The following is a 57,671-nucleotide window of genomic DNA, read 5'->3' on the forward strand; positions in this document are numbered from 1 at the left end:
TTTATTAAAAATAAACTGAAACCAACATTTAGAGAGCTCTTATTTAACTTTATTGATAAAAAAAATGTCAGTGATCCATCAATCTATAAAAAGGCGGGCATTGATCGAAAACATTTTTCAAAAATCCGCTCCATTCCTAATTACCTTCCAAAGAAAAATACAATAATCGCTTTATCACTAGCACTTGAATTAGATAAAATTGAAGTTAGCGAACTCTTAAGTTCTGCAGGCTATACATTATCAGACAGCGATTTAAATGATTTAGTCATAAAATTTTTCTTAGAGAAGAACATTTATGATATCGATTTAGTCAGCGATGCATTGAACCATTTTAATTTAAATCCACTTATAAAATAAAGCAGCAAAAAAAACATCTTAAATCACCTTTTTCTGAAGTGATAAATAGATGTTTTTTCATTTAACCTTATTCTTTTTTTAGCAACTCACTTGATCTCTTCCATTATGCTTTGATTTGTATAATGCTTGATCAGCTTGCTTCACTAACTTTAAGTAATCTTGTTCAGTTTCAGCAATCAATGATGCGACACCAATACTTAATGTAACTAATTTTTTCTCTGATTGCTCATGTTCAATCTTTAACTTTTTTATATTTTCACATAAACGATTAGCTATTTTCATTGCATCATTCAAATCTGATTTCGGTAACAAGATTGAGAATTCCTCTCCACCATACCGTGCAACAATGCCCGATTCGCTTGTCATCTCTAATTGTAAACTAGTTGCAACTTTTCTTAAGCATTCATCACCTTTTGGGTGACCATATAAATCGTTATATTTTTTAAAATGATCCACGTCTATCATTAATAATGTCATTGGTAATGATGTGTCATAGGATTTAGAACATCCATTTAAAAGTTGTTTTTCAAAGTATCTACGATTATATAGTCCGGTTAGACTATCAACATTTGCGATGTTTTCCATCTTCTTTAATTTTATTTCTGTATTACGTGTTTGATAGGCTATAAAGTAACTTAATAATAATGCTGGAACATACATTAAAATCCAGAACCCCATCGTTTGAAGTAACCTTCCAACTACAATGTCACCAATCGGCCTTAGCATCCATTTATCGATTAAATAAAAACCAATACATTTAAATAAAATGATAATAGGGGTCAAAATAAGAATTCTTTTCTTTTCATCCCATTTTTGATAATTCATATAGAATCCAAAAAATAAAACAAACAATAGCAAAAGTGTATCAATTAAGTAAACATAGTTAAATCCATTAATAAAATAAAAAGCAATAATATCGAAAAAGAACATTGTTACTAAAGTAATATTCCCAAAAAAGATTGCTGCAATTTCCATTCCAAGTGCTTTAATTTGAATATTTGTTCCATGGTCTGTGAAAATTGGGAAATTTAATAATAAAATCGTTAATCCACTCAATAGAATCCCGATAAAAAATTCTTTTAATTTCGATCTTCCTGCAAACCTTTGTCTTGCTTCTCCCCATAAGATGAAAGAGGTTAAATAGAAAAAACTAATGATGATTGTAAGTGTTATTAAAATATTTTTAAAAAGCATAATCCCCTCCAGGAATTACCTTTACTTAAATACTCTTATTCTTACCCTTCTTGCAATATTATATTAACATACTTCCCAAGGAGTTTGTATACAATTTTAATACAATAAAACTTTACATTTTTGAAGAAAGAAGGTCATAAAAAAAGGCGTCATTAAGCCCATAATGACCTGACCTTAAGACGTCCTTTTTTAGTTCCATTCGCGTTTTAATAGTTCTATTTTGTTCATTCGAAAAATAATCCTATTCAACAATTCCCGTATGAAGTATATCTAAATCAACCTTTACTTTAATTTTTGCACTCGAATACTGTTTCCTCCATTTTTTCCCATCAAAGTCCCTTTGATGTGCTTCTAATTTTGATCCGAAACCAATCGGATCTACATTATTTTTTTGAAGGAGTGACATAAGCTCCTGTGCATTTTTTTCAACATCTCTTTCAATTGCCTTACTTATTTGTTTAATATGTTTAGGCAATACGATTGGTTTTTCACCGGTATATTCTTGGATTCTGGCTTTCATCTTCAAATGAACTGTAAACTCTGGTTTTCCTTTTTTGATTTTGATTTCATATTTACTTTTAGATTTTATATTATCAATTGCTACATATTCTCCATCAATTTTGAACTGATGTAATCCTTGTTTATAATTTTCTTTCATTCCTTTAAAAATGAAAGCATACTTCCATGGAATAATTGTTATGAGTTTATCTCTTTTGAAAGTTGCAATACCATTCAATTTAATTTTGTCATCTACTATTTTTAACACCGGTAAATACGGATCCTGCCCTACTTCAAAATATTGATAGACAAACGTTGAAAAATCGGTATAGGGAAAAGGTCCAGCCTCCGAATTGTGTACAAGGAGATCGTGAAGATATAAAGCTATGTTTTCATTTTTATACTGTTTTAATGAAAGTAAATCACTTGATTCACCATCAACGATCGCTAATTGTATGATATTCCCAACGGCCGGGTCCCGATTAAACGTATCAACAATTGGAAAAAAACCTTTTTTGGCTAAGTCCAGACCGAATGTAACAACTCGCATCTGACCTGACATTAACCGATACCTCATTTGGCTATCTAATCTTTCCCTTACTTTTTTTATTGTTTCTCCACTTGCAGAAGACACTTTAAATTCGATCTGTCCAGTTGGTCGAAACACAGGAAAAACAACAGTCCCTTTCAATTGTTTCGGTTTTTGAAGGTCAAACCCAGCTGCTTCAATAATATTTAGTTCATTTACATTCGCAGACGGTACAAGTGCACAGCCATTTAAAGATAATCCAATACAAACAATAGATAAAAGAAGATATTTTTTCATTTTGCTTTCCCAGACTTCATGATCATAAAAAGGATTGAAAAAAGTGGTATGTAAACATAAAAAATGTATAGAGAAATTTTACTTGTATAATCTGCAAATGCATTAATTTCATATCGAGTTTCAAGTAATTGACAAACAATGAAACTAATTACACTAATCAATATTAATGTATACTTTTGCTTCCATTTAAAAATTAATTTTAAACCTCTGCTTGAGCTCCATAATAATAGAGCTAAAATTGAAATAACCTTAATTAAAAAACTGGAAATTAGTATATATTCAAATCTTTCTAAAAATGGAAAATGAATTAATTTAGCTATATAGAGTCTCGCCCAGATTACATGTGCAATTTGTTTTTCACTTAAAAGTAAAAATGTTGTAAAAGCCGATAAAGTAAAGACTAAAGTTGAAAAAGCGATTCCCCATTGTGCAAATTTTTGAGAAGAATTTCCATTTCGAATAAATGGAAAAACCATTAGTAATACTTCAAACCCCGAAATCGTATAAATTGTATTTTTTGCAGACAATAGCAAATCTTTAAACGAATGATCAAGAATAGGTAAAACATTATCCATATGTATATATTTATGTGGCAAATGAAATAGCAAAGCGTAAAGCGCTGCTGTAAAGATTCCAGATAGAAATGCAATTCCGACTACTACACGAAACCCACCTGATACGATGTAATAGCATAATAATAAAATGATACTCGATAATAGCCACGTTGATATAGACGGAAACATCCAAACTTGAATGATTTCAATATATAATCTTAAAACAGAAATAGATAAAATTACATAATAGGTTAGAATGACTAGACTTAAGATTGGTCCGATAATATTACCAAAAAATTGCTTATGGGCATCAATAATATCCCCTTTTGCATTCACTAACAATTTATACATAAACCAAACAATTATATTAACAACAAACCCAGCAATTATGACACTAATCCACGCATCATAACCAGCATCTTTTGCGATGATTCGTTGAAACCCTAAAACACCAACACCTATTTGAGAGCTTGTAATAATAAAAAATAGGAGATACGGTGAAACTTGTTGTCTTCTATATGATGCCATTAATAAATCTCCCCTTTTTTATTCATCAAAATCACTCGGTGGACCAGGTCTTTTTATATCATTTGTTGATCGAAAAAGTGAAGCTGGTCTTAAATTCGCAGGTCTTTTTTTCTGTTTTGAAAATGGTAATCTAATCCACAAATCATTAAATGACGTTTTCCTAAATGGATACGTTCCAATATAGGGTCTTCCTAAAGAGGTTAATCGGAGCAAGTGCGTCATTAAATAGATAAAGCCCATAAAAATCCCTAAAAGCCCAATTAGCTGAGCCATTATGATGACTGGAAACTTTATAAATCGAATCGTATTGTTAAATTTATAGATTGCAGATGTGTAGGATGCAAGTGTACCAAGTCCTACTAAGATTAAGAGAATATTACTCGTAAGCTTAGCTTCTACAACAGCTTGCCCAATTACAATACCACCAACAATACCAAGGGTTTGTCCAATTTTTGATGGTAATCGAAGTCCAGCTTCCTTTACTAACTCGATCGTAATTTCTAAAAATAACACCTCAAAAATTGGAGGAAATGGTACAGATGCTCTAGATATGACTAATGATTCAAGTAAGCGAGGTGGAATTAGCTCATAATGATAGGTCAAAACTGCAACATAAAAAGCCGTTATGAAAATCGAAAGTGCAAAACCGAACATTCTTAGACCACGGAAAAATGTAGCGAGTACCCAATTGACATAGTAGTCTTCCATCGCAATAAAAGTCTCATCTATTAAAGCAGGTGTAAGAAGAACATTTGGAGAACCGTCAACAACAATGGCGATTTTCCCTTCAGTTAAACCTCCGACTGTCCGATCAAGTCTTTCTGTTGGAATCGATTGTGGAAAAATAGAATGCGTGTTATCACCAATCATAGACGAAATAAATGAACTATCCGGAATATGATCATATTGGATATCTTTTATCCTCTGTGTAACTGTATTAACATTTTCATCATCAGCAATTCCACTTATATAGATCACAGCAACACTCGTTTTTGATAGCTTCCCAACTACCAATTCCTCAATATAAAGATCAGATATTGGTAATTTATTTCGAATTAAATTGATGTTTACATCCATATCTTCTACAAATCCAACTTGTGGACCTAGAGTAGTAGCTTCCATTATAGGAGGACCAATTGTTCTGGATACATTATTCGAAATATTAACAAGTAAAGAATCAGTTAAATTATCACCATACTGAATTGCCGTATAGCCCTTTAGCAGTTTACTTTTAATTTTAGAACTATCTGAAGTAATGGTAAGTTGTTGAACTGGAAGTTGAGACATCAATTCTTCAAGCGTATAATTCTTTGTCAAATATGGAAGTATTTGTTCATGCATGATCTCAGACCTAATTAACGTTCGGTAAAAATACACACTATAATAACTGTCATTCTGTAGATCACTAGAAGTTTTAAATTTAATAAAATCCTTTGATTTCGATAATTCTTCAATCCAATTTTCATTTGAGGAATCTTTTTTCATACCATCTTTATAAGTTCTCATACCGTTCCCCTATTTTGATTTTATTTTATGATTTGATAAGGGAATGGAAATTATTCTAATAAATGGAAGAAAATACATCGTTTAATTCATTGAACATATAAAGTTGGTATTTTAAACCGATATATAGATTAAAAATTACCTTTGTTTCATTACAAAAAATTGAAATATTTTTTTATAAAGCTTATCAATTGGATTTTTAATGTATACTATTAAGGATTAAACTAAGAAGATCTTTTATTGAAATAGTTAATACATTTATAGTAGGAGAATAAAATGGCAAAAGAGAAAACCTTAGAACAAATTGCATATGAAAAATTAAAAAAATTGATCCTATCAGGTGAGTATCAAACTGGTATGCATTTGAAAGAAACTGCACTTGTTTCTGAATTACAAATGAGCAGAACACCGATTAGAAGAGCACTTGGAAGACTTGTATCCGAAGGGTTGTTATCACATAATAACTTTCATGGAACGACTGTTACATATACTCATTTCACTTTACAAGAAATAATAAATATGATTGAAATTCAATGGTGCTTTGCTGTATTTTGTGTAGAAAAATCCCAAAGGAAGCATACTCCATTTAATGTTAAACTACTTAGAGAAATTACTGCCTCTATGGAAAAAGCATATCATCAAGATGATGCCCACAAATATCACAGTGCGTTAACTGAGTTTTATAAAACATTTTTACTAAATTCTCAAAACAATTTAATCATCGAAATGCTTGATAATTTATGGAAAAGATTTACTGAAGAAGCAACGTCTTCTAATGTATTTAATGTAAGAAAAATTAGAATTCCAAACACAATTGATTTATATAACTCTCTTGTTGATCGTGTGGAAGTATCTGAATTTGATAAAGCAACTGAAATATTAACTCAACTGAAAGAAGAAGCATTTATGGATTTAATGTTCTAATGTGTAAAAACATCTAAAGCTTTTAAGGCTTTAGATGTTTTTTAATGATTATCGATAATGTATTTATAATGACTATAGTTGTATACAATCTTTATACAAAATTAATAATACCTCGAATTATTTACTTCAAAAATCCCTCTCATTTCATTAAACAAATTGATAAATCCTATTAAATAATCTCTTCTTTTACCATATTATTGAAATAAATATTTTTCTATACTATTTTGTCAATTTTATTGTATACTTTGTGTATAATATTCGTTCTATTTCAAACACTTTTTCTTTTCTTCAATCTAGAAAAAAGGTTTAGTGAAAGCTGCGGTACATTACATTAGAATTGTGAGTATAGTGGCTCGTTAACGAAACATGAGTGGTTTTAGATCAAATCGCACTCTTGTTTCGCTGTGCACAAAAATAACACCGAAAGTAGGATGGTGAGTTTATTGCCTAATATAACACTTGAACAAAAAGCTTATGAAGAAATAAAAAAGTCTATAATACAAGGTAAATATTCTCCTGGTACTTATATAACTGAAGCATCACTTGTAAATGATTTGAACATGAGTAGAACCCCTATCCGAAGGGCGCTTGTCAAATTGGAATCAACTGGTTTGGTTAAACATTTTAAAAACCAGGGCTCAATGGTGCAAAACATTCAAATTACCTTGATTGATATCGTTAATTTTTTAGAATGTCGTTTATTTTTAGGAATTGGAAGCATTGAAAAAGCTAAAAGGAAAATGCTTGATTTTCCAATTTATGAAATGAATGAATGCATTCAGTTATTGAAAAATGCGGTTGCTGATGAAGAGCATGATTTATACTACGAAGAAGCAAATCGCTATCATAATCTTATTTTACAAACAAGCCAAAATGATTTAATGATGGAAACAATCGGAGCTTTACAAAATAAATTTGAGATTATTGCAAGTAAATATTATTCCTATAGAAGAAGTTCAGTTGAAAATCATATTAAGAAGTACGAAGAATTAACTAAATTTTTTGAAGAAAAAGAGTATGACCAAGCATTGAACCTGTATAATGAAATGATGAAAGAAAAAATACAATCATTATTTTAGAAACATGAAAAAAAGCCTTATTCTTCACTTCGAATAAGGCTTTTTCAATGAAATTAGTACTTAAAAAAACACTAACAATTTAAGCTGTTACATCTCGTTTTGAAAATACAACCAATGATAATCCAAGGAAAATAACAAAATAGACTATTAATACAATTACTGAAAATGTCATTGTCATTCCTTCAATTGGTGGATTACCATTGACGTACTGCATTAAGTTTGTATTGGCAAATAAGATAAACTTTGTCCAATCAAAGAATCCAGCCAAAATAACTGTTACCGTATTTCCGACTGTTAATAGTAAAATTGAAATACCGATCGCAATTGTGTTGTTCCTAAATACTGTTGAAACCATAAACGCCATCGTAGCAAGCATAAATGTTTCGATGAAACTCATTACGTAAAGCTTTGCAGAATAGATCAGTCTACTTTGCTCTTCAACATGGCCATCGACATATGCTAAATATGAAGTATTCCCACTTCCTGTACCAAAAAGTGCTAAACCAAGTAGATTCGAAACTAAAAATAATATAAATAACATAGCAAAACCAAATAGAATACTAGTTAAATACTTTGACATAATTATTTTTTTTCTAGAAAACGGACGGATTAGTAATAGCTTAATCGTACCCCAGTTAAACTCACTCGCCACAATATTTGCAGAAACAATAATCGTAAATAGTCCTACTAAAATAATTAAACTTGATGAAACATCCATAAAAGTCCAAACATTTGTCTTTTCATTTGGTGAAATATTATGATCTATTCTGTACTCATTAATTGCAATTGATCGTTCTAAATACTTTCTTTCAGGGTCATTTTTATCATTTATACCTTTTAATTGTTTTTTATCTTCTGCAGTTTGTACTTGTAATGTTTGCTTCCAATTCGGGTCTGCATTTTGCTCTTTTTTATGTTCATTATATTTTACAAATGAACCCATAGCTCCTACTAGTAAAATAATGAGAGCAACCATCACGATTGTACCTGGTCTTTTAATAATCTTTATCCATTCATTTTGAATCAATTTTAACATATTCTAAGTCCCTTTCTTTTTGAAATTCTAAAGCATCAACAAATTAAAGAGTTGTTAAACATTCGTAATTTCTAAGAAACGATCTTCCAATGTTTTTGCATTTGCTTTAAATCCATATACGCGAATGCGATTTTCGACTAATAACTCAATTACATTCGGTACATCTTCTCTCGTTAATTCAATATGTATTTCTCCATCAACTAACTGAGCATTATGTTTAGATAATACTTTAAGTGCAGTTTCATTATTATTCACTTCAATTGAATACGTTTGGACATCTTCAGTTGTAAGCTCTGTTACAGTTTGTACATCTATAAGCTTACCTTGTTGAATAATGCCGATTCGATCACACATCATTTCCATTTCTGCTAATAAGTGACTCGATACAATAATGGCCATTCCTTTTTTCTTCGTAAGAAGCTGCAGGTGATCCCTCATTTCACGGATACCCGCTGGATCAAGTCCATTCGTAGGTTCATCAAGAATTAAAACCTTCGGGTCATGCAATAAACATTGAGCTAGACCAAGACGCTGTCTCATACCAAGAGAATATGTTTTAACTTTTTGACGAATAGCTCCAGTTAAACCTACTAGTTCTACAACTTCATCAATTTTCTCTTTTGATACATTCTTATCCATTCGAGCATATTGCAGTAAATTATCATAACCACTTAGAAATTTATACAATTCTGGATTCTCTACAATTGCCCCTACATTCTTAATTGCTTCTTCAAAGTTGGACTTAATACTATGACCATTAATGACAACGTCACCTTCAGAAATATTCATCAAACCAACCATCATCCTGATCGTCGTCGTCTTACCAGCTCCATTTGGACCTAAGAAGCCAAAAACTTCGCCTTCAAAAATATCAAAGCTTAAATCAGAAACAATCTTCTTCCCCTTTATTTCCTTTGATAAGTTCTTAATTTGTACAATTGCCTTTTTCATTACGTCCTCCTTATTTCCAATATTTTCTAAATCTAATTCTATTTTAACAATTTAAGATATTGAAAAAAACGGTCTAAAGACTGAATTTATTAAAAAACGTAATGTATTATTACTAAATTATGATAAATATTACAATTTTCGTGTTTTTTCACTGTTTTTTGAAATCTATTCTTTATATGGCATGCATATGTATTCATGCATGATATGAATGATCGATTGTAATACAAGTGGTAATTCCCGATTAGTTCCTTAGTTCCTCTTAAAACAAAAAAAAAGCAGTTTCTACCTGCTCTAAAACTAATCTACTATTCTCATTAATTAATCTTTTATTTATTGACATTAAGATTCACTTTCCTTTCATAATTTATTCTCCTTTCAAAAAAAATTTAAAGTATAATTTAGTAAATTAGTATCCGATTAAAAAATAATAAAAGGTGGTAAGTATTCTGAAGCAGCCAGTATTAATAGTTGTAGCACCAATTTTAATAGTTTTATTGTTTTTAATCATAAACATATTTGATGTACTCAATGATCCTTATCTTTTCAGACAAATTGGTTTTGTATTTTTACAACGCTATGGATATATGGTATATATCAAAATAGAAAGTCATTTTTAAAGATAGGTGCGATGATATTCTGTTACTTTTTATTAATGTTTTGGGGAATTATTCTCTGATCAATTAACACGATAGTATCAACAAATTCGTTCGGATTTCTGAGCGAAAAACAACCTATAAATATTCTAATATAGTTCAAATAGTATCTTTTACATAAATAGTGGTAATTCAGTGAAAAAAAAATGCTGTAGGTTTTCACCTTATCGCAACTTTTTTACATTAATTTTATAGTCACTGTTATTCTCAAAGTATGAAGCAAAATGTTAGGAAGAAATAGGCCTATAGAATCCAAAGAATGTTTAAAAAAAATAGCCTTATCCCTTTAATTTGGGCTAAGGCTATTTTCTAGGAAATTAAGTTTGTTTAACTTTTTGCAATAGAAGCTAAAATTTTATACTTTTTATGATTGATTACAGTGTGATCATGTTCATAATAATTTCGATGGTTACGATCATTTCTCATATCTACAATCACAGAGTTTGAAAGAACTTTTGTTACAACTCCTTTTACAAAATTCGGTCTGATTTCTCTTACTTTATCCTCTTTTGGCATAAATTCAATTTCGTCACCAGGTCTTACATAATATTTATTCATTGTTATGATTGTTTTATTATTTTTGCACATCTGTTTATCACCTTTTTATTTACTTTTATTTAATATTACTAAAATATCTGAATATTCAAAAGTGAACTGGATACTAGATTCAATCGTGACTGTGTACCCAAAAATCCGTGTATAAATAGTGCTAGATAACTAATGTTATATTCTTTTATTGGGAACATGATGGAGAAGTGTAAGGTCTAATTAAAAGCATTAAAGGACTATTATCTTTAATATAGAATTTATATTATTAGTTAATTTAGTTGTAAAATATTGGAATTAAAAAAAATGGTCAGAGGGGATAAAATGATAAAATTTTTAGTTATTAGCTTAATCTTTGTTCCTATTGTTATCATAGTTACAAATTCGGAATTGCAAAATATTAGTGTTTGGATACTTTTCTTGCTATTTGCACAAAGTGCTGTCTATTCCATTTGGGATTATGTTGTAAATAGAAAAAATAATAAGAAACTATTCAACTAATGCAATCCTTTAGTTGAATAACAAGAGCTGCTTGTATGTGGCTTTTTTTATTTTAAGTAAGTGGCAATTTAGTTGCATAAGAAACAATAAATAATAATGAGTTAAATGGGAAAATAAGGTAAAATCAAATATACGTGTTACTACAGTTAAAGCTTCTTGGTGAAAACATTCTATTAATTAACTAAAAGAGAGAATACATAATTTTATATCTCTAATTCATATGGTGATATTCAACTTTATGAAAGATTAAGGAGCTAATTATGGAATTTATTACAGGAAAAGTAGTCATTATATCTGTATTTATATTTATAGTGACAATGATTGAAACTTTGGCTTATTCTACCAGAATTTCGGGTGCAAGAGTGAAACTAATTGCAACCGCTTTATCATTATTTAGTACACTGGTAATCGTTTCAAGGTTTTCTACAATGATTCAACAACCACTAACTGCTAAGCTCATTGCCCAAGCGCCGGATGGAAACAAACTACTATTCATAGAGGAACAATATAGGATTTTAATTGGAGTAACGACAATTGGAGTACTTTTTGGAATACTTCTATTTCCTACTTTTGTAAATATATTTTCAAGAGCTATCATCCAATTATCTAATCAACGTGGTTCTATAATTGCGTTGTTTATTAGTCAGTTTAATCGTAAAGGGTTTAAAAATATTGTTAAGTGTTTTAGAGTTCCAAGTTTATCGTATCTAAAAGGAATTACATTCAAAACGATTCCAAAACGGCTTTTTGTTGTAAATGTTATTATTACATCTGTATACACAATATCGGTTCTTTCATCAATCTATGCATCATTGATAGTACCGAAAGAATTTGCTCAAGCGGCATTAATGTCATCTGGAATTGTTAATGGTATATCTACAATTTTACTAACATTATTTATTGACCCTAAAGCTTCTGTTTTAGCAGATCGAGTAATGAAAAAACAAAGTGATTATGTTTACTTAAAAAGTTATTCGATAACAATGATTAGTTCTAAATTTTTTGGTACAATCTTGTCTCAACTTTTATTTATTCCTGCTGCATATTATGTTGCTTGGTTTGCAAAGTGGATATAAAACTCTTATTCAATTAAGGCATTCAATAGTTGAATTACCTAAAGCTGCTTCGGTAACTTTTTTCTTATTCAATTAAATGGCGATTAGTTGCTTAAGAAAAAATGGTATTATTCTAATATTAGGTTCAAGGGATTTAGGAGCAGAACAATTAGAGCTCTAAAATGATTAATCCTAATTAAATGATACGGTTACTTAATTTTTTAGAGTAAGAGTAAAAATAAATTTTCTTCTTGAACTACCCTACCAAATACTAAAATTAAAAGGCAGCCATTGGCTGCCTTTCTTGATCGGTCTTCTAAGTATGTGCTAGTTACGTAAGGAAATTTAGTTTTATAATTCTATTACCGAAGTCAGCATCAACAAAATTATCGCTAATATTTTTATATAGAAAGAAAGATTTGAGCAAAAAAACATCACCTAATATCTTAATAGTAAAGCCAAGCTTATTATTATAATAATTACTTTTACATTCTTTAACTAAATTATTAATTATAAAAACATACTTGCACTCTTAAGTAACTAATTTTATTTATTAATAATATGGTCGTCAACTTACTCCCTGATTTAGTTGAATAAGAAATCTATATTAAAGTAGAACAATTAAACTTCGAAATCATCAATTATTTCTACTACTTTAATTTTCCCATTAATTAATAGCTCAGGAAGGTCATTAGTAACATTCCCCTTCCAATATTCTCTAGCTTGTTCAATTTTCCGAGCAAATGGTACACCATCTTCCTTTGGTAAAAGATTTCCATCCCCTTCAAAGGAACTCCCATTAACGCTTAGTTTAACGATTTGTAAAACTTTTCTATTGAACGAATCAAATATTCCCTTCCATTTCAAAGCATCTTCGTAATTTTTGGCAGCGTATAAGCAAGACAGTCTAGACGGATATTCTGGATATTCTTGTAGTCTAACCATTTCTAAAATTACTTCTCTAATTGCCCTAGTTGTTTGACCTACATACTTCTTAGCAACTTCAGCGTTTTCTGCATCCAGTTTCAAACCTGTTTCAGTAAAATGTCTGTAAAAAATCTGTATGAAATCTTCACCTTTAGTATTTAATTGCTCCATTTCAAAAAAGAAGCTATATAAGGTATTTTTCTGTTCACTGTTGAATTCAATTATCTGCCCAAGGATCATTTTTTTTCTAGTAACAATGTGATAAACATATATTTCATTATCTTTCATAGTTCGTCTCCTACTTGAATACATCATTAATTATCCTTATTTTACCAGAAATAATAAATCCTTTGTTCAACTAATCAACCATAAATTGAAATAGAGAATGATCGAATAATGATTATCCTCTTATTTTTTGTTTAGCTAATGTACTGCTTTAGTTGAATAATTTAATACCACTCGTTTACTAATAGACCGTAAATAATATGGTCTACATAATGGTCATACAACCACTCTGCTTGCCTGATTTTACCTTCTTCAACGAATCCAAATCTTTCAGGAAGTACTCTACTTTTGTTATTTTCAACAGCGACACTAACTTCAATTTTATTCAGTCCAAGATTTTTAAATCCATAATCAATTAAAGATTTAAATGCTTTTGACATAATTCCTTTACCTTGGAAGTGCTCCCCTAACCAATAGCCAATTGTTCCAATTTTATTTAACTTATTAATGTCGTTAAAACCAATTGTACCTGCAATTTTCCCTTTATAAATAATAGCGAATGACCTAGGTATTCCACCATTTTCAGCAAATGATTTCAACCTTGCATTAATATTTTGAGCAGTATCTTCTACACTTTCAATGAAATCTAACCAACCAAGCCATTCTTTTAAGTAAGCCTTTGAACTGATCGTTAAATTATAAAATTCTTCAGCATCATTAATATTCAACATTCTTAACGACACATCTTCGTCGACCTTATGTATTAACATTTCTTTCCCCTCGCTAATAAAAAACGTTTTTAAATATTTTACCAAAAATATCCTATTACTTCATACTTCTTATTGAACTATACTGACATTTTAGTAGATAACAAAAAGGATGGAAATCTATGAACAAAGAAAGTTTATATTCTTTGTTCATAGTAAAAATGATTCATTCTTTCTTTCTACCTACGACAGGTTATCGCCAAATAAAGCGTATATCGCAGAGGTTCGGATTACATCAAGTCTTAATGAAACCATAGATTCAAAAACGATTGCTTTTTCGGACGACAAACATTACAAGCAAACCAAAAGGAGTCAAGGAAGTATCATATACAATAAATAATGAATCGGCTAGCATTCAGTATGCTCGATTAGGCGATCCGAGCGTTACACAAATTCATTTCGAAGCAATTGATGACTCATACATGGCTGTTAAAAGATCAGATCAGAATGGAGTTGTATCAGAGGATCAATCAGAAGAAATGCCGTTTGATTAATCGGAAATCAAGGGGAAAACCATTCGGATTTATACAACTGATGGAAATAATAATAAAAGCGCATTTGAGACGATCGACATCCCATAATAATCATCTTTAATACTGCAATTAATGTGAACAGATGAAACAAACCCACCATCTATTGGTGGGTTCGATTATATTATTTAACCAACGTTCACAGTTAGCTTTATCTTTTAATTTACTGTACGGCTCAATTCTTCACGAAGTCCGTTGCTAGCTAATTTATCCATATTTAGAAGTAGCGTTTTAACTTGTACAAAATCTTCAGTACTATCTAGTTCAAAGATTGCGACTAGATTGTTGTTATTTTCTTTAGAAACCTTCATTTTGTATTTACGTTTACGGAATAGACGTTCTACCCTTGTTCCACGAGCTACAGAAATTCTGTATGTGCCAGTATTATTGACTGTACCCGCATCAAATCCATTATATGAAAAATTTGTATAATTCTCTGTAGGTTTAGATACTTTGATGTCTAATTCTTTGTTAAGAATAAAATCTTTCAGTAGGTCTAGTTTCGTCATTATCAATTCCTCCTTAGCCAATGGTGGCTTCTCTTGTAGTCGGAAAGTCAACCTCTGAAATATTAAAGGTCAGAGCTCATATTAGATAGCTCTTCTTCCTATTCAAATGATCATTTACCTCAAAATGAACTTGAACTCGATTAATTTTATCATAATAGTCCAAAAACATATAATAGTAGCTATTTTGTTAATTTGGCAACTCCATTTACTTCAACTAATTTGACCAGGCTATTACATTGATAATCAAGAATCAGGAAGAAATATTCAATAGATAGCATCAACCAAATGATAATTATATGTTCCTTTTCTACTAAACATAATTACTGTAGTTCTCAAGTTTTAAAAAAATTATATTTCATACTTTGTAGACTTTGTTTTAGAAGAAATCGAATGAGTTGAGATGATTCCATCTTTATTTACCTTAATCCCATGTAATATCCCACCATATGCAGCTGCCCCATCAATACAGATCTTCGTTTTACAAGGTGAATACCAAATATCGAATTTCCCTTCAGTTTTGTGAAGGATTGATGTTGGGGTATGACCGAAAATAAATGTTTTATTTGTTTCATTTTTACCGTAGTGGAACGCATCGCGAATCCAGTAAAATTCCTTGTCAGTCGTTTCTTTCCAATCTTCAAGATTAAGGTCGACTCCAGCATGAACGAATACATAATCTTCCCATTCAAAATACAATGGTCTAGATTTAATAAATTGTAGTTCAGATTCAAATTGCTCTTTCATTAATTGCGCTACTTCATTGGGACCTCTTTTATTTGTAATTTCAAATTTAAAAAATGAATTAATGGTTTCTAAACCACCCTGTCCGTAATAATACGCTTGTTTAAACTCAGGTTGCTCAAGCCAGTCCAATAACATTTGCTCATGATTTCCTAGTATAACAACCGCTCCGAATTCTTTTTCTAATTGTTGCGCTCTTATCAAAACCTCGTATGGATTCTCACCACGATCTACTAAATCTCCTAGTAACACTAGCCTTTCATGATCTGGATTCCATTGTTTAAGTAATTTTTCTAATTCATTTATACTGCCGTGTATATCTCCAATTGCAAATACCGTATCCGTATCCTTATCCATACATCCAACCCCTTCTGTAAACCTATTATTCCCACTAAATTGTTTAAATAATATAAATAGTTTAACAAATATGAATTACTAAAGTAAGTTATCCGTCTTATTGCTTTTTTACGAAATAAAATTTTATTTAATAGTTCAATTATTAGCTAGGATAGTTTCCTTACCACAGGGAATAATGAAAAGGTAAAATTTTGGTAAAGGGGATTTTTGAAATGAGTAATGATAATAAGGATTTAAATAACAGTGACTTCATTATTGCAGATTTAACTAATGATGCGAAGAGTAAGATTGAGAATTTGGAAGAGGAATTGGATATTACTTTGGTTGCTTATGATTGTAAGAAGTGAGTTAATTGGAAGGGTGCTCTATAAAGGGTACCTTTTTTCTATTTAATGTTCCACAAATTGTAACAAATTTCTTTAATATCTTTTTTTCCCCGTGATATACTTTAAATAAATTTTCTGATATAAATTTAAGATACTTTAAAATTCATTTAAGTAAATTAAAAATTTTTTTAATTGCTCCTATTGTACTTCTTAACCATTTGCAAATACCACTTAGGTTTAATCTATTCAAAAATTTTAAACTCCATTAGAAACTGCTCATCTATCCAAGAATATAAGATACTAAAATGAAATATCTTCTTTCTATAGATAATCTATTTCACAATCCATGTCATCATATTTTCATTGATTAGTTTGTGAATATATTAACAATGAATAATACTAGTAAAATTTATTCTTAATATATAGCTGTAAAACTAAGAAATAACATCACTACTTTCTCTTTAATTTTCATTACATATATACCTTCTTCATAGAATAGTTTTCCAAATATTTAAATTTCTCTAAATTCGTAGATTTTTTTTAGTTTCCCACTTTAAATCTAGTGTAATATCACTATATTTATATATTTTCCAGAAAAAAAATAGAAAGGAGTTGAAAGGAATGAGAAAGAAAGTACTTACAGCGTCATTATTAGCATTATTTACATGCGGCTCTATTCTACCAATAGTAGCAAAGGCTGCAGAATCATGGGATTATGGATATAATAAATCAACTATGCAGTGGTTTAACCATTACTATCATAGTAATTACAAGCATTATGGTACGATTACGAAAAATGGTAGTACTTGGTTTGGTCCAACTGCAACCCCTGGGAAATGGTCTTATTTTTATTTAGATTTTAACGGACCATATGCTACTACTTATAATAAATTTATTATTAAATAATAGTTTAAAAGGGGATTTATTGAATTAATAAATCCCTTTTTACTTATTAAAAGGAGCTAAACTTATGATTGAAATAATAAATATTAGTAAATCCTTTAACCAGAAGATCATATTTAAAGATTTTACCTTAAAAGTAAAATCTGGGGAATTTATCGGTATTGTTGGAAAAAGCGGAAAAGGAAAAACTACTCTCTTAAATATAATTGGCATGTTAGAGGAACCTGATTCAGGCATTGTCAAAATAAAGGGTAAAGAAATACGTGATAAAAAAATAAAAAAACTTCTATTAAGAAAAGAATTAGGTTTTATCTTTCAAAACTATGCATTAATAGATAATGCATCAGTAAATGAAAATTTAAAAATTGCTCTTAAACATAAAAAATTGAAAAATTCACAAAAAAAAGGTGCTATATCTTTTGTTTTAAAAGAAGTAGGACTTGATAATTATGGTAAGAAAAAGGTACATACCTTGAGTGGTGGAGAACAGCAACGCATAGCAATTGCAAGATTACTACTAAAAGAACCCAACTTGATTTTAGCTGATGAACCAACAGGATCATTAGATAATGAGAACCGGGATATTATTGTGTCATTGTTTCAGAAATTGCATAAACAAGGAAAAACGATAATCATGGTGACTCACGATAAAGAATTAACCAAGTTTTTTTCAAGAACTATACAATTATAAGGAGTGGTTGTTATGAAAAAGCTAATATTTATTCTTCTAACAATCACCTTACTAATTGTAAGTTTTTTATCTGTAAAACAATTTGAATATATTCAATTTCAATCTTTTAATAATAATGATAATAATGAGAAATGGAATGTCCATATAGAGGCAGGAAATCCTCAAAAAAATAAGTTAGAAAACTTTCAATTATTAAATGCTGTTACTTTAAAAGCAGAAGTTAATTTACAACGCGTATCATATGAAAAAGATAGAAACAATGAAAATAAAGTAGTATATTATGTAGTTCTTTATAAGGCAAACAAATATTTCGAAAAACTAAAATTAAAATCCGGAATATTTTTAGAAAAAAGTAGTGATTATAACGATTTTCTCTCAACTGTACATACCAATGACACTCATCAAGTAGGACAATTAGAAATATTTCATAGTTTTGATCCAATAGAAATTCGTCCAATGATTGCTGCTGAAAAAACAAAGGATATTAAAGGAACCTATACATTATATGGTATAGATAAGGCAGAAAGGTTTAAAAGTAAGGCAGAAGAGAATGGGTTTATTGTTAATATTTCAAAAGATCAGGCTCAGAGTTTGATTACTAAATACCCTTACCAAGAAATGCTTTATAAAGCTTTGTTAATATTATGTTTCCTAATTGCTCTTGCCATACAATATGATGTAGTTAATAACTATAAAGACATTGCAGTAAGGAAGTTATTAGGTTTTAACTTTTGGCATATTGGATCATATTTAATAAAAAAGTATATTAAAGTTTTATTTGGGGCATTAGCTATAGGATTCTTTGGATTAATATTATATTTATACCTTTACAATCAGTTCCAACAATTATTACCTTTTTTATATTTTTGGGTAACTAATATAATCCCTTTAATTTTAATATTTATATTTATTTATTTAATTACATGGATAGGGACTAAGAATATAAATATATCTCAAATGATTAAAAATAAAAAACCTATTGAATCATTAATTTATTTAAATATAGTTGTTCGTTTTATATTAGCTATTTTTCTTATTTTAGGTTTACAACAAGGAATAAGTACTTATCTTGGATTAAAAAGCACAGTAGATAAACATGAAAAATGGTCACTATTGAAAGATTACTCTTATTTAGGAGTAGTAGCAACAAATATTTCAGAAACTATGAGTTTACTAGAAAATGAAAAAAAGAAAAAACAATTTCAGTTTCTATATAAAGAGCTGGAGTCACAGGGAGCTTTCTATATTTCTCCATCACCATACTATCTGAATAAAACCTCAAATTTCCCACAAAACCCAGACCCTTGGGGGATGGATGGAAAAAAAGTTGAAATTAATAAAAATTACCTAGCCATTAATAAAATTGTTGATACTAACAACAAACGTTTACAAATTCCAGAAAATAATAGTAAAAATCAAATAACTGCTATTGTACCAATAAAGTATAAAAAGTATGAAAATAGTATTAAAAGAACGATTGGAAAAGACTACATAGGAATTTACAATTTAAAAGATCTTAAACCAGTTAATGTAAATATACTTTATGTTAAAAATAAACAAACTTACTTTACGTATTCAACAAATATGGCTGTGAAGAATGGACATCAAATTACAGATCCAATCGCAATTTTAGTTAACGACCAGTTTGATCCACGAATTCTTGCTAATCATATTTCTATGGGGTATGGTTTCTATACTAAAAATAGTAGATATAATACCCCTTTCGAAATGACACAAAACACATTAAAGAAATATGATTTACATGATATTTGGCAACCTAATTCTATTGCTTATTCCAGTGTGGAGTTAAAGATTGAAAATGACAGAAATTCACTTCAATTATCTACAATTTATTGCACCCTATATTTACTTTTGGCAACTGTCTTACTATTCTTTTCCTCAATGTATTATTTAGAAATGAACAAACAATTACTAGCACTACAATGGATTTTTGGATATATGTTTTTCGAAAAACATAGTCTAGTTTATCTTGTAATATTAGTATTTTGGAATTTAACATTTATGGTTTCCTTTTATATAAGTAGTAGTAATCTACTATTAAAAATAACGTTTGGGCTTGCATTGTTTGATATTTTACTTATAAGTATTATTTTGATTATTAAAGAATATCAAACTATCAAACAGGTTTTTATAGCAAAGTAACAATGAAAGAGAGGTTTAAATCTTGAATAAATCTAAGATAACAGTCAGCTTTTTAATTATTTTTCTAATTTTTTCTTTTGGAATTTATGGAAATTACATATCTTTGAATAATAAAGAAGAAGCAAGCGAACCGATAAATAACCTAGTTACTCAACCAAATAGTACTGGAAATACAAGTCCTTTTCCCGACAAAAACAATTATTATATTATATATGTTAAACAGGAAAATGGTGTAGCCTCGTCTTTTGTTCCTTTAAATCTCAATCCTGGTTTTAAAAATGATTCTGACTATCATGTATCTATTTCAATAGATGACAATGGTAATATTATAAATAGAGATAAAGTTATAGAAATTGATAATTTTATTGTTTCTAAAAGCAACAAAAAAATAATAAAAAAAATAGCAGGAAAAGAAAAATATAATGAAGCTTTAAAAGAAATTGAAAATCGATTAGCTGAAATCCAAAAGTCTCTATAATTACAAACAAATTCTACCTATTCCTAATGTGAAAATTTAAAAAGGCCCCCTAGTAACCTTTACATACAAAGGGGGCTTTTCTATTAAAAATTGGATAAAATGCAATCATTCTACCAACGAGCAGTCAGCATTTTCTTTCTAGTATAAAATTCAACACCATCTGATCCATTAGCGTGTAAATCCCCATAAAACGAGTTTTTATATCCTGAAAATGGGAAGAATGCCATTGGAGCTGGTACTCCTAAATTGACACCTAACATACCAGCATCAATTGTTTCACGGAATAGGCGAACATGGCTTCCATTTTGTGTAAATAGACATGCACCATTTGCGAATTCGGATTTGTTTGTTAAGTCGATTGCTTCTTCTAAAGAATTTACTCTAACAATTGAAAGTACTGGTGCAAAAATTTCTTCTTTCCAAATCTTCATATCTGTTGTTACTCGATCAAATATTGTTGGTCCAATAAAATAACCTTCTTCTGTAGTAGCTTCATCTTTTCTTCCATCTCTAACTAAATGAGCTCCTTCGTTTTCACCTGTTTCAATATAATGAATTGTTCTAGCTTTATGTCCTTCTCGAATAACAGGACCAAGAAATACTCCTTCATCCATTCCATTGCCAATTTTTATTTCGTTCGCAGTTTTATGAAGTCTATCTAATAAGGGATCGATTACATCACCAACTGCCACGACAACTGATGCTGCCATACATCTTTCCCCAGCAGAACCAAATGCTGCACTAGTAATTTCTTTTACAGCTAATTCTAAATTCGCATCCTCCATTACGATTGAATGGTTTTTAGCACCAGCTAAAGCTTGGACTCTTTTACCATTTGATGCTGCTGTTTTATATACGTATTCAGCAACCGGTTGAGATCCTACAAAAGAAATAGCTTTTACATCTTGGTGCTCTAGTAGTCCGTTTACAACGTCATGTGCTCCATGAACAATATTTAAAACTCCAGCTGGTAAACCCGCTTCTTTAAATAGTTCAGCAAGACGATTTGCAAGTAATGGCGTACGTTCTGAAGGCTTTAATACGAATGTATTTCCACATGCAATCGCTAAAGGAAACATCCAACATGGTACCATCATCGGAAAATTGAAAGGTGTGATTCCACCGATTACCCCAATAGGATATCGATACATTCCTGATTCAATATTCGTTGCTATATCTGGTAATTGTTTCCCCATCATTAAACTTGGTGCCCCTGCTGCAAATTCGACGCATTCAATCCCCCTTTGTACTTCCCCATGTGCTTCTCCAAAGCTTTTTCCGTTTTCTAACGTTATCAATCGAGCTAATTCATCCCAATAATCTACAAGTAATTGCTGATATTTAAATAAAATACGTGCTCTTTTAGGAACTGGCGTTTTCCCCCAAGTTTGAAAAGCCTCTTTGGCAACTTCAACAGCATGATCAAGCTCAGCACGAGTTGATAGTGGCACATTTGCGATTATTTCATTTGTTGCAGGATTATAAACCGGTTCACTTGATGTTGATTTTGAATCTACCCATTGCCCACCAATAAAGTTTTTAATTGTTTTTACACTTGTTACGGTATTCATTTTAATAGCTCCCTTCATCACCTATAATTTTTAGGATGTTACAATCTCGCCATTCTGACATTTTTGAATGTATTCGTTAATTTGATTTACTGTTGGCATTGCATCTGAACAGCTATGACTTGAAATGACGATAGAAGCTGCAGATGCTCCAAAGTTCATAGATTCCAAGAGATCCCAGCCTTCCATTAAACCATAGATGAAGCCGGCAGCATATGAGTCACCTGCTCCAAAAGTCTTTATTACCTTTGCAGGGAAAGTTCTCCCTTTAACCTTTTCTCCATGTGAAGTATACGCGATCGAACCATCTTTTCCATGTTTAATGACAACTATTTTTGCATGATAACTAAACCATTTTTTCGCAGTAATTTCATCATTATGAAGAGGATTATTTTCGAAGCATTCCATCATATCGAATTCTTCTCGTGTTCCAATAATGACATCACATTTTTGAGCAATTAAATTATAATAGATCGCAGTCTCTTCAACTGAATTCCAAGAGTATGGTCGATAATCAATATCAAAAAAAACACAAACATCATGCTTTCTTGCATACTCAACTGCTAAGAAAACAGCTTCTCGTGAAGGACTTTGTGCTAAAGCCGTTCCTGAGATCAACAGTGCTTTTGCTCTTTTGATATAGTCCTCTTTTATATCCCTTGGTTCAAGTTTTAAATCGGCTACATTATCTCTGTACATTAAGATACTGCAATCTACGGGACTTTTAATTTCAGTAAATGCTAATCCAGTTTTTGAACCCGATTGATCAATTAAAACATTTGAAGTATCGATTTGATTTTTATTCAAATAATTGAGAATAAAACTTCCCATTTGATCATCTCCGACACGACCGATGAAACCAGTTTTTTTGCCTAATCTAGACAGTCCAATCGCAATATTTGCAGGCGATCCTCCTACATATTTTGTAAATGTAATCGTCTCTTCCATTGGCCGATTGATTTCATTGGCATTCAGATCAATACATAATCTACCGAGAGCAATAAAATCGATTGATGATTGATTACGAAACGTTAAATGATTCATCTTTTCTCCTACCTTCTATGATTTCAAAGCTAGTTTGTGATTTAAGATCCATTCATGGTTTGGATCATTTTGGAACTTCCATGTACGATTTGGCCCTGCCATGACGTTTAAATAATAAAGCTCGTAACCTGGAAGTGCTGAAACTGGATGATAGCCTTTTGGAACAAGAACAGCATCTCCATTTTTGATCGTCATTGTTTCGTCAATTGATAAATCGTCTGTATAGACTCTTTGAATAGCCATGCCTTGAGATGGATTCACTCGATGATAGTACGTTTCTTCTAATATCGATTCATGTGGTAAATTATTTTGATCATGCTTATGTGGTGGATAACTTGATGAATTTCCTTCTGGTGTGTAAACCTCGACAACTAGTAAACGATCTGCTGGCTCATTTTCTGGTAAAATATTATGCACCTGACGTTGAATATTTCCAACACCCCTTATTTCCACTCCGACATCTTCAGGTGTAATAAGGCGAGCAGGATAATTGCCATTACTTGGAGCTGAACAGACAGCAATTTCAATGTCGGTAATCGCTTCTACTGCATAAAAATCATTTGATGAAATATAAACTGAATAAGGAGGAATTTTCTCGAAAATATTCATCCTCTTTCCAATGTTTTCCCACGTTTCATTTTTCGTAAAAACATTTGCTTTTCCACTTAATAAAACTAAGCAAACTTCTTGATTATTTGTATTATTTTTTAATGATTGCCCTTTTTTTAGAACATAAGCTTCAAATCCGACATATTCCCAATTTGCCGATTCAGGTGTTATTTTAATGACATTTCCATCCGCTTTTGGCTCACTCAAGCTATGAACAATTAGTTTTGACACTCTACTCTCTCCCATCATTAATAAGGCTTTGTCAGTTGAATATTTGTTTTCATTTTTTGATGAGCTTTTACAACTTTTGAGCTATTCGAAACTTCTGAAACTCCTACTCTCCACCATGATTCATATCCGTCAGTGTTTGTGCCTGGCAAAACTTTTATTTCGATGAGAGTTGAAGTAGTTTCTTGCTTTGCTTTTTCTAAAGCTTCACGTAACTCATCAATTGATGTCACTTTATATGCATTTGCACCTAAGCTTCTAGCATGACTAGCAAAATCAAAATTCATATATTCTCCACTTAAGCGTCTTTTTTCATTTGAACGATATTTAAATTCATTTCCAAACCCTTCACTCCCATGTCCTCTTTGCAAGTTATGAATACATTGGAAACCATGATTATCAAATAATAGAACAGTAATTTTATAGTCTTCCTGTAAACTAGTTATTAATTCTGAGTGAAGCATTAAATAACTTCCATCACCAACAAATGCGTAAACTTCGCGATTTGGTTCTGCCATTTTTGCACCAAATGCGCCTGAAACTTCATAACCCATACAGGAAAAACCATATTCCATATGATATGTTTTCGGATTTTTACTTCTCCATAAACGATGTAAATCACCAGGTAAGCTACCAGCTGCACACACGATAATATCTTCATCATTTATAAAATGATTTATTTCTCCGATGACTCTTGTTTGAGATAAACCTTCTTTCATTTCAACACTGTATAATCTATCAACTTCCTGATCCCATTCCGCCTTCAGTAATTGAATTTCACTTTTTTGATATGAGCTACTATATTCATTACTTACTAGCCCCTCATATAAAGTATTTAAAGCTTCTTTTGCATCTGCAACGATGAATGTCGCATCGAGTTTCATAGCATCAAAAGCACTAATATTAATCCCTAAAAACTCTACTTCTCTATTTTGAAAAGCTATTTTTGAGCCAGTTGCAAAGTCTCCTAATCTAGTACCGACAGCAATAATTAAATCAGCTTCTTTAGCTAATTTGTTTGCTGCTAAAGAGCCTGTCACTCCGATGGCTCCTACATTTAAAGGATGATCCCATGGAATCGAACTTTTCCCTGCCTGTGTTTCAGATACCGGAATTTGAAAGGCTTCTGCAAACTTTACGAGTTCTTCGGTTGTAAATGAGTAATGCACACCTCCACCAGCAATGATAAGAGGTTTCTTTTTCCGTAGAATCAACTGAATAGCACGTTCACTAGCCGATTTTACAGCTGGTCTTCGATCAATGTGATGTACTCTCTTTTGGAAAAACTGTATCGGATAATCAAAAGCTTCAGATTGAACATCTTGTGGTACAGCAAGGGTTACTGCACCCGTTTCAACTGGATCAGTTAAAACACGCATTGCATTAATAGCAGCTGTCATCAACTGTTCAGGACGTACAATTCGATCCCAATATTTACTAACTGGTTTGAAAGCATCCGTCGCGCTAATTGTATAATCTGATGTGTTTTCAACTTGTTGAAGAACTGGGTCTGGCTGTCTACATGCAAAATTATCTCCTGGTAAAAGTAATACTGGTATTCGATTAACCGTAGCAGTCGCAGCTGCTGTTACCATATTTAACGCACCTGGACCAATTGAAGTAGTACAAGCAAATATTTCTAAACGATTTTTTTGCTTTGCATAAGCAGTTGCTGCATGAACCATGCCTTGTTCATTTTTACCTTGAATAAATAATAGTTCCTCAGGTCCGTATTCCAATGCTTCACCGATACCGGTCACATTTCCATGTCCGAATATTCCCATAATTCCTTTTACAAATTTATGTTCAACACCATCAAATTCGATATATTGATTATCTAGAAATCGAAGTAACGCTTGGGCCATCGTTAAACGAATTGATTCCATACATCCTCCTAATTTTTTGACTTAAAAAGGCTGAAAATAGGTAAAACTCTTGAAAAAAGGTTCAAAAATTGGGCACGTTGATAAAGGAAATACTTATCATCATGCCCCAAACTATTTATTTATAATTGATTTTACTTACAGTACCGCCTATTTGAAGAGTTGGATTTAAAACGATCTTCCTAGCAGAAGTTCGATCGCTATCCAATAAATCTAGTAATAAAGTCAGTGCTGTACTACCTAACTCATGCATCGGTTGTTTAATCGTAGTCAGTGAAGGATACACAATATTTGTAATCCACGATCCATCAAAACCTACGATTGACACATCACTCGGAACTTTATTACCTGCAGCTTCAAAAGCTTTCTTTACGCCAATTGCAAGGAGATCATTCGTTACAAGATAAGCAGTATGATTCAATCCATCTTTTAAAATACGCTCACCGATTTGCTCTCCATCTACAATTTCACAGCCCTTTGCACCAATTACTTCCCTATAAGAGGAAAATCCTTTTTCCTCCATAATGATTTGATACGCCCTTACGCGATCCTTAATATCATTAAAAATCGGCGGTTCCGAAATTAAGGCAACTTTTTCATGACCATTTTCAAATAAATAGTGCATTGCCAGTTGAATACCCGCGAAATTATCAGTAATGACACAGTTTGCTTTACTATCAAGTAAGTCATTCCCAATAATAACTAAGTTCTCGACTTGTTTATTCAATTTGGCAACTTGTTTGGCAGTCATATCCATCAACAGAAGGCCATCTACATTTTGTTTGTTTAAATAAGGAATATCATTGTCTTTGTTTAATGACATGTTAGTCGTAACGATATTAATTCCTTTGTTTAATGCTTCATAATAAATCCCTTCTGCAACTTCTGCATAAAACGGATTTATATTATTTGGTGTAACTAAAGCGACAGTATTTGTACGTCCAGAGGCAAGGACACCAGCCGCTGCATTATACTGGTATTGCAGACGGTCGATTACTTCGAATACCTTTTTCTTCGTCTCTGACTTTACACTCGGGTGTTCATTAATGACTCTCGAAACTGTAGCAATAGATACTCCTGCATGTTTTGCAACATCATAAATCGTTACGGACATACTGACACAACTCCAATCTATCTACTCTAAAGTTTTAAATTTGTAATGGTTTCAATATAATTTATTGATTTTTGTGCATATTCAATTGGATTTGCTTGTAGTGAATCCTGTTCAGCTTCAATTACAAACCATCCTTGATAATCGACTTCTGCAAGTGTTTTGAATATTGCTTCAAAATTAATTGTACCATCACCAGGCACAGTAAAAATACCCATTCTTACAGAATCATTAAAATTAATTCCATTATCTTTCACGTTTTTCAATACATCTTCACGCACATCTTTTAAGTGAACATATTTTACACGCTCACCGTACTTTTGAATCACTGCAACCGGATCTACCCCACAATAATATAGGTGACCTGTATCCAATAATAATGAAACAACTTCCGGGTCAGTACCTGCACAAAGCGTATGGATCTCATCTAATGTTTCAACACCTGTACCCGTATGAATATGGTAAACAAGTGTCATTCGATGTTGACGGCAAAATTCACCAGCAATATTTAAACCCGTACAAAGTGACGCCCACTCACGTCCAGTATACTTTTTAATCCCTTTATTTGAACGATCCTCTCTTGGATCCCAGTGAATGGAACCTCCACCATCAGCTGTTACAACAAATGTTGAACCCATTCGTTTTAAAAATAATACATGAGCTTTAAATTTTTGTAAGCTCTCGTCTAAATGATCTGGGTCAGAGAATAAAATGTCACACCATCCTGAAGTTAAGGCTAAATTTCTTTGTCCTAATTCCTTTTGTAAAGTGAGAATATCCCTTGGATACTTACGACCAAGCTCCGTACCTCTAAAGCCAAGTTCATTCATTTCATCAACTATTTGTTGAAATGAGTAGTGATCCCCTAAATCCGCCATATCATCATTTGCCCAGTTAATTGGTGAAATAGCTAATTGACAATTATAAAAAGTATTCATTTGATGTCCCCTCCCGATTATACGTAGATAAGTTTTCCACCTTCACTAGCACTTCGATAACACGCATCTGTAATAAGAACCGAACGATACGCATCATTAGCAGATACACTAAATGTTGTTTTATGTTTAACTGAATCTAAAAAGTCTTTATGCATTTGTACATAACCCCATTTTAAATTACGGTCGATTCCTCTAACATTTTTTGTTTGCTGCTCTTGTTTTAATGGACCGCATTCTGTCACTAAATCCAACTCTTCTGTAATAATTGTTCCATGGTCTCCCCATAATTGAATGCGCTCAGATGGCCAAGTCCACGACGCATGCCCATTTGTACTTAAAACAATCGACTGACCTTCCTCTGATGTAAACATACAAGAAAAATTATCATGAAGAGGATACAAGCATTGTTGCGAAACGCATCGTACTTCACGTATTTCCCCCATTAAATAACGAACCATATCAAACATATGAATCGTTGAATCATATAAAAATCCACCTGTTAATTCAACATTCGTTACCCATGGAGGCGAGGTCATATCACCATCATTCATAATGATATTTCCAGAATAAACTTTAAAACCATTTTGAATAATTTGCTTCGTTTCAGCGTAAACCGGTGCAAAACGACGGTTAAACCCGACATATAAACGGTTCTCGTCATCTCCTAAAACATTCATAATTTCATCCGCATCTTGTAAGCTTGTAACAAAAGGTTTCTCACAAAACACTGTTGCACCCTCTTTTAATGCCGAAACAACCGCTTCTTTATGTTTTGTATTCGGAATCGTTACAAACACAACTTCTGTTCCAGCCTGAACCATCTCAGCAACAGAACGAAATGCCCTTCCACCATGTGTTTCACAAAATGATTTGCATCTTTCGAAATCAATGTCTGTTACACCCATAAACTCTACATCCGATCTTGTTTTCAAAAGAGATGCATGTAAATTCCCCATGTTTCCTGCGCCAACAATACCAATTTTCATCTATTTATACCTCCATCGTTTCTTTTAATTCTTTTGATAAAAACTGACCAAACTGATTTACTAACGACTTTGGTTCAAGATTCCCTTCGTATTCAATCGAAAGCCAGCCATTATACTCTACATCTCTTAATTTTCTTAAGATGGTTGGGTAATTAATATCCAACTCTTCTCCATTTGCATTAATCTCTTTCACTTTTGCGTGCACATGGCCTGAAAAGTGAGCTGTTTTTAAGACACCTTCAAGCTGATCAACATAATTGCCAGTATCTAAAAGTAGTTTAATAGAAGGACGATTTAAGTCATTGAACATTCTCAATACATCATCACTATTTGATAAAAATCCACCATGATTATGATTTTCGATGACAACTGTTAATCCAGCTTCTTCAACAATCGTTGCTGCTTTATCCACAAATCGAATCATTGAATTCCATTGTTTTTCTTTATCAAAATCAGGCCAACCTGCGAATAACCGGAAGTTTTGAATATGTAAAGCTTTTGCGACTTCAACCCATTCTTTCACTCGAGCAAGTTCCGCATGTATTTTTTCTTCTGACTCAAATCCAAAATTGCAATCAAATGCTAGATTCACAATCGGTAGATTATATTGATTGCTTAATTCAACAATTTCATTAAGGTAACTCTTGTCATTTGGATGAAAAATATGCTTATCTTCAAGTTCAACACCATTCACAAATGGTAATGTTGAACAAAATTGATAGAATTCATCTAACTCCATTTTTCTCTCTAAAAGAAGCTTATCAAACGATTGAGAACTACATGCTATCTTCATTTTTATCTCTCCTCATTATTTAAGTGCACCAGCTGCAAGACCTTTTACTAAATGCTTGTGAATAAGTATGAATAAAATTAATACAGGAACCGTACTTAAAAGTGAAGCTCCCATCATGTAATTCCACTGAACATCGTATCTTCCGACGAAGCTATAAAGTCCAAGTGTGATTGGCATTTTACTATCTGTTTGAACAAAGGTTAAAGCGAAAAGAAATTCGTTCCAGGCATTAATGAATGAAAATACGCCTACCGTTACGATAGAAGGAATCGCTAATGGAGTTAAAATTCGAATTAACGTATCAAATTTATTACATCCATCAATTTGTGCAGCCTCATCAATTTCGACAGGCACATTATTAAAAAATGAATAGATAAACCATACTGCAAAGGATATTGAAAAAGTTGTATTAATAATAATGAGCGACCAAATATTGTCTAGCAAATGATGGTTCGCGAACATTTTATAAAGTGGTACTAAGATGATAATAGGAGAAAACATTTGAATCACAAGTAACAATGCCAAAACTGCATTCTTTCCTTTAAATTGCAAACGACTTAGAGCATATGAGGTAGGGATTGCTAGAACTAATACTAGTAGAGTAGTACCAAGCGCAATTTTAATACTATTTATAAAATAGACGCTTAAATTTGAATGGCTCCATAGCTTAATATAATTTGAGAAAACCATATGAATTGGTAAAAAAACCGAAGTATCATATACCTCACTTTTCGTTTTTAATGATGTAATTAACATGATGAAAAATGGAAAATCGAGCAGTATGATCATCAAAAGGAGAAAGCCCCAGCGTAATGTTGACCATCCATTTAGCCTAATTCTGTACACGTTTCTTCTCCCCCTTACTTAATATGAAATAAATAACTGAGAAGACAAGCATAATCAAGAATGTTAAAAATGAAAGTGCTGAAGCTTGCCCAAAGTCGATCTTAACAAATGATAGTTTGTAAATTAATGTAACGAATGTTTCTGTTGAACCCGCTGGTCCACCCTTTGTTAAAATCCAAATAATTGGAAAGGCATTGAATGCCCAGAATACTGAAAGGACAATCACTAAAGAGTTAACTGATTTCATTAAAGGCCAAGTGATATGTCTAAACTGTGTAATTGGCCCAGCTCCATCTAAATTAGCAGATTCATATAATTCAGGATCAATTGATTGTAAGCCTGCAAGTAAAGTAATGACAATGAAAGATATGTTTGACCAAATACCAACGATTGAAACAACAACGAATGCCGAAGTCGGTGTACCAAGCCACTGATGATACTGCCCAATCAAGTGAAAATATTTTAATATCTGATTTAAAGGTCCTAGTTCCCCGTGAAAAATCCACATCCAACTCATCGTCGCGATACTTAAAGGCGCTGCCCACGGTAAAACGACTAGAATATAGGCGATTTTTCTAAAGCGAAATTTTTTGTTTAAAATTAAAGCAAGGAGATAAGCAAGAACAAAGGCAACACCAACAGTCACAATTACCCAAAGTACCGTTTGACCAAGAACTGCCCAAATGCCGTCGTAGGTTAAAATAGCTTTAAAATTCCCAAAGAATCCAACCGACTGAATCTTTCCAATTCGATTTACTTTTGATACGGAAATTAATAGCGTTTGAAGCATCGGATAGATAATCGTTAAAAAGATTAATAGTAATGTAGGGAATACGAGTAAATAAGGAAGTGCCATCTGAAAAATAGATATCTTCCTACGTTTTTTGTATGTTGAAACGCCTATCTTTTGTATGAACTCTGTCTGGGTAGGCACATGAATCTCCCCTCTCTTAATAAAAAACAGATACGATTAATTAATTTGCATATAAATCTTTTACTTGTTTAGCAGATTCTTTCAACGCTTCTTTCGGACTAATTTGCTGTAAATAAACTTTTTGAATTTCATCTGTTACGATATGGTCCATTTGATCACCATACTTACCAGCATCAGCATATTTATTAATTGCATTTGGTAACAGCGATGCAAAGAACTTATTATTTTCCGTGCTATTGTACTTAGGATCATTTAAAACTGCTGTTAACTCAGGAATATTTCCATGATTTAATGCAAAGTTTAAGCGATTATCTGGCTTATACATGAATTGAAGGAACTTGCCAATCGCTGCTTTTTTAGAAGGATCATCATTCATAACCGAAATAACGTCTGGCTGCATGACTGATTTCGAAACCATTCCTGGTTTTGCAGTCGGAACCGGCACCATTCCATACTCTACCTTTTTATCTTGATCAAGCATCGAAGCGAACCAAGGTCCAGTAATCATCATTGCTAGCTTGCCTGATTGGAAGATTGGTTGAACACCGTTTTCCCATTCAATTGCATTTGGATTCGGATTTGTTAAGCCATCTTTTACTAGTTTGTTTAAGTATGCTAATGAATCAACGCCTTGCTGTGAATTAAACAATAATTTATTGTGAGGTCCAAAATGTTTAGAAGATACTGCCTGATCTGAATTAAAGTAGAAATACTCAAAGCCTGTCATTACGTTTGGATATTTTCCACCTACACCAAAACCATAAACATCAGAAGAAGTTAATATTTTCGCGTCATTGTATAGTTCATCCCAAGTTTTCGGAGCTTGTAAATGATTTTTCTCAAACAAATCTTTACGATAATATAAAACCCTAGGATCAAGAAAAAATGGTAAACCAGTTAGTTTTCCGTTACTTCCCTTGAAAGAATTTAATGGAGTTTGAACAAAAGTATTTAGAAGATCTTTATTTGCATATGAGTCAATAGGCTTAATCGCGTCCATATCCTTAAACTCACCAATCCATAAACCAGATAAATTCGCAATATCAGGAGCTTGATTTCCAGTAACCCATGTAACTAGACGATCATGATAATCGTTCCAGTTACTAACCAATAATTTAACTTTAATATTTGGATTTTCTTTCTCAAATCGTTTAATCATATCTTGCATTTCAGGCTTAATCTTTGAATCATACTCCGCAACAGAAAATTTAATCGTAACTTTTCCGTCCCCTTTAGTCGAAGCCGACTGCTGACTACACCCTGTAAAAAGAATCATTGCTATAAAAAGTAGAATCCAACTTCTCATTAGAAATTTTTTACTCATTTCCCTTCCCCATTCCCTTTAATTTTTATATTTTTAACTTCCCGAAAGTAAAAAAGAAAATAAAAGTATGGCTTACAAAAATTTTTTCAATGATTCATGTAACTTGCTTTCATAACAAAAGTACTTATTCTACTGGTTAATCATATGCACCACCATTCTGTTTTTATGTAAGTTTTATGAAAAATTTGTTAAGCGTTTACATTTTTCATTTTATAATTGAGTGAATATTCTTTCAACTAAAAACATTCGTGTTTTTTCTACAAAATGCCAGACATATTCAGGAACATTAAATTACAATTAACAACTAAAATCTTATTAAATTTCCATTTTTTTCATAGAGAAAATTTTATTTATATAACTTATATTTGTTTGTTACAGAAATTTACATTTCACTTTCATTTTTTACAGACAATAAAAAAACACCTCTTAAGAGATGTGAAGTTGAACTTTTTCTATTGCCTGGTTGGTATTAGATTTTATTTATTATTTTCTTTTACAAAATAAAAGCCTGTTCCATTATCTTGTGGAACATATCCTTGCTGTGCTGAACTATTTTCCACCATATTTTGCTCTTCAACAGTAGTTGTAGTATTAGATATTTTAATGACGAAAGGATATTAAAGGAATTTCTAATTACAAAAAAGAATTATTTCTTAAGGTGGTGGTATTCATGGCAGAATTAACAGATATATTAAAAGATTTTCCAATAATTAATTTCGAATCAAAAAAACAATACCTACTGAATGAATTATTAAAACGGTATCTGAACAATATAAAATTGCTTGAATTAGTAACCCAATTTAAAAAAAGCAATACTATCGTTTCTCCAAATGATTACCCTTTATTAAATGAATTTGTAAATACGTTATATATAGCTTTAGACTCTGATGAGGATAAGGTTGAATTATTACTAAAAGAAAAATTAGAGGAACAAAATAGAGAATTAAAGAAAGATTATGACTATAAAATAAGTTCTATCTTAAACCAATACGAAAGATTCATTAGCCTTTTGGAAAATTATGATAAGGAATTGACGAATACATCGAATCATTTAGGTAGAAATATTAACACACAATCTATTATCAACCTAGCAAGAAAACTAAAAATTGAACTGAAGTCGATAGAATAGAAAATAGGAACCTAATTTGGTTCCTATTTGTTTATAATGTACTTCGCTGTAAATAAGTATTTAGTTTTGAAATAATTTCAGGATCGTTATCTTTTATACTCATTATTTCTCCGATAACTCTTTCTTGTTTTTTTCCGTCTTCTATTAATTCAATTAGATTTAATGTGTATTGTGGAATAGCTTTTCCATCAAAAAACCTAAATTGAATAGCATTCTTTAACATTGTTGATTTAGCTCTTACTTGACTAACTTGTTGAATATTGGTTGCAATTGAAGTCATAATTTCTTCGTCCCCTTCCAAAATATTTTCAGTTAATTCATTAATTATTTTTTTTACAATTTTATCATCAGGTTTGAAGTAATAGTCTAGGAATAATGTTATCATATTTGCTTTATCAGTGCCTAAAAAACTATATGATTCTATAACCTTTTGAAGACATGAAACTAAGATTTCGTAATCATCCTCAGAGTTGTCTCTATACATTAAAGGAGCTAATGCCCAAATAATGGCATGATGATTAATACTTGAATCTCGCCAGTAGAAATTTTTAAGGTGAACTTCATTAAATGTAAAGACGTTTTTTTCTAATCCATCAACTGAATTGTATTCATACCTATTTCTAACTCCCGTGCGAGGGTATGAATTGAAACAAATAGCAAATGAATACACTGAACAATCAGGGTGATTACTTCTAATTAAACAATTGTACTCATATACTCTCCTCTGAAGAATAAGACTGGTTCTCGAAGTGAAGTAAAGTCTTCTTTTCCTCATCTTTTAAATAGACTTCAAAAAGAACATCAACAAATCTCGGTTCATTTTCCTTTATATTGAGTTTAGGTATGTCCGTTCCCTCGGATAGCAATCTAACGTGTCTGATCCAATCAATTTTAAAATTAAAATCTGGATAAAAACATTGTAAATATTCTTCCAAAAACAGATGGAGGAGGTTTTTAAACATCCTATCGTGTCCTAAATTTTCAAATTCTTTACCCATATTTCCTCCTGGAAACGCATTTAGAATCAATTGTTTTTATAAATTGAAAAACAATGCTGTCTCTTGTATAGGTTCTTTTATTATATTGAATCTACTTGCACCAACCTTATCCTCCTTAAGTGTCTCATGTGAATCATAACTTTTTGAAGATCCGCTAATTTCGTTTTTGGGTCCTGGTTTTAAAAAGAAAATCAACAAAAAAACAATCGCAATAAAAGTTAAAATAAGAAATAATATTACTCTAAAAAAGTTCCCCATTATCCTCACCTTTTTCTTCAAATTACTAATCAAATAACTCTAGAACATTTAAATTCCAACATAAACTAAGTTAATCCAAAGTGAAGATACTAAAATTAAACTCAAACTTAGTCCAATGTTGATCTTCTCTTTCCATCTCTTATCTGATGGAATAATTGAAATCAGAAAACTCAGCAGGCTTAATAAAATACTTATACAATTTAAACTTAAAAATAGATTGAAGTTATTAAATCCATTAAAAGTGACATTTAAAATGAAAATTGAGTAGCTAAAAATAAGATAGTAGAAACTTTTCAAATTTAACCCATCCCCGAGAAAACGTTCTATTTTGTGATTATATTAACATATTAATTTACTGGTAAAATGTTCTATATTTGAAAAATGTATGAAGATGGACTAATTATTAACGTTTGTTCCTTAAATTGTAACAATTAGTCATAATCTCTTTTATAAGAAAGATGGACACAGAAGATGATTTTTAAACTACTGAAAATTCATATGTGTTTGCAACAAGTAATATAAAAGAAAAAGAACGATATAGAATTATCGTTCCGTTAAAAGGTAATGTAAAAATTAAAGGTAAAAATGATAGACTTCCAAACAAGGAAATTTTAAAAGAATTTAAAAATGCATTAAAGAAAAACGAATTATGATTAATGCTTCCCCTTAATTATTGATATCAATTAATCACCACATTTGAAGGTTCCATAAGATTACTTCATTTGATGAAAAAATTCATCCAATGCTTCCCTCATCAATTTGCTTGGATAAGAACGTAACTTGTATAAAGGCGTGTCATTAAGATCAAGATTTAAGTGAAGCAAACTAATTATTTCATCTTCCTCTACCCTGTGGTAAACATAAGATTCAGCAAGATAAATCATATCATTCATTTGCGAAATAATACTTCGATCGCTTGTCGCAGTGTATTGAATTTCACCTAGTTGTTTCATATATTGATCAACTTTCTCCACATCAAATTCATTTGCCAGAAAATTTGTCACAATACTTCTCTTCATTAACTCTTCAAAATTTGTAAAATCCTTTTTTAATAGACCATACATAACAAAACAATATCTAGTTACATTATTCATTACCAATACACATTTTTTACGGCCAATTTTAAAGATATTAGCATGCCAGCAAAAAAGTTGATTCTCGTTTGATAAATCTGGTTTCTCTATTTTTATTTTCATTTCATCTGAAAGTTTTTTTGTTAATTGAATGTACATGTTCTCAGTTCCTCATTTTTATTTTTCTATGGACAATTATATCTTAATTCATTTTTTAAATCACTTACCAGACTACTCTCTGATGAAAATGTTTTGCATAATAAAAAAAGTGACTTTTTACTAGTCACTTTTTCATATCTTCTACATTTTAACCAATGGTACTGAAACGGAATCAAGAAACGCTTTTAATCCTTCACTATTCGATACTGCGTTTTTTGGGAGTACAAAGGCCCGATTTGATGCATAAAAGAAATAATATGCATAGTCTGCTTCTTTCACTTCAAGTATGTGCTCCCACTTGATAAAAGTCTCTTCGATCGGCGTTTTTTCAAGTAATCCTTTTTGATCTAAAACGATTTCAGTCTCTCCAAATAGCTTCTTATTTCTAGGATCTTTTGTAAACGAAGCTACACTTCTTTTAATTCGTTGCTTTTGATCGTACGGAGTGAAAAAAAAGTGCACTACAGCTAATACGATTATTAGCCAAAGATAATTCATAATCTTGACGTCTAACACATATGCGTACAAACAGAGCAAACCGAAAAAGTAGAGAGAAGCACCAGATCGATGCTGTAAATAGCTTTTCCCTTTTGAGTTCGAGCTGTGCATATCAAGGTTAAAACGGTATACATCATTTTCTTCGTAATTAAAAGTAAAATTCATGCTGTCCCTGCTTCCCTATTTTCATAAAAAAAGTGACCAAATTGATCACTCTTTAAAGCGTTCATCCACTTAATCATTATTTTCGAATTAATCCAACAATTCTAATTATAATGAATGAATTACTAGAAAACAATGGACAAACATCACCCAACTTACTACCTTTTTCTGGAAGATTGGTCTTTCAATCGCATATGATAATAGTTTGATATTTTACCAAAATAATCCCAATTACTTAAAGAATTAAATTAATCATAGATTTTCACACGTTTAATCAGCTTGGAAAAGAAGTAAAGTATGCCAGATCCTTTTCAGTTAAAAACTTTAATAAAACGGGGACCATGTATAAAGGTAATGTCACTAGCGCAGATGATGATTTTATTTATGAGACAGAGTATAATGATGAGTTTGCTTATGCTGATAATACATCATATGACAAAATCTTAATTGGGCAGTTACTTCCTTTATATGATTTAGATTTACTTGAACTACTCACCACTTAACACCCTTACAGGTTGTTTGAAGTGGGAGATTCTTGGGAACAGAGCATACTTGCTAGTGTTATTTCTTTGCCAGCAGAGGTTTCTCTTATTTACCAAGCTATCCCCGTAGATTCCTACGGTTCTATGATTACTTAGGCCAAAGTCAATGTTCGTAAGCCTTCAGCTAGTATATTTTTACTGGCATTTAGATCTCGATCGTGATGTTGATGGCAAATAGGACAGGTCCATTCCCTGATTGCAAGGGATTTCTTGCAATCTTGGTGCCCACAATCAGAACATATTTGGCTGGATGGAAACCATTTACTTACTTTCATGATTGTTTTACCGTACCACGTAGCTTTGTATTCTAATTTCGTGACAAAAGCAGACCATGATACATCAGAGATCGACTTGGCTAATTTGTGATTACGTATCATTCCCTTAGTATTCAGGGTTTCAATACAGATTATATCGTGGTTTTTGATTATTTCTGTACTCAACTTGTTAAGGAAATCATCACGTTGATTCATTACTCTTTCGTGTAATCTAGCGACTTTTCGTTTTTGTTTCTGATAGTTTTTTGCATCTAAAAGGTTAATCCCATTCTGTTTAGCATGTAACGCACGTCTTGAAAGTTTTCGCTGTTCAAGTTTTAGTTTCTTTTCCATTTTGGTAGTAAATTTATTGTTGTCAATCTTGCGACCGTCAGAAAAAATTGCAAAATCAGTGATACCTAAGTCTATACCAATCGATGATTCAGCTTTCTCCAGTGGTAGTACGTCTACTTCTGTAAGAATGGATACAAAATATTTACCACTTGGAGTTCGTCTAACGGTCGCACTTAAAACACGACCATGTACTTCGCGACTTTTAGCAAAGCGAACAAGACCAAGTTTAGGTAGTTTCATTTCGTTTCCGACAACGGCAATATTTCCGTTTGTTTCTTTTGTTGTATAGGATTGTACTCGATTCTTTTTAGACTTAAAGCGTGGAGCGTTATTCTGCTTATTGAAGAATCGTGAATACGAATTTGCGAGGTTTTTCAGTGAGGATTGAAGAGCAATACTATCAACTTCTTTGAGCCATACTAATTCTTTTTTCAACTTTGTTAATTCAGCAGAACAAGAATTGTACGTTAATCCTTTGCCAGTTTCTTTGTATGTGTCGTTCCATTGCCCTAAAAAGTGATTGAATACAAAACGACTACATCCAATCGTTTTAGCGATTAGTGTTTCCTGTTCTTTAGTTGGATAGATACGGAATTTATATGCTTTATTGACTAGGATTGTTTTCACCTCACTTCATTCCTTGATTTTTAGTCGTAGTTAGTAAGCAAAAACTTTTTAACCAAAACATTTCTTCACATCATGATTATTGCTATCTAATTTCACTTTAATATCAGCCTTTAGACATACGCACGCCTAATCGTCATTCATCTCCCACCTATTACTGTTGTTATCACACCTTCACGTAATTGAGGAAGGAGTCTTCTGTCGGATGAAGATAAAGTAGTTGTACCGACTGATGGACTTTTATTTGTAGCCGGGACAACTAACTCTATTAATATTGATCTTTTATTTGCAGCTGTAGAAAAGGATTATGCTGAGAGTAATAAATTAGTATACTTAGGTTCGGAGTATGACGATGACGGCACTGAGTATCAAGCATATCAAGCTAAAGCTGGCACTTATTATGTAGGAGTTATGGATTATGATAATGCAGACGATATTGACAATAATACCGAAAATGACTTATATGCTATCATAACTGGTTTCGAGGACAACGTTGCGCCAAATAAACCGACCGTAAATAAAGTTGATAATAATGATATAGTTGTTACAGGTAAAGCAGAAGCAAATTCTACTATTACTGTTAAAGCTGGTAGTAATCAGTTAGGTACTGCTAAAACATCATCAAAAGGAACCTATTCTGTAACAATAAAAAAACAAGCAGCAGGAGTTACTTTAAGTGTCTTTGCAAAAGATGCTGCAGGTAATACTAGTGCAGCATCAACTACAAAAGTTGTTGATGTTATCGCACCAACTAAGCCAATCGTAAATAAAGTTGATAATAATGACAAAGTTGTGACTGGAAAGGCAGAGGCTAATTCTACTGTTACTGTTAAAAGAGGATCTACAGTACTGGGTACCGCTAAAGCTAATTCGTCTGGAAACTATTCAGTACCTATTGCCGTTCAAAGTGCAGGAACAAAGCTGACTGCAACCGCTAAAGATGCTGCTGGAAATGTAAGTGTAGCAACAACTGTAACAGTTGTAGATGTTATTGCACCAAGTAAGCCAAAGGTTAATAAAGTAGATGATAACGACTTGAAAGTAACTGGAAAAGCAGAAGCCAACTCAACTGTAACCGTGAAAGTTGGAAGTAAAGTCCTAGGTACTGCCAAAGCTAATTCAAACGGAAACTTTACAGTTAAGATCAAAGCACAGAAAAAAGGTATTACTATTGCTGTAACTGCAAAGGATGCTGCTGGTAATACTAGTCAAGCGACTACCTTAAAAGTTGTAAGACATTAATCTAAACATTGAGCCAAGGATTAATTCCTTGGTTTTTGTTTTTTAAAGTACTCAATCAATCGGATTTTTTTAATAAATACTTATCAATACTTTCCCTATAAGTTTCATAGAATTCATAAAAATAATTAAATTGGCCATCTTTAAAAATATAGATTACTCTTCTATCTTTCGTTTGATATTCTCTAATTTTATGAGTGTTTATAATTTTAGTTCTAGCCTTTTCCCCACCTTCGTAAGCTAAGCTATTTGATGAATGAATACTTATATTAATTCTATTTGAAAGATGCAATTCAATATATGGTGAAATGAAACCATCATCTATTAGATAAACATTTTTCACTTCCAATCCAGAAGGAATAAGAATTGTTTGGTTAGTATTTAATTTATTACTTATTTCATTCCTCTCTATTTTAATCTTTGTATCTGGGGTTCGTAGAAAAAACATTATGTATAAATACATTATTAAGCCGATCCCTACAATTGAAATAAAAGAGTAGAAAATTACCTTTAGCATCATTCTCAAACCTCACATCATATTTAAAATAGCTCCACTTGTGAAAATGGTAACATACTTAAATGCATTTTAATTAAAGTAATTTTGAAATTAATATGAAGGTTTTTAATGAAAAAAGAGCATCCTCTAAAGATACTCTTTTTAGTAAAACTTATTTTTGCAAATTCATACTATACAACTTACTCATTTCCAAAATTTGCTCCTGTACTTTATCAATCACTGATGGCGGACTTATTACCTGGGCATCTTTTCCCCAAGTTAAAATCCAAGTAATCAATCCATCACTAATTGCAGCTTTTGTAGTTAAAATGAAATGCTCCTCATCCACTTGCTGAATATCAGCTTTTAACCCAAAACGGTCAAGTACTACATTTAATAATCCTTTTTTAAACTTGATTTTTACATAATCAGGTTCACCGGCAAACATATTAAAAACCGTACTCAAGTATTCATCTACATTAAAACGATCATCTGGGAATTTTTCTTCCGTCCTCTTAACTTCTCGCATACGATCTACACGGAAATGTCTAAGTTGATCATCAGGTAGGCTTTTTGTAATCAAATAATAGTAGTCATTTGACCAAATTACTGCGAGTGGCTTTACTGAGTACTCTTTTCCATCATGGCTTAATTCAAATTCTTTCTTAAAATTATATCGGCCATATTGAAATGTCAGTAATTTCTTTTCGGCAATGGCTTGATGAATTTGATCGATTGAGAAGTGAATTCGGTTGCTTTCACTCTTAATTGCAGTATCTGGGATAATGCCATTGTGGAGCTTTTTAGCTTCGTTTTCACTTGTAAGGTTTTTTAATTTATCAATGATTTTTTTAGTTTCTTGTTTGTTTAAAAATCTTGAAGCTGTCACAGCATCTACTAATAAACGGAGTTCATGTAATTCAAACAGTCTTTCTTGGTGACTATATGTAGTTGCCTTTCCATCTGAAGCGTTTTCAATTACGTCAAAACCAACATCCACTAATACTGATATATCTTTTAAAAATGTATTTTTACTATACGAAAAGTCCTCTTCTCCTGCTGCTAGTCTCTTTTTAATTTCATCAAAGGTAAACTCACGATCAATATCTGTTTTACTTTCTAGTAGTTTCATAAGTTTATAAAAACGTTCACGGTTTTCCATGGATTCCTCCGTTTATTTAGTAAAATTCATAAGATGTATTTTATATGCAACTTAATCTGATTTTAATTTTAACATATTTAATTGGTAATAATTATGGTTAAAAGTTACTAGTCTATTTTTATTAGAAAAGTACACTATAGAGTAGCTTGTATTAGCTGTCTACTCTATAGTGTACTTTTTAAGGTGGAGATGCTTTTATTCGTTTGATATTATTCCATCATCGTAGTCCTTATAAATTGTAACAAACTCCCTTTGGGCTATTATTAAGTCTCTCGGAGTTTTTAAATCAATTAGTGTCATTTCGCGTTTATGGTTAATTGGTAAGTCTTCTTCTGAATTCCATGAAGCGAAATATTCTATTACGCCACTCTCATTAACAGCCTCTTTAATATATTCATATAAAATCTTCAAACATTTTTCACCTTCTGGAGTAATCCGTTTTTCTCCTTTCATTGGAACTTGTTGAGACATCATCCATACTTGATGCTTAAATTGGAAGTGTTTAGAGAAACTAAATATCCTTTTTTCCTCTAGATTATAATTCCTTTCCATATATAGATGTGTAAAATCTAGTTCATTTGCATAAACATTAGGAGAAATAGGATTGTCACCAAAGGTACCTTCTTTCAGTCGCATTGGTGAAGAAATATAATGATATTGTGTCATGAATAGATCCTCCTTTTCTAATTAATCTGATGATTCTAATAGTAAAATTAACCAAATCAGCAACTCTCTTAATCTGATTTTTAGAGATAGACCACGTTTTTTAGATTTATCCTCGATACAGCCTCTGACTTTGAAAGCACCTTACCAATCTATACGCCTCCCGATTTCACGGTAGCTGCAAGTGACTATATGTGAAAATCTTAACATACTAATCAATAGAAAATTATGGTATCTATGATAAAACATTGAACTTTTAGTAAATTTTTCGAGTTATTTCTATTTAAAAAATTATATTGTCTCACTTTTTTAGCTTTTATATTAACGGCACTTCCAATTATCTACATCAAATAATACTCATTCTTTTTCTTTTATGTATCTAGTGCAAAAGTCCTCGTCCAAAAAGACTAAAAACGAAATAAGCGTGATATCAAAAAGTAAACAAGCATACACATTAAATATTGATTCCCAAAATTCTCCATTTCACATATACCAATAAAATTGTACAGGAGGTCAGGAATGATTGAATTTAAACATGTAAATAAGTTTTATGGCGATTTTCAAGTCTTGAAAGATATTAATCTCACAATTAATAAAGGTGAAGTTGTTGTTGTGATTGGGCCGTCTGGTTCTGGTAAGAGTACTTTGTTGCGTTGTATTAATCATCTGGAAACTATTAATGACGGGACACTTACTGTTAGTGGGATTTCTGTTGGGGATAAAAAAACAGATCTCAATAAGTTAAGACGCAATATTGGAATGGTTTTTCAGCATTTTTATTTGTATCCGCACAAAACTGTGCTTGAAAATATCACTCTCGCTCCTATGAAAGCATTGGGCCAATCTAGAGAAGTTGCTGATGAAACAGCCAAACATTTTCTTGAAAAGGTAGGCATTTTAGAGAAGGCGAAATCTTATCCTTCCCAGCTTTCTGGTGGTCAGCAACAACGTGTAGCAATTGCTCGCGGACTTGCGATGAAACCAGATATTATGCTTTTTGATGAACCTACTTCGGCACTTGATCCTGAGATGATTGGTGAAGTGCTAGATGTTATGAAGACACTTGCTAGGGAAGGCATGACGATGGTTGTTGTGACTCATGAAATGGGCTTTGCCAGAGAGGTTGCCGACCGAATCGTCTTTATGGACGAGGGTCGCATATTAGAGGAAGCAACTCCGGCTGAGTTTTATGAGAACCCGCGTGAAGAACGGGCTCGCTTATTTCTCAGTCGTATATTAAATCATTAATTAATAGGAGGTAATGGAATGTTTCTTAAAAAATTCATGAAAATGGCTTTAGTTTCTACTACGGCCGCCTTAGTTCTTGCAGGTTGTGGTGGTAAGGATGATTCAAAAAGCAAAGATGCTCTTACGCGTATTAAGGATGATAAGAAAATCGTATTTGGTGTAAAATATGACACTCGTTTATTTGGATTGAAAAATCCATCAACAGGTAAAGTAGAAGGATTTGATATTGACCTTTCAAAAGCATTGGCAAAAGAAATGTTTGGTAATGATGTTAAACCAGAATACATAGAGGTTACTTCAAAAACTAGGGTTGGCCTCTTAAATAATGGTAAAGTTGATGCGGTAGTCGCTACAATGACCATTAATGAAGAACGTAAAAAAGAAGTAGATTTTACTGATGTTTACTTTAATGCCGGACAATCTTTACTTGTTAAAAAAGGCAGTAAAGTTCATGGACTTGCTGACTTGAAAAAAGGTACAAAAGTACTTGCTGTTAAAGGGTCCACTTCTGCAGTAAATATTCGTCAGAAAGCTCCTGATACAACAGTACTTGAATTTGAAAACTATGCTGAAGCTTTTACAGCCTTAAAAGCAGGTAAAGGAGATGCCTTAACAACTGATGATTCAATCCTTTATGGTATGAAAGAAGAAGATCCTTCATTTGAATTAGTAGGTGGAACTTTTACCCAAGAACCTTATGGAATCGCTGTTAAAAAAGGCAATAAAGATCTTGTCGACGCATTGAATAAAGCATTAAAAAGTCTGAAAGATTCAGGTAAATACGATGAAATTAAGAATAAATGGATTAAAAAATAATCATTGATATTATCGTTGGGACCTGCAGAGTCCGTAATTTTACGGGCCTGCTTTTCCTGATAATTAGGAGGAAATCCTTTGATTGATTTCTCGATACTGACAGATCATATGGAGTATTTTTTAGAAGGATTAAGAGTCACCGTTTTAACGAGTTTAATCGCTTTATTATGTAGCTTTATTTTAGGAACAATTATTGCTGTTATGCGAATTGCTCCAATTAAACCGCTTAACTGGTTAGGTTCGGTCTATGTTGAATTCATCCGTAACATCCCTGTACTAGTTGTTGTGTTTTTCACTTACTTAGCTGGAAGCTTTAGTGGGATGGTTGCAGGAACGATTGGATTAACCATCTATACAGCAGCTTTCATTGCCGAAGCAATCCGTGCCGGTATCCTTTCTGTTCCAAAAGGACAAATGGAAGCCGCTCGCTCGACAGGTTTAAGTTACGGACAGGCAATGAGATTAATTATACTTCCCCAAGCGATTAAAATCGTCATCCCTCCTCTTGGCAACCAATTTCTAAATTTAGTAAAAAATTCATCTTTATTAGCAGTCGTAGCTGGTGGAGATCTAATGTATCAAGGCGATCTTATATCTGCAATGACTTACGTAACGTTTGATACTTATATTTTCGTAGCCTTATTTTACTTAGTCTTAACGATTCCTTTAAGTATTGGTGTGGGCTATTTAGAAAAACGCTTGGCTAGAAGTAATTAAGGAGGTGGATGAATGGATTTTCTGCAGTCGTTCAATGATGTGTATACACTAGATCATATCAAGTTTTTACTAGAAGGATTTTGGGTCACCCTTAAGGTAGCTGCTATTTCAATTGTACTAAGTTTTATTATTGGTGGACTTATTGGTACGCTTAGATATACGAAGATTCCTGTTGTTACTCAATTACTTACCTCGATTGTTGAAATTATACGGAACCTGCCTTTACTACTGATTATTTTCTTTACGTATTTTGCCCTACCAGAAATCGGGATTGAAATGAAAATAACGACAGCTACCATCGCAGCATTAACGGTTTTTGAATCAGCTATGATTTCAGAGATTATTCGAAGTGGATTAAACTCGATCGAAAAAGGACAGATTGAAGCGGCTCGTGCGTCTGGCCTCAATTACACTCAGACATTACGTTATATTGTCTTGCCTCAAGCATTGAGACGAATGGTTCCGCCGATTGTTAGTCAATTTATTTCTTTACTAAAAGATACATGTTTAGCTGTTGTTATTGCACTGCCGGATTTATTGCACAATGGACAGATTATTTATGCGCAGAAGGAATCTTATGTGATTCCTGTTATGGTGATGGTTTCGTTGATGTATTTTATTGTTAATTATGTTTTATCGTTGGTTGCGCGTAGATTGGAGATAAAACAGTCTTGAGAAATCTGGTTCATTTATTGGGCCGGATTTTTTTGATGTAAAAATAAAAGAAATAAAAAATCCCCCTTATTAGTGAATCTTACAAAGGAGGATTTTGATATCTTCAAAGATTTTATCTTAGATATCTTGTCTGATCCGTTTTAGAATGACAGTGGATTTTTCAATGAGGCTATTATTCATTTGTAGTTTTAGTTTCTATTTCAATCGTATTAGAAACTGGTTTTAATAATAAATTAACTGCAAAAACAAACATTATGATAATTAATATACCAAATAAAAAGATTTTAAATAATTTATTTCTCATCTAATCTTCCTTTTATATTTTTTGAAAAAAGAAATGCCATAATATATCTCCTTGACTTAATTCTTAGTTAAAATAATTTGAAATACTTTCTCTTTATATATAATGAAAGTCAATTTTACATTTCTCTCTTTATCAAGATACTTTATCGTTTCACCTATTTCTTCAAACGAGTGAATGTAGTTATTACCGTACTTATCTATAATAGTAGATATATCATCTCCTATTCCAATACCTCTAAAAGTTTTTAGTCTAGAATCTTCAGAAACAATACTATTAATTTTATTGTTTATAGTTCCTATATATAATTTCTTAAATTGATAGTTTCTATCATTTTCAACAGAAAGTATTACTACTATATCTGTGTGTTTAACTGTACTACCATATTTGCTTTTTAGATCTACCAATAGTTCAGGTGTAACTTGTTTATCAATCATAATTTCATTCATTCCTTCATTTTTTAGTGAAGTACTTTCTAGTAGCCTATTTTTTACTAAAATAGAAGTACGCTCAACAATGAAAAAACCTATTAATAGCAATACAATAATTCCAAATAATACAGCAATATACTTCCAGGGGATCAGTTTAAATAATAGATTCCCTAGAATTAGTAATAAAATTAAAACTAAGATTTTTATTATCATTTTTTTATTCCCCCAAACTTTTACGAAATGTAGGTATTCCATGACCTTTAACTACAAAAAATAGCGAAGGCTTCCTATATTAACAGTGAAGGCTTCGCTTATTTGATTTGCACGAACTTTTTTAGTGTCCTTTTTAAAAGTCTCTTCCACATCATCTAGTTCATATTTATTCATCTTGTGATAGATGATTTAATGAATCAATTTTTAGTTTTTCTAAATTAATTGGATTTTCACTATCAGCATTGATCAACCATTGATAGACAGGAATCATATTCATATCTTTTTCCCAACACTTTTCAAATAGCTTAGAAACTTCTTTTGATACATAAAAATTCACCTTATGATTTACACTCGGTTTAAACTCGATAAAAGTTTCTGCTAATTCTAATAATGCATCTTGTTTTTCTTCTGTTAAATTATCAAAAGTATATACTCTCACAAAAATTAGATTTCGATCATCATCCCAGTCTTTAAGAAAAACGGGGTGTAAATCTTTAAAGTCATTAGGTGTCCCTGCTCTACGAACATCTTCCAGTACCAAATAACCTATTTTTTCATAATATCCCTTTTTTATTTCTTTTATTGTAAAAATCATATGGTTTTTATAATTCAAATCTAATTGTAATAAAAATTGATAATTTACCAAAAAAACACTCCTTTTTAAATTAACAATAAAAATGCTCCCCATGCAGCAATACTTGAAGTTGCAAATATAACAAGACCTACAACTGCCACAAAGATTCCTATAGCAATTATTATATCAGCTGTCTTTTTCAGATTTAACTTTTTAGCTTCAATTTTATCCTTTGCTTTCTCCATTTCTTTTAAATCTTCTTGCGCTTTTTTATAATCTTTTAGGGCTTTAGCCTTTTTTTGAATACTTTTAGGTACACCTGCTTCTTTTAATGTTTGCCCATGTGATTTTGTACCATCTACGTTTTCAACACCTTCAACTTTTCCTTTATACACATGCACATGAGGCTTTTGCTGTTTAGCACCAGCTGTCGGTTTGTCTACTCTTGCTTTCCATCCTTGACCTAAATCATGAGTTTGACTATAACCTCTAGCTTGTTTAAGTTCACTTGGATTTTCTGGAGTAAAATATGTTGCTGAATCTATTCCTAATTTTGAAAGTTCTGATTCTAATTTAGCAACTTCTTCATGTGATATTTTTTTTTGTTTTACTATATCTTTAATATTATCTATAATCGCTGATTGTTCATCTGTCATTAAAGTTTCTGCTCTACTTTGTGATGGATACATTGCACCTAAGAAAAATACAACAATGAATCCAATTAAAAATTGTTTTAGTTTTCTTTTTGAACTTAATTTTTCTATACTACTTTTCTGTTTCACATACTTCTTAAACATTTTCATCTGCCCTTCCATTACATTAATTTTAAAATCTAAATACTTCCAAAAACTAAAATTTTAAATACATATTTTCTTCTAGTACCCCAAAATAAACTACCAGATGTTATGTCTATGACCAATGAAAATAATGTAACTCTAGAACTATAAATTTTTCAAGATCATCACTCCTTAAATAATAAGTAAGTAAATAGCAAGTAAAATTATTAGTAAAATTTACTAACTTGTGAAAATATTAACATACTAAATTCTATTAAACTCATTATCAATGTGACAAATAATTGAAGATTTTGGAAATAAAAAATGCAGTCTTCAAAAATTTGAAGACTGCATTTTTACTTTAACATAGTATTGATCACTGTAGACAAACTCGATGAAAATCAGGTTTGCTAACAGCTGAGATAGTTAGTTCCTTCTTGAGAACCAACATTTTTTACTTCTAAAACCTATCTTTCACACGCTATAAAATCATGATCTCGATCCATTTTACTATTAGCGTCATATAGAGCTTTTGATGCATACGGTTTATATTTAGTCTTACCGCCTTTATTTTTAACGGATGAACTACGGGCAACTCCACCCTTGTAATCTTTGTTCAATTCAGTACAGTTTTTATAATGTTTCACAGCTGCACTAGCATTGTCAGTTGAAATAATTGAATAACTTTGAATAAGTCCAATTGTAAGAATACCAATAACAAGTTTTTTCATTTGTAATAACTCCAATCTATTTTTTTAAGAAATGTCCTACAAATCTATCTTAATCTATTTATAATTTTTAACATAGAAGTTCTTGTTATTTTAGTAAAAATTAACCAGATTTATTTAGGGAGTATTTACTAACTTGATTAAACCAATCAAAAATAGAATAGGTATTGTCATCTCTTTATAAACGACACCTTTTCTTTAGGTACATAGGTTACTTTGTCATAGCCTTCTTCTGAAAGTTCATTAACGATACCAGTAGATGATTGATTATGAGGGTTACTTATCTCACATTTTTTATGAATAACTTTTGTCTGTTTCTCTGGTAATAATCGTTTTCCCACAAGTTATTTCATCATATGTATAGTATGTATGTCCTTGAAGTGTTTCTCTTGGCACTGGGGTATGACCTAGTTGTCTTTCTTCTCTCAAAATATAAAACTTAAACTCTTCTTTCTTTTCAAAACCGAACTTATTTCTTCTTTCGAAAATATAACCTAATAGTCGATTTTTAATTTCACTCTCCAAATAGTTTACTTTACTTTCTATTTCAGGATCTCCATGTTTTAACACTAATTCACATTGTACGCTATACAATGCATCCATGTATCCACCAGTTCTACGGAAAGTCATATATTTGGATGTTTTATAACTTCTTGGGTATGGATGTGCATGTACCAAATACTTCTTTATTAGTTCTTGTGTTCCACTAGCAGGTATAGAAATTACTTCTTTCATTGATCTAACCTCCTGAATATGTATTATTGTTATAAGTGTTACGATTAATAATTCTCAAAAAAAAGTTAATTTCAATATATTTACATTACCATCTTTTTTTAAACACCTTAGGTTGCGTCTTATACTTATAAAAAATAAACTTAGCACATTTTAATTTCAGACTATTCTATTTAAATAATAAATGAAAATAATTGTTTGGTAAACTCCAATTAATAGGCCCTTAATATTACATAAAAAAAGCAACTAAATTAGTTGCTTTTTACCACTGTTTTTTGTGAAATGATATTTTTCATTAGCTCCTGGCTAAATAATTTCGCTCGCATTTCAAAGAATTTATCATAATCATCATTCCAAATGCCAAACTCTTCTAAGTCTATGAGGTGTGTACTCATTGTTTTATTAATACTTGCATTATGGTTTTTAAAGTCTTTCATATAAACTGACGGTGCTTTTGCTCTTATCACACGTTTATTTAGGAAATCATCAACAATTGTAATGTTTAAAATATGGTTAATATAAAATTCCTCTTCTTTCCCCTTTAAAAATGCTTTCGGGAAAAAGTGATGATAGTTTTTACTTGTAGCAATTTGTAACCAAGCATTATCTATACATACTTTAGCATTGTCAGCAAAAGACTTTGGTTCCTTTGAAGCTAATAAACAAAGTAATGCTTTTATATAACTTCTACCTGTACCAAACCAGCCTTGTTCAATTATACGTTCTGGTGAGACATTAACTTCAATATCATAAGTTGGTAATTGACCATTTAAAATTGTTTCAATTCTTCTAATATCTTGCCCAAGTTTAGATTCAGTACCACTATTGTATCTTTCAGTTAATGAAATTCTCCAGAAGAAGTCCCTTAAATATTCCTTTTTTTCATCTAAAGGTCTGTCTGGATGGTGAAAAAAGAAATACGAAAATGGTACAATTAGTGAATCAAATGGTAACAATCGTGACACAGGAATTAGATATTGTTGTCTAAAATAATCAATGGTGGATTTAATTGATTTAGTTACACTATCCCAGTTATTAATAAACTCTATTTTATCAAGTTTTAAAATTTGTTTTCTAGTACAATCTTTTTTTAAAATACTAGACATGACTTGAAGTATTGTAGATGAGGAGATAGTTGCGTAGTCTTCACCTAATTCATCTATTAACTGATCATATTTCTCAGAAAGGTCAAAATTTAGGGATTGATCGTACGTTTTAGCTACCATAATTTCAAAAAGAGATAATGTTTTCCCGCCTACATTCAACCTTGTAAATACTTCTGTTGCTACATCAATTGGTGCGTTCTTTAAAATTACTAAAGAAAACTGATATGACTTAAATCGCTCTTTATACTTATCAATGTTATCTAAACTTTCTTCTGAAAACTTTTTAGCCAATGCACTTATTTTTCCATTTAATAATTCAAATAGACTAATAAAACGATCTACCTCTTCACTTATTTCAATTGTAACTACCTCTTCATCCTCAGTAGCTTTTAAATCAATAAAAACTTGTGAAAAGTCCTCTACTTTATCATTTCGTAAAATACTTAGACCTTTGAAACAAGTGTATAAACTAGTTATCCTTTGTTGACCATCTAGAACATATTGTGCGACATGCCCTTTCGGTGTTTCAGGTAAGTTATGATTTCCAATATTTCTAATATGTCTAAGTTCCTCTTGAGATTCCCACATAATAAAAGTTCCTATTGGAAATCCCTTAGCAATACTATCAAGCAGTTGCGCTGCAGCCTTTTTTTCCCATACATATTCACGTTGAAATTGTGGAATTTTAATTCTACCACTATCGATATCGTTTAGTAGTGAAGTCATACCTATACTTTGAGGTTCAGGTTGAATCATAATTCTTCTCCTTTTTTAGCTAGTTATTTAATAATTATAGCAAATTTTTAATTATTATAATGATTATTAAATTTCTTAATATCAAATCTAGATAAAAAAATTGAATTAAGTTCGCTTACTTCATAGAAAAATGCACCCTTAGGTAGACTTTTTAAAGAGCTTACCTATCAGGGTACATTTTACTTAAGGTTCGAATCTGTTTTATATCAAACTACTCACTTATAAATTCCAATAAAATTTTAAAAACGGCTGATGGTGTCTTCTTTAATAACTCGATTGGAACAAGTCTTTCCCTATTTAACTTAGAGAATATAATTATTCTATCTATCTTATTTATATTAATTGAAATATCTTTTATCTTGTATGATTCTATTCTTGAGGCATGATCCAAGTACGAAACATCCAAATTAAGGACGATCTTGTCGGATATCCTTCTTAACATTCTCCAAATAGTTAATTCTTCCTTGGACTTCATGAACAATTCGGGTAGTTCTTTAGCCTCTTTAAAATAACTATATGTCGTGATTATATATCCAGCAATCCCATAGTTCACCGGCTTAATAATAGGGTTACAATTAATCCAATTTTCAACCTCAAACCTCATATAATCTGAAGTCCGTTTTGTAATAGGCTTGATATATGTAATTTTTCCATATTTAATTACTCCATTTTCCGAAGTAATACCACTCTTAACGTATAATGCTACATATTTAACCTCTTGCCATCCCATTTTCAACTTGGCGACAGGAATTTGAAAGTGTCCCTGTTGACTGAAGTTAACATAATCTTCATTGTTGGAAACTAATGCAACCAACACTTTTTCATCCAGAGTTGAGTTCCAATTGTCAAGTGATCCCCTAGGTAATATCCCTTCTTGTTGAATTTCCTCTGGGCTTTTTTCAATAAGTCCTTCTATAAACTTTTCCACAAGTACGGTCGCATTAGGTAAGAACGGAAGGCCACCTATATTGACTTCATCTATACTTTTATAAAAATGATGATCTTGAAATAGATCTTCGTTCTTCCATGGAAATAATACATATGCTCCAAAAGCAGTCCTTTCAAATGGCCCATTGTTCGATGCCACAATTGAATCTCGATATCGATGCATCGTATTAATATCTTCTTCTAGTGGCCCCGGACTAAGATAACGATTTTTATAATAACTATCATTTTGAGCATAATCAATTCGATACTTTGCATCAAATATATAATTGTATGAATATTCTATCCCCTTCTTTGCAATACTTAGCATGATATCAGGCTTTTGCGGGATAGTTGGTAATCTACTTTCATACTTCTGATATGTTAAAATAATCTTTTCTTTAGTTATTGGATGAATATACACTCTTTTAGCGGAACTATTGGTTTGAAGATTAACAAACAGTCCTTCACGATTGACCTTTATTATATTCTGGTTTATTAGCTCATATTTTTTATCAAGAATTTGACCTATTTTCAGGAACGTCCAGTACTCGTAAAGTGTTGCTACATCTTTAACAGACATTTGATAGAACTTACCTTGTAACATTAAACCTTTAGAGACTGTTAAGAATATTTGAAATGCATCACGATAACCTGGTGCCATTTGAAGAACTAAACTTATAATAGATCTATCTAATTTTTGGATGTTTTTCCAAAAAGGATTTTTCAGTTTTCCTTCTAAATGTTTGATCATTGATTCTATTTTATTTACTAATTCAAGGTCAATCTCAACTTCCCATCGATTTTTGCGTACCGTCAGGGTTTCTAATAAATCTGAGAGTTTGTGTACAAGACGTTCAATCATTAATTTCACATATCTATTCTCCAAAGTGTCAAAGGTTAATTCTTTTTTGGCTCTTAGTCCTTTCATTGGCATAAACATTTTATCTTGAATTGATATACCTTTGTCAACTTCTATAAATAAGTGGGCTCTTTTTTGTAAATAATTTCGACTTTTCGTATCTAACTTATATAGTTGATCTCCACGTACTTTTTCATATGTCTTTCTTAATTGATGGTGTGGTTGACTCTCAATTCGATCAATTGCTTGTATAAAACTTTTAAAATGCTTGTTAATTAGTCTATAAAATTCGGTTCTTGAAGGCTTTCCTTCTAACTTTATCTTCGCTCCCAAAAACGTTTTACGAATAAAGTGAAAAGCTAAATTATAAATCTCATCGTTTACTTCTTCTAAGAGTCGTTTATAGTCATTTTTATAGTCAAGCTTCGATGGGAAGATCTCTAAAGTAACTTCTAATAATTTCTTGTTTTCTGAACGTATTTCGAATGTAGTTAAACCTACTTCGTTCTGAAACAGTAAGTTTCCCATTAACATTTGGATTGAACCTAACTCTACTCTAGTGATCGCCTTACGTAGTCCGGGATGCTCGTGATAAAACTCTAGTTTAATATCATCCTTTGGAATCACAATGATTTGGTAGACACCATTCTCAAAAAAGATAGGTCTCATACTAGTTACTTCATTGAGCTCCATTTTCTCAATATCAAAGAGTTGAACTTTTTGAATCTTATCTCCATGTACTACAAACTGCATGACATCATGAAAATCCATAATCTGATATTGCTTTAATCCTTCATATCTTTCATGGTATGGTTTGCCCTTAATAACTAACGAAAAATCCTCAGTTTCAATTTTTACTATTTCAACGTCCTCAAGAGATCCAGAAGGAAGTAAAACCATCTTCTCTTAACCTCCTGAGCATCTCTACTATTTTGGATGTACTATTTGGATATATAGCGTTTTGAAGGTCAAGTTCAATGAGCTCGTTTTCTTCATCAAATAATGTATTTGTAAATAGTTTATATAACTCTCTTAATACTAGTTCTACACGTGTATCACTTCCTGCTATTCGAGGTAAAATTTTTTGTAAAATGCAATGATCAAAAGCTAGTTCAAATGGCATTAAGTCTCCTTCCTCGTTATACGAAACGTAAAAGCAAATCTCATCTCTTACACGATAACCAACGTGGGCATTAATACCTTGGAGCACCTGATTAATTTTCACGATTTCATTTGTCACTCGTTCAACTAGCTCACTATTTTTCTTATACAAATCTTTCAAATATAAGTATTTAGAAGAAAGTTGATTTTGTCCGATTTCAACAGGTTCAACCTCATCTAGCTCTAATAAAAAATTTAGACTTCCTAAATCAACTCGGTTGAATTCAATTGTATTCGCTCTATCTAATACTTTTTTACTAAAAGGGTGAGTAGTTTCATCCATGTTGACTGTTCCAATTACATATAAATTGTTTGGAAGTGTAATATCTTCACCAGAGATATCTTTAGATAATATTAATGAAGAAATAATTTCACCGTTTTCCCACTTCCGACTTTCCATAACGCTTAAAATATCACTAAAATAATATTCTACCCTTGCCAAGTTCATTTCATCTAGAAGAACAAAGTAAGGAAAGTTTGGATTTCCATTCGCTGCTTTAATTGCTCTTGTTAGTGGTCCCACCTTGAATTCTCCCTTTATATCTACATACCCAAGTAAATCTGATCCATCACTCCAATCGGGACGAACTGGAATTAATGTAAATTGACCGTTTCCCTCATTTGCGCCTAAACTTTCTGCAAACCATTGAACCATTTTTGTTTTTCCAGTACCTGAAATTCCTGAAAGAATTACAAATGGTTTTGTTTTAAGTGAAAGAAATAAATTTATTACTTCTTCTTTACTATAGATAAAACCTTTACTCTTAATATAGGAATAGATATGTTCGATTAATTCTTTAGACGGTATGTAATCATTTTTCTTATCTTTAACAAAGCTTTCACTTTCTGTTGGATTCATATATTCTACCCCAGTTTGATTTCCGTTTTTTATTAAAATGAAATTTTCATATATCTGAACCATTTCCTCTAGATCGGATACTAACACACTTTCATCTGGCATATTTTCTATGTTGTAAGCGATATAAGCAGCTGTAGACAAAGCATAGTCTCTTGCTTTTTTGCTACTTCCTAGGTTAATGTTATCATCTTTTCTAACTTTACTAGACAAAGAAAAAGAATCTCGAATTTCTGCTTTTATTTTTCTCATTTCTTCTTTTGAAGTTTCTTTAACCCCTTGAGCCAGAGTGAGATAAACCCTTTTCATATCTTCACTAAATAGGTATACAATATAGTATCCTCTTTGAGTAGAATCAGTAATATTTTGGTTCATGATAGCAACCCATGGCACAAAAGCCCAATTACCTTTACCTATAGAACCTGTAACAACATACTGTGAGGTATTAATAAATGGAAGCCTGTAGAATTCTTCGGGAATTTCCTTTCTAATAAATGAACCAAGTTGATGACCACCACTCCCTTCACTTTTAGCAGCAAGGTATTCATTCATAACTTTAATTAAGCTACCTCTAATATTTGTATTCATAACATTCTCCTTAGCTGTTAAAGTTTCAAAGAAATTTTCAGTTGTGCACCAATTTTGATCAATTAGTTTTGTTTTCTCTAACCACATTAATAGATTATGTGTTCTTTCTTTTGCGACCGACTCTACCATTAGGTTATCACCTTTAGAATTATATACAGTAAGCATCCCTAATTCTTCTAACGCATTTTTCTTTTCCTTTTTCGGTAGATCATTTAATAAATCCAAGTAAATAAGGGAAATTCTAAAATAACCTTGATTTAATAAAATCTTCTTAATAAACTCATCTTTATCTTCCGCTTCTATGTACCCAAACATTTGAGTCTTGTTAACTTCATTAAATTCATCAATGAAACCTAATAGCCGTGAATCCTGTCGACTTTTAGATTTTACTCGATATAAATTACCATTTGTTTGAGTACTTAGTTGTTTCGGATCATACTTTCCTGAATTTACTTCGTCTATAAATGTTTTGACTTTATGATATTGCTCACAAGGTATTTCATCTGTTTGAAATTCTTTTAATTTAATAGAAATAGTGTTATTTATAGCTGAAACTTCAATGAAAGGAAGTTGTGCAAAAAAAGCCATAAGGAATGAACTTCTGCCTCTAGCCTTATCGAATTCCTTTGCTGTGATTTTCCTACGATTAATAAACTCTTGCCAACCTTGTAAAATATAATCAAACGTTATTATTTCAAATGGATTTACTTTTTCTCCTCTGTTATATTTTTCTCTAGATGATTCAGTTTCGATATAAATACCTTTATCATCAACCTTAGTAATCCAATTTATTTTTTTCTCACCTAATGTTTTAATTTCATTATTTCTTTTGGCCATTTCAAAAAAGACCTTCTCTATCAAAGATTTCATCTCCATTTCAAAACATTCCCTCAGGTTTATTATATAAAATTGCTATTAATCAATATATACTATTCCTCATTTCATAATCCCAATAAATATACTTTTTTTCCTATTTTACTTATATAGAAAGAACTATCTAATATTAATTTATTTTTCAATAAAAATATTATATAAAAAAACCCACTCAGAAAATTGAGTAGGTTCTTTATATGTTCACATTTATTTCTATCTTGGATCCTTAGTAAACCAAGAAGGTCGATTCTTTGTTGCTTTACCACCTTTTTGAGAATATGAAAATTTTACTTTCTTTTTCTGTAGTTGATTTATATACGGCTTAATCTCATCTCCACCTACAATCCATAAACTTCCACCTTTTTCTCTTTTATCAATTACTTCGAATCCGTTATTGCTAAAATACTCAATTAAATTCATAAAATTAGAGTTCGAAACATCTTTAGTAATTTTCTTTTCATCATTATCTTTATAAGGATAAGTCTGAGCTATTTTTGACTTTATTTGTTTGGTCAAAGTATGATTTACATTGGATTCTTCTAGTGTATTTGAATCTAAATCCAAATCATTTGAAATATCGTCAAATAAACACATTTGTTTTACTTTTGTTAATTCTTCGTCATCGAAAAGCGAAATT

General features: G+C 31.4%; 58 protein-coding genes (2 of these 58 cut by a window edge). 17 read left to right on the forward strand and 41 right to left on the reverse strand.

From position 1 onward, the window contains the following. Positions 1–357, forward strand: partial view of a hypothetical protein gene (locus AB1282_RS23470; RefSeq protein ID WP_429900619.1) — the 3' portion only. The gene continues 138 nt to the left of window position 1, outside the view; only the last 357 of its 495 coding nucleotides appear in the window; its start codon lies off the left edge, out of view; its stop codon occupies positions 355–357. 78 nt (positions 358–435) lie between these two features. On the opposite strand, the gene AB1282_RS23475 is transcribed toward AB1282_RS23470, so the two are convergent. The 4 genes from AB1282_RS23475 to AB1282_RS23490 form a co-directional block, all read right to left on the reverse strand. Then, the gene (locus AB1282_RS23475) at positions 436–1,551 is read right to left on the reverse strand and encodes a GGDEF domain-containing protein (protein WP_429900621.1); all 1,116 of its coding nucleotides are present in this window, start codon (positions 1,549–1,551) and stop codon (positions 436–438) included. A gap of 241 nt (positions 1,552–1,792) precedes the next feature. Beyond that, entirely contained in the window at positions 1,793–2,875 is a 1,083-nt protein-coding gene (locus tag AB1282_RS23480) for a Ger(x)C family spore germination protein (RefSeq protein ID WP_429900623.1), read from the reverse strand. Further along, a complete protein-coding gene (locus tag AB1282_RS23485) occupies positions 2,872–3,957 on the reverse strand; it encodes a GerAB/ArcD/ProY family transporter (RefSeq protein WP_056475703.1) in 1,086 nt (361 codons plus the stop codon). The genes AB1282_RS23480 and AB1282_RS23485 overlap by 4 nt, the downstream gene beginning before the upstream one ends. Before the next feature lie 18 nt (positions 3,958–3,975). Continuing rightward, positions 3,976–5,463, reverse strand: a complete 1,488-nt coding sequence (locus AB1282_RS23490; RefSeq protein WP_429900625.1) for a spore germination protein — start codon at positions 5,461–5,463, stop codon at positions 3,976–3,978. A gap of 273 nt (positions 5,464–5,736) precedes the next feature. Between AB1282_RS23490 and AB1282_RS23495 the strand changes: the two genes are divergently transcribed. Both AB1282_RS23495 and AB1282_RS23500 read left to right on the forward strand, forming a co-directional pair. Next, positions 5,737–6,384 (forward strand): GntR family transcriptional regulator, encoded by a 648-nt coding sequence (locus AB1282_RS23495; protein ID WP_429900626.1) that lies wholly within the window; start codon positions 5,737–5,739, stop codon positions 6,382–6,384. A gap of 443 nt (positions 6,385–6,827) precedes the next feature. Next, positions 6,828–7,463, forward strand: coding sequence for a GntR family transcriptional regulator (locus AB1282_RS23500; RefSeq protein WP_056475712.1), 636 nt, complete (start codon positions 6,828–6,830; stop codon positions 7,461–7,463). 79 nt (positions 7,464–7,542) lie between these two features. Here the strand turns inward: AB1282_RS23500 and AB1282_RS23505 are convergent, their stop codons facing one another. The 3 genes from AB1282_RS23505 to AB1282_RS23515 all read right to left on the reverse strand — a co-directional run bounded on the left by AB1282_RS23505 (position 7,543) and on the right by AB1282_RS23515 (position 10,691). After that, positions 7,543–8,499 carry an ABC transporter permease gene (locus tag AB1282_RS23505; protein WP_390313068.1) on the reverse strand — a complete coding sequence of 319 codons (957 nt, stop codon included), beginning with the start codon at positions 8,497–8,499 and terminating at the stop codon, positions 7,543–7,545. 54 nt (positions 8,500–8,553) lie between these two features. Then, positions 8,554–9,450, reverse strand: a complete 897-nt coding sequence (locus AB1282_RS23510) for an ATP-binding cassette domain-containing protein (protein ID WP_429900627.1) — start codon at positions 9,448–9,450, stop codon at positions 8,554–8,556. A 980-nt stretch (positions 9,451–10,430) separates the two neighbouring features. Continuing rightward, positions 10,431–10,691, reverse strand: coding sequence for a DUF2187 family protein (locus tag AB1282_RS23515; RefSeq protein WP_390313070.1), 261 nt, complete (start codon positions 10,689–10,691; stop codon positions 10,431–10,433). Positions 10,692–11,410: 719 nt separating this feature from the next. Between AB1282_RS23515 and AB1282_RS23520 the strand changes: the two genes are divergently transcribed. Then, positions 11,411–12,226, forward strand: a complete 816-nt coding sequence (locus tag AB1282_RS23520; RefSeq protein WP_429900629.1) for a lipid II flippase Amj family protein — start codon at positions 11,411–11,413, stop codon at positions 12,224–12,226. Positions 12,227–12,826: 600 nt separating this feature from the next. Here AB1282_RS23520 and AB1282_RS23525 read toward each other — a convergent pair. Both AB1282_RS23525 and AB1282_RS23530 read right to left on the reverse strand, forming a co-directional pair. Next, positions 12,827–13,420, reverse strand: a complete 594-nt coding sequence (locus tag AB1282_RS23525) for a DUF2441 domain-containing protein (protein ID WP_390312583.1) — start codon at positions 13,418–13,420, stop codon at positions 12,827–12,829. 161 nt (positions 13,421–13,581) lie between these two features. Beyond that, a complete protein-coding gene (locus AB1282_RS23530) occupies positions 13,582–14,127 on the reverse strand; it encodes a GNAT family N-acetyltransferase (RefSeq protein ID WP_429900630.1) in 546 nt (181 codons plus the stop codon). A 266-nt stretch (positions 14,128–14,393) separates the two neighbouring features. Here AB1282_RS23530 and AB1282_RS23535 point away from each other — a divergent pair, with 266 nt between their 5' ends. Next, positions 14,394–14,618: a hypothetical protein gene (locus tag AB1282_RS23535; RefSeq protein ID WP_429900631.1), complete on the forward strand. Its 225-nt coding sequence runs from the start codon at positions 14,394–14,396 to the stop codon at positions 14,616–14,618. Between the two features lie 194 nt (positions 14,619–14,812). Here the strand turns inward: AB1282_RS23535 and AB1282_RS23540 are convergent, their stop codons facing one another. Continuing rightward, entirely contained in the window at positions 14,813–15,163 is a 351-nt protein-coding gene (locus tag AB1282_RS23540) for a hypothetical protein (protein ID WP_429900633.1), read from the reverse strand. Between the two features lie 348 nt (positions 15,164–15,511). Then, a complete protein-coding gene (locus AB1282_RS23545) occupies positions 15,512–16,261 on the reverse strand; it encodes a metallophosphoesterase family protein (RefSeq protein ID WP_429900635.1) in 750 nt (249 codons plus the stop codon). Positions 16,262–16,473: 212 nt separating this feature from the next. Between AB1282_RS23545 and AB1282_RS23550 the strand changes: the two genes are divergently transcribed. From AB1282_RS23550 to AB1282_RS23570, 5 genes are all read left to right on the forward strand, one after another. After that, complete coding sequence (locus AB1282_RS23550; protein WP_429900637.1) at positions 16,474–16,608, forward strand: hypothetical protein; 135 nt, start codon at positions 16,474–16,476, stop codon at positions 16,606–16,608. A 600-nt stretch (positions 16,609–17,208) separates the two neighbouring features. After that, positions 17,209–17,493 carry a hypothetical protein gene (locus AB1282_RS23555; RefSeq protein WP_429900639.1) on the forward strand — a complete coding sequence of 95 codons (285 nt, stop codon included), beginning with the start codon at positions 17,209–17,211 and terminating at the stop codon, positions 17,491–17,493. Between the two features lie 64 nt (positions 17,494–17,557). Then, positions 17,558–18,181: a putative bacteriocin export ABC transporter gene (locus AB1282_RS23560; RefSeq protein ID WP_429900641.1), complete on the forward strand. Its 624-nt coding sequence runs from the start codon at positions 17,558–17,560 to the stop codon at positions 18,179–18,181. A 12-nt stretch (positions 18,182–18,193) separates the two neighbouring features. Next, entirely contained in the window at positions 18,194–20,344 is a 2,151-nt protein-coding gene (locus AB1282_RS23565) for an FtsX-like permease family protein (RefSeq protein WP_429900643.1), read from the forward strand. Positions 20,345–20,366: 22 nt separating this feature from the next. Next, positions 20,367–20,822 carry a hypothetical protein gene (locus tag AB1282_RS23570; protein ID WP_429900645.1) on the forward strand — a complete coding sequence of 152 codons (456 nt, stop codon included), beginning with the start codon at positions 20,367–20,369 and terminating at the stop codon, positions 20,820–20,822. Between the two features lie 110 nt (positions 20,823–20,932). On the opposite strand, the gene AB1282_RS23575 is transcribed toward AB1282_RS23570, so the two are convergent. The 11 genes from AB1282_RS23575 to AB1282_RS23625 form a co-directional block, all read right to left on the reverse strand. Continuing rightward, complete coding sequence (locus AB1282_RS23575; RefSeq protein ID WP_429900646.1) at positions 20,933–22,393, reverse strand: CoA-acylating methylmalonate-semialdehyde dehydrogenase; 1,461 nt, start codon at positions 22,391–22,393, stop codon at positions 20,933–20,935. A gap of 30 nt (positions 22,394–22,423) precedes the next feature. Next, positions 22,424–23,434: a 5-dehydro-2-deoxygluconokinase gene (iolC, locus tag AB1282_RS23580; protein WP_429900648.1), complete on the reverse strand. Its 1,011-nt coding sequence runs from the start codon at positions 23,432–23,434 to the stop codon at positions 22,424–22,426. A gap of 15 nt (positions 23,435–23,449) precedes the next feature. Next, complete coding sequence (gene iolB / locus AB1282_RS23585) at positions 23,450–24,274, reverse strand: 5-deoxy-glucuronate isomerase (protein WP_429900650.1); 825 nt, start codon at positions 24,272–24,274, stop codon at positions 23,450–23,452. Between the two features lie 17 nt (positions 24,275–24,291). Next, a complete protein-coding gene (iolD, locus tag AB1282_RS23590; RefSeq protein ID WP_429900652.1) occupies positions 24,292–26,157 on the reverse strand; it encodes a 3D-(3,5/4)-trihydroxycyclohexane-1,2-dione acylhydrolase (decyclizing) in 1,866 nt (621 codons plus the stop codon). 115 nt (positions 26,158–26,272) lie between these two features. After that, complete coding sequence (locus tag AB1282_RS23595) at positions 26,273–27,268, reverse strand: LacI family DNA-binding transcriptional regulator (RefSeq protein WP_429900654.1); 996 nt, start codon at positions 27,266–27,268, stop codon at positions 26,273–26,275. A gap of 26 nt (positions 27,269–27,294) precedes the next feature. Continuing rightward, the gene (gene iolE / locus AB1282_RS23600) at positions 27,295–28,203 is read right to left on the reverse strand and encodes a myo-inosose-2 dehydratase (protein ID WP_429900656.1); all 909 of its coding nucleotides are present in this window, start codon (positions 28,201–28,203) and stop codon (positions 27,295–27,297) included. 17 nt (positions 28,204–28,220) lie between these two features. Next, complete coding sequence (locus AB1282_RS23605; RefSeq protein WP_429900658.1) at positions 28,221–29,189, reverse strand: Gfo/Idh/MocA family protein; 969 nt, start codon at positions 29,187–29,189, stop codon at positions 28,221–28,223. Positions 29,190–29,193: 4 nt separating this feature from the next. After that, positions 29,194–29,982: a sugar phosphate isomerase/epimerase family protein gene (locus tag AB1282_RS23610; RefSeq protein WP_429900660.1), complete on the reverse strand. Its 789-nt coding sequence runs from the start codon at positions 29,980–29,982 to the stop codon at positions 29,194–29,196. A gap of 15 nt (positions 29,983–29,997) precedes the next feature. Continuing rightward, complete coding sequence (locus AB1282_RS23615; protein WP_429900662.1) at positions 29,998–30,828, reverse strand: carbohydrate ABC transporter permease; 831 nt, start codon at positions 30,826–30,828, stop codon at positions 29,998–30,000. Then, complete coding sequence (locus AB1282_RS23620) at positions 30,815–31,762, reverse strand: carbohydrate ABC transporter permease (protein ID WP_429900664.1); 948 nt, start codon at positions 31,760–31,762, stop codon at positions 30,815–30,817. The genes AB1282_RS23615 and AB1282_RS23620 overlap by 14 nt, the downstream gene beginning before the upstream one ends. Before the next feature lie 40 nt (positions 31,763–31,802). Then, positions 31,803–33,086: an ABC transporter substrate-binding protein gene (locus AB1282_RS23625; protein ID WP_429900666.1), complete on the reverse strand. Its 1,284-nt coding sequence runs from the start codon at positions 33,084–33,086 to the stop codon at positions 31,803–31,805. Positions 33,087–33,756: 670 nt separating this feature from the next. Between AB1282_RS23625 and AB1282_RS23630 the strand changes: the two genes are divergently transcribed. Continuing rightward, positions 33,757–34,215 carry a hypothetical protein gene (locus AB1282_RS23630; RefSeq protein ID WP_429900668.1) on the forward strand — a complete coding sequence of 153 codons (459 nt, stop codon included), beginning with the start codon at positions 33,757–33,759 and terminating at the stop codon, positions 34,213–34,215. A 31-nt stretch (positions 34,216–34,246) separates the two neighbouring features. Here AB1282_RS23630 and AB1282_RS23635 read toward each other — a convergent pair whose 3' ends face one another. Genes AB1282_RS23635 through AB1282_RS23645 form a run of 3 tightly spaced genes read right to left on the reverse strand, consistent with a single transcriptional unit; the run spans position 34,247 to position 35,471 of the window. Next, entirely contained in the window at positions 34,247–34,885 is a 639-nt protein-coding gene (locus AB1282_RS23635) for a hypothetical protein (protein WP_429900670.1), read from the reverse strand. Between the two features lie 40 nt (positions 34,886–34,925). Further along, complete coding sequence (locus tag AB1282_RS23640) at positions 34,926–35,213, reverse strand: hypothetical protein (RefSeq protein ID WP_429900672.1); 288 nt, start codon at positions 35,211–35,213, stop codon at positions 34,926–34,928. 36 nt (positions 35,214–35,249) lie between these two features. Continuing rightward, complete coding sequence (locus AB1282_RS23645; RefSeq protein WP_429900674.1) at positions 35,250–35,471, reverse strand: hypothetical protein; 222 nt, start codon at positions 35,469–35,471, stop codon at positions 35,250–35,252. A gap of 500 nt (positions 35,472–35,971) precedes the next feature. Here AB1282_RS23645 and AB1282_RS23650 point away from each other — a divergent pair, with 500 nt between their 5' ends. Then, a complete protein-coding gene (locus AB1282_RS23650; protein WP_429900676.1) occupies positions 35,972–36,124 on the forward strand; it encodes a hypothetical protein in 153 nt (50 codons plus the stop codon). A gap of 60 nt (positions 36,125–36,184) precedes the next feature. Here the strand turns inward: AB1282_RS23650 and AB1282_RS23655 are convergent, their stop codons facing one another. The 3 genes from AB1282_RS23655 to tnpB all read right to left on the reverse strand — a co-directional run bounded on the left by AB1282_RS23655 (position 36,185) and on the right by tnpB (position 39,131). Further along, a complete protein-coding gene (locus AB1282_RS23655; protein WP_429900677.1) occupies positions 36,185–36,703 on the reverse strand; it encodes a DUF6933 domain-containing protein in 519 nt (172 codons plus the stop codon). Between the two features lie 141 nt (positions 36,704–36,844). Then, entirely contained in the window at positions 36,845–37,366 is a 522-nt protein-coding gene (locus AB1282_RS23660; protein WP_429900679.1) for a YcxB family protein, read from the reverse strand. A 631-nt stretch (positions 37,367–37,997) separates the two neighbouring features. Then, positions 37,998–39,131 carry an IS200/IS605 family element RNA-guided endonuclease TnpB gene (gene tnpB / locus AB1282_RS23665; protein ID WP_429901216.1) on the reverse strand — a complete coding sequence of 378 codons (1,134 nt, stop codon included), beginning with the start codon at positions 39,129–39,131 and terminating at the stop codon, positions 37,998–38,000. A 417-nt stretch (positions 39,132–39,548) separates the two neighbouring features. On the opposite strand from tnpB, the gene AB1282_RS23670 reads away from it, so the two are divergent. After that, positions 39,549–40,379 carry an Ig-like domain-containing protein gene (locus AB1282_RS23670; RefSeq protein WP_429900681.1) on the forward strand — a complete coding sequence of 277 codons (831 nt, stop codon included), beginning with the start codon at positions 39,549–39,551 and terminating at the stop codon, positions 40,377–40,379. Between the two features lie 55 nt (positions 40,380–40,434). On the opposite strand, the gene AB1282_RS23675 is transcribed toward AB1282_RS23670, so the two are convergent. From AB1282_RS23675 to AB1282_RS23685, 3 genes are all read right to left on the reverse strand, one after another. Further along, a complete protein-coding gene (locus AB1282_RS23675) occupies positions 40,435–40,896 on the reverse strand; it encodes a hypothetical protein (protein WP_429900683.1) in 462 nt (153 codons plus the stop codon). 148 nt (positions 40,897–41,044) lie between these two features. After that, positions 41,045–42,034, reverse strand: coding sequence for a helix-turn-helix transcriptional regulator (locus AB1282_RS23680; protein WP_429900685.1), 990 nt, complete (start codon positions 42,032–42,034; stop codon positions 41,045–41,047). A 195-nt stretch (positions 42,035–42,229) separates the two neighbouring features. Further along, a complete protein-coding gene (locus AB1282_RS23685; protein ID WP_429900687.1) occupies positions 42,230–42,700 on the reverse strand; it encodes a hypothetical protein in 471 nt (156 codons plus the stop codon). 516 nt (positions 42,701–43,216) lie between these two features. On the opposite strand from AB1282_RS23685, the gene AB1282_RS23690 reads away from it, so the two are divergent. From AB1282_RS23690 to AB1282_RS23705, 4 genes are all read left to right on the forward strand, one after another. Continuing rightward, positions 43,217–43,945 (forward strand): amino acid ABC transporter ATP-binding protein, encoded by a 729-nt coding sequence (locus tag AB1282_RS23690; protein WP_390312566.1) that lies wholly within the window; start codon positions 43,217–43,219, stop codon positions 43,943–43,945. Between the two features lie 18 nt (positions 43,946–43,963). Then, a complete protein-coding gene (locus tag AB1282_RS23695; protein WP_429900689.1) occupies positions 43,964–44,761 on the forward strand; it encodes a transporter substrate-binding domain-containing protein in 798 nt (265 codons plus the stop codon). A gap of 78 nt (positions 44,762–44,839) precedes the next feature. Next, positions 44,840–45,478, forward strand: a complete 639-nt coding sequence (locus AB1282_RS23700) for an amino acid ABC transporter permease (RefSeq protein ID WP_429900691.1) — start codon at positions 44,840–44,842, stop codon at positions 45,476–45,478. Positions 45,479–45,490: 12 nt separating this feature from the next. Continuing rightward, positions 45,491–46,153, forward strand: a complete 663-nt coding sequence (locus AB1282_RS23705; RefSeq protein WP_429900693.1) for an amino acid ABC transporter permease — start codon at positions 45,491–45,493, stop codon at positions 46,151–46,153. 172 nt (positions 46,154–46,325) lie between these two features. Here AB1282_RS23705 and AB1282_RS23710 read toward each other — a convergent pair whose 3' ends face one another. The 10 genes from AB1282_RS23710 to AB1282_RS23755 all read right to left on the reverse strand — a co-directional run. Continuing rightward, the gene (locus AB1282_RS23710; RefSeq protein ID WP_429900695.1) at positions 46,326–46,457 is read right to left on the reverse strand and encodes a hypothetical protein; all 132 of its coding nucleotides are present in this window, start codon (positions 46,455–46,457) and stop codon (positions 46,326–46,328) included. Between the two features lie 56 nt (positions 46,458–46,513). Next, a complete protein-coding gene (locus tag AB1282_RS23715) occupies positions 46,514–47,098 on the reverse strand; it encodes a hypothetical protein (protein WP_429900697.1) in 585 nt (194 codons plus the stop codon). Between the two features lie 166 nt (positions 47,099–47,264). Further along, on the reverse strand, positions 47,265–47,744 hold the full coding sequence (locus tag AB1282_RS23720) for a hypothetical protein (protein ID WP_429900699.1): 480 nt from the start codon (positions 47,742–47,744) through the stop codon (positions 47,265–47,267). 14 nt (positions 47,745–47,758) lie between these two features. Beyond that, complete coding sequence (locus AB1282_RS23725) at positions 47,759–48,469, reverse strand: hypothetical protein (RefSeq protein ID WP_429900701.1); 711 nt, start codon at positions 48,467–48,469, stop codon at positions 47,759–47,761. A 446-nt stretch (positions 48,470–48,915) separates the two neighbouring features. Next, on the reverse strand, positions 48,916–49,179 hold the full coding sequence (locus AB1282_RS23730) for an excalibur calcium-binding domain-containing protein (protein WP_429900702.1): 264 nt from the start codon (positions 49,177–49,179) through the stop codon (positions 48,916–48,918). Between the two features lie 291 nt (positions 49,180–49,470). Further along, positions 49,471–49,911, reverse strand: coding sequence for a hypothetical protein (locus AB1282_RS23735; protein ID WP_429900704.1), 441 nt, complete (start codon positions 49,909–49,911; stop codon positions 49,471–49,473). A 248-nt stretch (positions 49,912–50,159) separates the two neighbouring features. Continuing rightward, positions 50,160–51,770: a GmrSD restriction endonuclease domain-containing protein gene (locus AB1282_RS23740; RefSeq protein ID WP_429900706.1), complete on the reverse strand. Its 1,611-nt coding sequence runs from the start codon at positions 51,768–51,770 to the stop codon at positions 50,160–50,162. Between the two features lie 211 nt (positions 51,771–51,981). Continuing rightward, positions 51,982–54,456 carry a DUF2357 domain-containing protein gene (locus tag AB1282_RS23745; RefSeq protein WP_429900708.1) on the reverse strand — a complete coding sequence of 825 codons (2,475 nt, stop codon included), beginning with the start codon at positions 54,454–54,456 and terminating at the stop codon, positions 51,982–51,984. Further along, entirely contained in the window at positions 54,428–57,022 is a 2,595-nt protein-coding gene (locus AB1282_RS23750) for an MrcB family domain-containing protein (protein ID WP_429900710.1), read from the reverse strand. The genes AB1282_RS23745 and AB1282_RS23750 overlap by 29 nt, the downstream gene beginning before the upstream one ends. A 225-nt stretch (positions 57,023–57,247) precedes the next feature. Beyond that, positions 57,248–57,671 carry the end of an AAA domain-containing protein gene (locus AB1282_RS23755; protein WP_429900712.1) on the reverse strand. 4,445 nt of this gene lie beyond the right edge of the window, so only the last 424 of its 4,869 coding nucleotides appear in the window; its start codon lies beyond the right edge, outside the window; the stop codon is at positions 57,248–57,250.

The sequence above is a fragment of the Gottfriedia sp. S16(2024) genome (genome assembly GCF_050473765.1).
In the GTDB taxonomy this organism is placed as follows: Bacteria; Bacillota; Bacilli; order Bacillales; family Bacillaceae_G; genus Gottfriedia.

Bases quoted from the DNA above. Each gene is read 5' to 3' on its own strand.
- AB1282_RS23475 (WP_429900621.1), bottom strand. From the start codon at position 1,551: ATGCTTTTTAAAAATATTTTAATAACACTTACAATCATCATTAGTTTT.
- AB1282_RS23480 (WP_429900623.1), bottom strand. From the start codon at position 2,875: ATGAAAAAATATCTTCTTTTATCTATTGTTTGTATTGGATTATCTTTA.
- AB1282_RS23485 (WP_056475703.1), bottom strand. From the start codon at position 3,957: ATGGCATCATATAGAAGACAACAAGTTTCACCGTATCTCCTATTTTTT.
- AB1282_RS23490 (WP_429900625.1), bottom strand. From the start codon at position 5,463: ATGAGAACTTATAAAGATGGTATGAAAAAAGATTCCTCAAATGAAAAT.
- AB1282_RS23495 (WP_429900626.1), top strand. From the start codon at position 5,737: ATGGCAAAAGAGAAAACCTTAGAACAAATTGCATATGAAAAATTAAAA.
- AB1282_RS23505 (WP_390313068.1), bottom strand. From the start codon at position 8,499: ATGTTAAAATTGATTCAAAATGAATGGATAAAGATTATTAAAAGACCA.
- AB1282_RS23510 (WP_429900627.1), bottom strand. From the start codon at position 9,450: ATGAAAAAGGCAATTGTACAAATTAAGAACTTATCAAAGGAAATAAAG.
- AB1282_RS23515 (WP_390313070.1), bottom strand. From the start codon at position 10,691: ATGTGCAAAAATAATAAAACAATCATAACAATGAATAAATATTATGTA.
- AB1282_RS23520 (WP_429900629.1), top strand. From the start codon at position 11,411: ATGGAATTTATTACAGGAAAAGTAGTCATTATATCTGTATTTATATTT.
- AB1282_RS23525 (WP_390312583.1), bottom strand. From the start codon at position 13,420: ATGAAAGATAATGAAATATATGTTTATCACATTGTTACTAGAAAAAAA.
- AB1282_RS23530 (WP_429900630.1), bottom strand. From the start codon at position 14,127: ATGTTAATACATAAGGTCGACGAAGATGTGTCGTTAAGAATGTTGAAT.
- AB1282_RS23540 (WP_429900633.1), bottom strand. From the start codon at position 15,163: ATGACGAAACTAGACCTACTGAAAGATTTTATTCTTAACAAAGAATTA.
- AB1282_RS23545 (WP_429900635.1), bottom strand. From the start codon at position 16,261: ATGGATAAGGATACGGATACGGTATTTGCAATTGGAGATATACACGGC.
- AB1282_RS23550 (WP_429900637.1), top strand. From the start codon at position 16,474: ATGAGTAATGATAATAAGGATTTAAATAACAGTGACTTCATTATTGCA.
- AB1282_RS23555 (WP_429900639.1), top strand. From the start codon at position 17,209: ATGAGAAAGAAAGTACTTACAGCGTCATTATTAGCATTATTTACATGC.
- AB1282_RS23560 (WP_429900641.1), top strand. From the start codon at position 17,558: ATGATTGAAATAATAAATATTAGTAAATCCTTTAACCAGAAGATCATA.
- AB1282_RS23565 (WP_429900643.1), top strand. From the start codon at position 18,194: ATGAAAAAGCTAATATTTATTCTTCTAACAATCACCTTACTAATTGTA.
- AB1282_RS23575 (WP_429900646.1), bottom strand. From the start codon at position 22,393: ATGAATACCGTAACAAGTGTAAAAACAATTAAAAACTTTATTGGTGGG.
- iolC (WP_429900648.1), bottom strand. From the start codon at position 23,434: ATGAATCATTTAACGTTTCGTAATCAATCATCAATCGATTTTATTGCT.
- iolD (WP_429900652.1), bottom strand. From the start codon at position 26,157: ATGGAATCAATTCGTTTAACGATGGCCCAAGCGTTACTTCGATTTCTA.
- AB1282_RS23595 (WP_429900654.1), bottom strand. From the start codon at position 27,268: ATGTCCGTAACGATTTATGATGTTGCAAAACATGCAGGAGTATCTATT.
- iolE (WP_429900656.1), bottom strand. From the start codon at position 28,203: ATGAATACTTTTTATAATTGTCAATTAGCTATTTCACCAATTAACTGG.
- AB1282_RS23605 (WP_429900658.1), bottom strand. From the start codon at position 29,189: ATGAAAATTGGTATTGTTGGCGCAGGAAACATGGGGAATTTACATGCA.
- AB1282_RS23610 (WP_429900660.1), bottom strand. From the start codon at position 29,982: ATGAAGATAGCATGTAGTTCTCAATCGTTTGATAAGCTTCTTTTAGAG.
- AB1282_RS23625 (WP_429900666.1), bottom strand. From the start codon at position 33,086: ATGAGTAAAAAATTTCTAATGAGAAGTTGGATTCTACTTTTTATAGCA.
- AB1282_RS23630 (WP_429900668.1), top strand. From the start codon at position 33,757: ATGGCAGAATTAACAGATATATTAAAAGATTTTCCAATAATTAATTTC.
- AB1282_RS23640 (WP_429900672.1), bottom strand. From the start codon at position 35,213: ATGGGTAAAGAATTTGAAAATTTAGGACACGATAGGATGTTTAAAAAC.
- AB1282_RS23645 (WP_429900674.1), bottom strand. From the start codon at position 35,471: ATGGGGAACTTTTTTAGAGTAATATTATTTCTTATTTTAACTTTTATT.
- AB1282_RS23655 (WP_429900677.1), bottom strand. From the start codon at position 36,703: ATGTACATTCAATTAACAAAAAAACTTTCAGATGAAATGAAAATAAAA.
- AB1282_RS23660 (WP_429900679.1), bottom strand. From the start codon at position 37,366: ATGAATTTTACTTTTAATTACGAAGAAAATGATGTATACCGTTTTAAC.
- AB1282_RS23670 (WP_429900681.1), top strand. From the start codon at position 39,549: ATGGATTATGATAATGCAGACGATATTGACAATAATACCGAAAATGAC.
- AB1282_RS23675 (WP_429900683.1), bottom strand. From the start codon at position 40,896: ATGATGCTAAAGGTAATTTTCTACTCTTTTATTTCAATTGTAGGGATC.
- AB1282_RS23680 (WP_429900685.1), bottom strand. From the start codon at position 42,034: ATGGAAAACCGTGAACGTTTTTATAAACTTATGAAACTACTAGAAAGT.
- AB1282_RS23685 (WP_429900687.1), bottom strand. From the start codon at position 42,700: ATGACACAATATCATTATATTTCTTCACCAATGCGACTGAAAGAAGGT.
- AB1282_RS23690 (WP_390312566.1), top strand. From the start codon at position 43,217: ATGATTGAATTTAAACATGTAAATAAGTTTTATGGCGATTTTCAAGTC.
- AB1282_RS23695 (WP_429900689.1), top strand. From the start codon at position 43,964: ATGTTTCTTAAAAAATTCATGAAAATGGCTTTAGTTTCTACTACGGCC.
- AB1282_RS23705 (WP_429900693.1), top strand. From the start codon at position 45,491: ATGGATTTTCTGCAGTCGTTCAATGATGTGTATACACTAGATCATATC.
- AB1282_RS23710 (WP_429900695.1), bottom strand. From the start codon at position 46,457: ATGAGAAATAAATTATTTAAAATCTTTTTATTTGGTATATTAATTATC.
- AB1282_RS23715 (WP_429900697.1), bottom strand. From the start codon at position 47,098: ATGATAATAAAAATCTTAGTTTTAATTTTATTACTAATTCTAGGGAAT.
- AB1282_RS23725 (WP_429900701.1), bottom strand. From the start codon at position 48,469: ATGTTTAAGAAGTATGTGAAACAGAAAAGTAGTATAGAAAAATTAAGT.
- AB1282_RS23730 (WP_429900702.1), bottom strand. From the start codon at position 49,179: ATGAAAAAACTTGTTATTGGTATTCTTACAATTGGACTTATTCAAAGT.
- AB1282_RS23735 (WP_429900704.1), bottom strand. From the start codon at position 49,911: ATGAAAGAAGTAATTTCTATACCTGCTAGTGGAACACAAGAACTAATA.
- AB1282_RS23740 (WP_429900706.1), bottom strand. From the start codon at position 51,770: ATGATTCAACCTGAACCTCAAAGTATAGGTATGACTTCACTACTAAAC.
- AB1282_RS23745 (WP_429900708.1), bottom strand. From the start codon at position 54,456: ATGGTTTTACTTCCTTCTGGATCTCTTGAGGACGTTGAAATAGTAAAA.